We start from the raw sequence: 56793 nt of genomic DNA on the forward strand, positions 1-56793 counted from the left end.
GGCGTCGGCTCGGCGCGCGACGTGCCCACGGCCGCCGTGAACGCCACGCTTGAGCTGCTGGCCAGCGAGTACGGCCTCGACCCCCGCGCGGTGCGGGCGTTCGCCAGCATCGATCTCAAGGCGGACGAGCGCGGCATCCTGGAGGCCGTGCAGGACTTCGCGTTCTGGCACGGCGGGGCAGGCGACGGCGTCGAACCGCCGACCCTGCTGACGCACACCGCCGAGCAACTGTCCACTGTGGACGTGCCGAACCCGAGCGAGGTGGTGCGCGCCGAGGTCGGCACGCCGAGCGTCGCCGAGGCCGCCGCGCTGCGCACCGCGACCCAGCTCGCCGGCGGCGGCCGGGTCGAGCTGTGCGTGCCGAAGACCAAGGGGGACAACGTCACCGTCGCCGCCGCCAGGATCCACCCGCGCGGCAGGCTCGCCGTCGTCGGGCTCGGGCCGGGCGCCGCCGACCTGCGCACACCGAGGGCCGAGGCCGAGCTGCGCAGGGCGTCCACGGTCGTCGGCCTCGACCAGTACGTGGACCAGGTGCGGCACCTGCTGCGGCCGGGCACGGACATCCGGGTCAGCGGGCTCGGCGCGGAGGAGGAGCGGGCGCGGGAGGCCGTCGAGCTGGCCGAGGCCGGCGCGGCGGTGGCGCTGATCGGCTCGGGCGACGCCGGCATCTACGCGATGGCCAGCCCCGCGCTCGAACAGGCCGACGAGTCGATCGAGGTCGCCTGCGTGCCAGGGGTGACGGCCGCCCTGGCCTCCGCCGCGTTGCTCGGCGCCCCGCTCGGTCACGACCACGCCCTGATCAGTCTGTCCGACCTGCACACGCCGTGGCCCGCGATCCAGCGGCGCGTGCGGGCGGCGGCCGAGGGCGACTTCGTGGTGTGCTTCTACAACCCGAGGTCGCGGGATCGGCACTGGCAGCTCGGCGCGGCGCTCGACATCCTGCGCGAGCACCGGCCGGCCGGCACACCGGTCGGCGCGGTGCGCCAGGCCAGCCGCGACGGGCAGCGCGTGTACCTCGCGCCGATCGCGGAGTTCGACGTCGAGCAGGTGGACATGTTCACCACGGTCGTCGTCGGCTCCTCGCAGAGCAAGGTGGTCGGCGGCCGGATGGTCACGCCGAGGGGATACCGGTGGATGGCGGACTAGGGATTCCGCTGCTGGTCAGTTCGGCGTGCACGGCGTGCGGCGCCTGCCTGCTGACCTGCCCCGAGCACGCGCTGCGGCCGGCGCCAGGTCGGCCGGTGGTGCTGCCGGCCAGGTGCACGTCCTGCGGCGAGTGCGTGGAGATCTGCCCGGCGGACGCGATCTCGCTGGTCGGGGAGTGACCGACGGGCCTCGGTCGGCCGGCGCGGCGCGCGGCGCGGACGTACATCCACTCGATCACCACCGCGGTGCTGGCCAGTTGGGCGACGAAGCCCAGCACGATCAACACGACGGTCGTTTCCTCGGACATGCCTACCTCCCAGTGGGTTTGGCGGTCCGACGGCAGGTCGGGGCGATCGGTGCCGCCGCGGCAGGCGATCCGCCCGTTCAGGTGATCACCGCACGCGAGAAACCACGCCCCTGGCGCGGGACGTGGTTTCTCGCGGCATCAGGCGTCGACCGTCAGGACGCGACCTGCTGCCACGGGCCGAACGAGGTGCCGGCTCCGGTGGTGGTGTTGCCGCTGGCCAGGATCGTGCCGGTGGCGCCGCGGGCGTAGACGTTCATGGTGCCGTCCGCGAACTGGATGACCGACGGCCTGCCGACGAAGCCACTGCCCGTGGTCAGCGGCTGCCACGGCCCGAAGGACGCGCCGACCGAGGCCTGCCCCATGCCGTTCACGTTGCCGTCGGCGAGGACCGCGTACGTGCTGATGGTGCCGTTGGCCAGCAGGATGGTCTGCGGGTCGCTGGCCACGGCCATGGCCCCGGCCGGCGAGACCTGTTGCCAGGAACCGAAGTTGGTGCCGGCTCCGGTGGTGGTGTTGCCGGCGGCCTGGATGGTGCCGGCGGTGGTCCGGGCGTAGACGTTGATGGTGCCGTCGGTGAACTGGACGACCGAGGGCCTGCCGACGAAGCCGCTGCCGGTGGTCAGCGGCTGCCACGGCCCGAAGGAGCCGTTGACCGAGGTCTGGCCCATGCCGTTGACGTTGCCGTCGGACAGCACGGCGTACACGTTGAGCAGCCCGTTCGCGGACAGGGTCACCTGCGGGTCGCCGGTGACCGGCAGCGCGCCGGCCGGCGAGACCTGCTGCCAGGCCCCGAAACTGGTGCCTGGCCCGGTGGCGGTGTTGCCGGCGGCCTGGATGGTGCCCGCGGTGGTGCGGACGTAGACGTTCACCGTGCCGTTCGGGAACTGGATCACCGACGGCCGGCCGGCGAACCCGCCGCCCGTGGTCAACGCCTGCCAGGCGCCGAAGGGGCCGCCGGCGGTGGTGTTGCCCATGCCGTAGACGTTGCCGTCGGCGTTCACCACGTAGGTCTTGATGGTGCCGTCCGCGAACCGGATCGTCTCGGGTCCGGCGAACTGCGCGGCAGGCGAGGTGATCCCGACCGCCGTGACGAAGGCGTTGATCGTCTGACCGGCGATGCTGCTGCCGACCCTGCCGGTGCCGTAGGAGTAGGCCACGGTCGTGGTGGTCGAGTCTCCGTTGCCGAAGTTGCCGTTGATGACCTGGATGGTGCCGTCGCCGTTGACCCGGCTGACCAGCCCGACATGGTCGGCGTAGCCCGCGCCGTTGTAGTTGAAGACCACGGCGTCGCCGGTCTGTGGGGTGTAGGACGTCGAGGTGTGCAGCGTGCCGTTGTTCGCGCCGTAGGTGTAGAAGCTGCCCGCGCCCGGCGTGATGCCGTCGACCTTGAGTCCCGTGTTCTGCCACACCCACTTGGCGAAGTCGGCGCACCAGGCTTCGGGCTTGCAACTCGTGAAGTAGCCCGTCCCGCCGAGGCTGTTGGTCTCGCAGTTGTGCTTGCCGAGGTTCGCGGCGGCGAGCCCGACGACGTCCCCGCCGGTGGCGGCGGACGCCGTGGTCAGGGCGCTCAGCGCCAACACGGGAGCGGCGACGGCGGTCATGGCGGCGGCGGTGAGTATCCGGCGAACCAGTGTGCTGGACATGCGTTTCCCTTGTGTGTGAAGGAATATTGGCTAGCTATTTGTCGGTCGCTGTCGGCCGGATTCGATGCAGGCTCCAGCCGTGCAGGAAGGTCGAGTTTCCGATCGCCGTCAGGCAGATCGAATGAGCGGTCGATTCGGCCGATTCAACGGAATCGGCGAGTTGGAAGAACACCACGCAGAAGGAGTCGACCGAGGTTCGGACTGTGATGTGTTCGACACGATCGGCCGGAGTGCAGTGCGCCCACAGCACGTCCGCGACCACGGCCTCGTGCTCGGCGGTTCCGGTGCCGGGCCTACTCGGCACCAGGCGCGCCGTGACCACGTGCAAATCCGTTCACTCCCAGTTGTAGCCCGTCGCGGCAGCCGCCGCGATGCCGACGGCGTGTGCGGCGGGGATCAGAGCCACGGCGGCGGCAATGGCGACAATCGCGGCGCTGAGCAAGCGAACGAACGCGGACATGGTGCTCCCCTTGAGGTATTCGGTGATGCGCTAAACGAGTCGCGAACCGGGTTTCTCGGTTATCTGAATTCTCGCCGCGCCCCTTTTTCGTGGCGCTGACAAGAGTCTGCGGCGGCGCTGCGGCCGGCGGAAGACCTTTGACCTGGCACCAAGTGCCCTGGCAGCTTGGTGCCAGCCGGCGACCGCCAACACACCGGTGACGTTCGACGCACCGCACTCACTTGAGTCGACCGAGGTTGACCTGCGACGATATGTCCGTTTTCAGTGAAAGTGGGGGTTATGCTCGGCGCGTTGGGACTGGACTCGGTCACCGAGGGCGTCTACCGGCTGCTGCTGACGCGAGCGGATCTCGGCGTGCTGCCGATCGCGCAGCGTCTCGGCGTCGGTGAGGGCGAGGTGCGTGACGCGCTGGACCGGCTCGTCGACCTGGCGCTGTTACGGCAGTCGGTGCAGAACCCCGGCACGCTGCGGGCGGTCAGCCCGGAGGCCGGGCTGCAACTGCTGCTCCAGCGCCAGCAGTCCGACCTGCTGCGCCGCCAGCAGGAGGTGCTGGAGAGCCAGCACGCGATCTCGCGGATGGTGACGGAGTTCGCTGACCTGCGGCAGGGCGAATCGACGCCGTTGGGGGAACGGCTGGTCGGCGTCGACGCCGTGGTGGCCAGGCTGGAGGAGTTCGCCGCCACCACGGCCTCGTCGGCGTGCGCCTTGATCCCGGGGGCGCTGCGGTCCGAGGTCGGCGTCGAGGCGTCGATTCGCAACGACCGCACGGCCTCCGCGCGGGGTGTGGTCATCCGCACGGTGTTCATGGACAGTGTGCGCAACGACGCGCTGACCCACCGGTACGCGCGCGCGCTCACCGACGCGGGCGGAGAGGTGCGGACCGTGCCGACGCTGCCGCTGCGGATTCTGCTGCTGGACGCGAAGGTCGCGCTCGTGCCGATCGACCCGGCGGACACCAGCGCCGGCGCGGTCGTGCTGCACGGTCGCGGTGCGGTGGCCGCCCTCGTCGCGTTGTTCGAGCAGACCTGGGACACGGCCTGCCCGTTCGGGGCCGACCGTCCGCGCGACGAGGTCGGGCTGACCAGGCAGGAACGCGAGTTGTTGTTGCTGCTGGCCCAGGGCATGACCGACGAGGCTGCGGGCAAACGCCTGAACATCTCGCTGCGCACGGTCCGGCGCGTGATGTCGGACCTGATGGAACGCCTCGGCGCGCGCAGCCGCTTCGAGGCCGGGCTGCGGGCGGGGGAGCGCGGCTGGCTCTGACCGGGGGACCGGCCGCACCGGCACCGGAATGGGTTGCCAGATCAGGGCAACAGGCAGACCCTGGCAGTCGCACAGGTAGCGCACTTGGTCCACAGTGGACACTGTGGTTCAGGTCTCGGCGATCAGCCGTTCGATCCACCGCGTCGAATCCGTCGGCGTCAGCGCGAGCGTGCTGAGGTGCTGGAAGAGGAGTTCTGCCGCTGCGGTGTCGTCCTGGTTGTCGACACACGTGGCACCGGTCACGTGGGGAACGTAGAGCAGGGTCCGGTCTTCGGGGTCGGGGAAGGACAACACCATGAAGGTGCCTTTGCGGCCTTCATGCGGACCGGCCCTGCGGAGCATGACCTGCACGGTGATGGTCGGCAGTGCGGCCATGGTCAGGATGTGGCGGAGTTGGTCGCGCGCGACGGCCGGATCGGGCAGCGGGACGGCCAGCGCCGTCTCATCGATGATCACGTGGTAGCGGCGGGGGTCGTCGACGGTGAGGCGTTGCTGGCGTCGCAACCGGATGGCGAGTTCCTGTTCGTGACGCCCGCGTCGGGACGCGGACAGAACGACGCGGATGTAGGGCTCGGTCTGAAGCGGTTCGGGCACGAGGCCGAGTTGGAATTCGCGGACCAGGGTCGCGTCGTTCTCGGTGCCGGCGAAGTGACCGCGTGGCAGTCCGTAGCCGCGCCACCAACCGCGTTGGGTGATGTGATGCAGGCGCGTCAGGTAGGGCTTCCAGTCGTCATAGAGCAGGCCGTAGGCGTCGAGCATGGCGCAGAGTTCGTGGTAGGTGGGCGGTTGGCCGCGTTCGATGCGGTTGAGTTTGTCGACGTCGATCTTGACCCGCACCGCGACTTCGGTGGTGTGCATGCGGGTGTGTTCGCGCAAGTCGCGCAGCGAGCGGCCGAGTTGCCGTTGTAGGTGGGTGTGTTCCAGCGCCAGGCGCCGGGAGTCGTCGCGGTCGAGGCTCATGAAGTGAGTCCGGTGAGTCCGGTGAGTCCGGTGAGCGCGGGGTTGGGCGGTAGGCCCTCCAGGCGACGCCACTGGCGATCACACGCCCAGCAGGTGGCCCTGTGCGGGCGGTACTCGGCGAAGACACGGAAGTCCGCGCGGGTGAGGGTGATGAGGCGACCGCACAGGGTCTCGATCTGCTCGTCGGGTCGAGGCGGAGCGGGTAGGCGGTCAGGCTGATGGCGTGGCAGCGGTCGTCGGCTTCCTGCCAGGCGTGGTGTGCGTTCATGGGGCGCTGTCACCTCTCGGCGTTCGGGGAGGCGTGAGCGGTCGGCCAGCCGGTAGGCGCGTCCGGAGGAGCAGTGGCTGACCGACCGTGCACAACGTACAGCTAGCAATGGACAGTTAGATATGCCCTGATCAGGCGACATGCGGTGGTCACGCAGAGCAAGGCAAGATGATCGCCTGGCATCTATCGAGAAGGAGCGCCGGTGGCGATCTCAAACGCTCAGCGCATCGAGCTTGGCATCTTCCTCCGGCAGTACCGCGACAGAATCGGGCTCGCGCAGGATGCCGTGGAGGCGGAACTGGGCTGGCACGCAGGCAAGGTGAGCCGAGTCGAACTCGGGAAGCGGACGGTCGTCAAGACCGAGATCGATCGACTGGTGCTGCTCTACGAGTTGAACCAGGACGAGGCCGACCTGGTTCGTCGGCTTGGCGCCGAGGCGCGCAAGCGCGACGTGTCCAGCAGGGTCGCGGACTGGGCGCAGACCTATGTCGCCATCGAGCGTTCGGCCACCGAGATCCAGTACTACGACGCCGAACTGGTCCCGGGAGCAATGCAGGTCGCGAGTTACGCCCGTGCCGTCCTTGCCGTGTCCCACCATCCAGATCCCGATCCAATCATCGGCGATCGACTCAAGCGCCAGGAGCTGTTGACCCGAGACAACGGGCCTCAGGTGTCCATCGTTCTCGGCGAAGCCGCGCTGCATCGCCGGATCGGTGGTGCTGAGGTCCTTCGGGAGCAGCTTGAGCACCTGTTGGCCATGAGCAGGCTGGCCAATGTGAGCATCCGCGTCCTCGACTTCGAAGCCGGTGCCCACCCCGCACTCGGAGTCGGGTTCACATTCGTTCGGCTGGGCGGTCAGCAGGTGAGCCGGGTCTACCTCGAAGGCCTGAGCGACGGCACCTACCTCCACCTGCCCGCCGACACCCTCGTGTACAGGCAGGTGTTCAACCAGTTGTGGGCGGCGGCTCTCGGGGACCGTCAGTCTGCGACGATCCTTCGCAGGCGCATTGCAGATCTCGAATAGCGGAGGAGTTGAAGATGACCTTCGGGCACTGGCGAAAGAGCAGTCGGAGCCAGGGCGGCGCGAACAACTGTGTTGAGGTGGCGCACGTTCCCGGCGAGGCCGCCGTGCGGGACTCGAAGAACCCGACCGGCCCGGTTCTGAGCTTTGCTCGGACCGAGTTGACCAGCTTCCTGTCCGCGATCAAGGCGGGTCGGCTCGACCGCTGAGCTGCCGGCCCCAACCACAACGCGGCGTTGGAACGGACCCGGTCCGCTCCAACGCCGCTCGGTGATCGGAGCCGCATGTCCCTCGGGGCGGGTGATCATCGGGACGGGTTGCCAGGCCAGGGCAACAGGCAGACCCTGGCAGTCGCACAAGTAGTGCATGTGGTCCACAGTGGACATTCTGTGCCTATGATTGCCTTATGGGGCATGGACACGGGCATTCGCACGGACATGGCCATGGTGTGTGGCGGTTGCTGCGGCCGCACAGCCACGACGTGGCCGACCAGGTGGACGACAACCTCGCCGCGAGCAGGCTCGGCATGCGCACCCTGTGGCTGTCCTTCGCGATGCTGCTGGCCACCGCTGCGGCGCAGGCCGTCGTGGTGTGGCTCAGCGGTTCCGTCGCGCTGCTCTCGGACACCCTGCACAACCTCGCCGACGCCTTCTCCGCCGTGCCGATCGCGGTCGCCTTCCTGCTCGGCCGCCGCGTCGCGACCCGCCGCTTCACCTACGGCTACGGCCGCGCCGAGGACCTGGCCGGGCTCGCGGTGCTCGTCCTGATCGCCGGGTCGACCGCCGTCGCGGTGGTCGAGTCGGTGCGTCGGTTCGCCGACCCGCAGGACCTCCGGCACGTGCCGGCCGTGGCGGCGGCCGCGCTCGTCGGCTTCGCCGGCAACGAACTCGTGGCGCGCTGGCGGATCAGGGTCGGCAGGCGGATCGGCTCCGCCGCGCTGGTCGCCGACGGCCTGCACGCGCGCACCGACGGGTTCGCCTCGCTGGCCGTGCTGCTGGCGGCCGGCGGCGCGGCCCTGCACCAGCGTTGGGTCGACCCCGTTGTCGGGCTGGTGGTCGCCGCCGCCATCGTGGTGATGCTCGTCGGCGCGGCCCGCCAGGTGTTCGGCAGGCTGATGGACGCCGCCGACCCCGGCACTGTCGAGCGGGCGACGCACCTGGCCGAGGCCACCCCCGGCGTGCTTGGCGTCGAGGACCTGCGGTTGCGCTGGTCGGGACACGGTCAGCTCGCCGAGCTGACCGTCGTGGTCACCAGGGACACCAGCCTGGTCGAGGCGCACCGGATCGCGCACGACGTGGAACACCGGCTGCGGCACGGCATCCACCGGCTCCAGCGCGCGCACGTCCATCCGCACCCAGCGGCTGATCAAGTGGAGCTGGCTCGTCACGGGTAGTTTCTGGCGCATGTTCGACTTGGAACCGATGCCCGAGGACTGGCAGCGCGCCCTCGCTGTCGTCGCCCACCCCGACGACCTCGAGTACGGCGGGTCCGGCGCCGTCGCGCGGTGGACCGACCAGGGCCGGTCCGTCGCCTACCTGCTGGCCTGCCGGGGCGAGGCCGGCATCGACGGCATCGCGCCGGAGGAGTCCGGGCCGCTGCGCGAGCGCGAGCAGATCGCCAGCGCCGCCGTCGTCGGCGTCACCGAGGTCGAGTTCCTCGACCACCCGGACGGGATGATCGAGTACGGACTGCCGCTGCGCCGCGACATCGCGGCCGCGATCCGCCGGCACCGGCCCGAGCTGGTGATCATCAGCAACCACCGGGAGACCTGGCCGGGCGGCGGCCTGAACATGGCCGACCACCGGGCCGTCGGCGCGGCCACCCTGGACGCGGTGCGCGACGCCGGCAACCGCTGGGTGTTCCGCGACCTGCTCGACGCGGGGCTGGCGCCGTGGGACGGCGTGCGCTGGGTGGCCGTCGCCGCCTCGCCGGAGGCCACCCACGCGGCCGACATCACCGACACCCTCGACCGCGCGGTCGACTCGCTGCGCGAGCACCGCGCCTACCTCGCCGCGCTCGGCGGCACGATGGCCGAGCCGGAACCGTTCCTGCGCGGCATGGCCGAGTCGACCGGCGAGCGGTTCGGCGGCCGGCTCGCGACTTCCTTCGAACTCATCCCGATGTGAACCGACGCCACCGCGCTACCACCCGAGAGGCGGTTTGACCTCGTGGTCCGGCGCGGGTGAGGATGCCAGCGTCGGTAGCGGAGGAACCCAGTGTGAGTCTGGGGCGGTCCCGCCACTGTGACCGGGGAGCGGACCTCGCAGCACGGCCACGGCCCACCAGGGTTGGAAGGCCAGGGGAACCCGCGTCGATCCGGGAGCCAGGACACTCCTGCCGGCCTGCGTGACACGCCGTGTCGCGCAGCCCGCACCCCTAGGGCGAGGCACCCAGGAGGTCCTGCTGTCATGCAGCATTCGCATGCTGCCGCGAGCATCGCGGCGCCACCCACCGGAGCCTGGACTCCCGCCGAACGCCGCCGGTTAGCCGGCATCTTCGGCGTCATCGTGCTCCTGCACGTCATGGGCATCGCGCTCTACCTGCTGTACTCCGGCAACGCGGCGGCGGCCAGCGGCCTCGCCGGAGCCGGCACCCTGGCCTACGTCCTCGGCATGCGGCACGCGTTCGACGCCGACCACATCGCCGCGATCGACGACACCACCAGGCTGATGCTGCTGCGCGGCCGCCGCCCGCTCGGCGTCGGCTTCTTCTTCGCCATGGGGCATTCCACGGTCGTGCTGGTGCTCGCGCTCGTGGTGGCGCTGGCCGCTGGCTCGATCGGCGCGTCCGACGTCGCCGGCGTGCAGGAGGTCGGCGGCACCATCGCGCTGGTCGTCGCCGTGGTGTTCCTGCTGATCGTGGCGACCCTCAACGGCGCGGTGCTGCGCACCCTGCTGCGGCTGTGGCGGCGGGTCCGGCACGGCGAGCTGGCCGAGGCCGACGTTGAGCGGGCGCTGACCGACCGTGGCCTGCTCAACCGGCTGCTCGGCGGCCGGCTGCGCAGCCTGATCCGCTCCTCGTGGCACATGTACCCGGTCGGCCTGCTGATGGGCCTCGGCCTGGAGACCGCCTCCGAGGTGACCCTGCTCGGGCTGACCGCGTCGACGGCGTCGGGCGGGCACCTGCCGCTGCTCGGGGTGCTGAGCCTGCCGCTGCTGTTCGCCGCCGGCATGAGCGCCTTCGACACGGCGGACTCGCTGGTGATGACCCGCGTGTACTCGTGGTCCTACCGCAACCCGGTGCGGACCCTGTTCTACAACACCGCGACGACCGCCATCACCGTGCTGATCGCCGTGTTCGTCTCGGCCGTCTACCTCGCGCAGGTGCTCTCGGAGCGGCTCGGCGTGACGTGGCTGAGCGGACTCGGCGGCCTGTCCGAGCAGTTCGAGTGGTTCGGCTACGGCATCGCCGGGGTGTTCGTGCTGACCTGGGGCAGCGCGCTGCTGTGGTGGAAACTCGGCGGCTTCGACCGGAAGTACGGGAGCGCGACCGCGTGAGGAAGTCCGTCCATCCCATCGAGATCGAGTCCTACCGCATCCTGCGGTCGCGGGTCGACACCGCGCATCTGCCGCCGCTGACCAGGGCCGTGGTGGAGCGGATCGTGCACACCACGGCCGATCCGACGTGGGTCGGCGACGTCGTGGCGGACGAGCAAGCGCTTGCTTCTGGCAGGAGGGCGCTGCTGGACGACGCGCCGCTCGTGGTCGACGTCCGGATGCTCGCCGCCGGTGTCACGGCCAGGGACGCGGTGATCGGGCTCGACCTGCCCGGCGTGGCCGACCTGGCCGCCGCCGACGGCCTGACCCGCTCGGCGGCCGGCATCCGCCTGGCCGCGCAGCGGTTTCCCGACGGCGCGGTGTGGGCGATCGGCAACGCGCCGACGGCGCTGGTCGAGCTGGTCCGCCTCGCCGAGGCCGACCTGCTGCGGCCCGCGCTGGTGATCGGCGTCCCGGTCGGCTTCGTCGGCGCGACCGAGTCCAAGGCGCTGCTGCGCCGCAGCGGCCTGCCGGCCCTGTCCAGCACCACCGAACGCGGCGGCGCGGCGATCGCCGCCGCCGCGACCAACGCCCTGCTCTACTTCACCGAGGAGAACCCGTCGTGACCAAGCCGGATCCGCTGTTGCTCGTGGGCCACGGCACCGTCGACGAGGAGGGCGTGCGGCAGTTCCACGCGTTCGTCGAACGGATGCGCGCCAAGCTCGCCCCGGCAGGGGTGGACGTCGAGGGCGGTTTCATCGAGCTGTCCGCGCCCGCCGTGACCGAGGCGTGGAGCGATCTCGTCGAGCGCGGCCACACCAGGATGGCCGCCGTGCCGCTGGTGCTGGTCGCCGCGGGGCACGGCAAGGGCGACATCCCGGCCGCGCTGGAGCGCGAGGTGCGCCGCACCCCCGGCACCGGCTACCGCTTCGGCCGCCCGCTCGGCCCGCACCCGGTGCTGCTCGACCTGCTGGCCGAGCGCGTCGAGGCCGTCGCCGACCGGGACAGCTGGGCCGACACGGCGGTGCTGCTGGTCGGCAGGGGCTCCACCGACCCGGACGCCAACGCCGAGGTCTGCAAGGTGGCCAGGCTGTTGCAGGAGACGCGCGGGTTCGCCTTCGTGGAGCCCGCGTTCGTGTCGCTGGCCCGGCCGAGCGTGCCCGAGGGGCTGGAGCGGGTCCGCAGGCTCGGCGCGCGCCGGGTGGTCGTCGCGCCGTACTTCCTGTTCGACGGCGTGCTGCCGCAGCGAGTGGTCGAGCAGTCCGTCCAGTTCGGACAGGCCACGACCGAGCTGGACGTGCTCGTCGCGGGCTACCTCGGCGACTGCGACGCGCTGGCGGACCTGGTGGTCGAGCGCTACCACGAGACGCTGCACGGTGACATCAGGATGAACTGCGACACCTGCGCCTACCGCGTGCTGTTGCCCGGCTTCGAGGACAAACTGGGCGCTCCGCAGACACCGCACCACCACCCAGATGATCCTTCGGGCGGCAATCCGGACGACCCTTCGGGTGGCAATGGTCACGGACACGGCCACGGGCATGGACACGGCCACTCCCACGTGGATGCTTCTACGCATGCACGCTGAGCAGCACTACCTCGCCGGCCTTGACCTCGCCGGGCGGCGCGTCGTCGTGGTCGGCGGTGGCACGGTCGCGCAGCGGCGGCTGGCCCGCCTGGTCGCGGCGGGCGCGGCCGTCGAGGTGGTCGCCCCCGAGGTGACCCCGGCCGTGCAGGGCATGGCCGACGGCGGCGAGCTGGTCTGGCACCAGCGGGGCTACACCGACGGCGACCTCGGCGGGGCCTGGTACGCGGTGGCCTGCGCCTCGGACCCGTCGGTGAACGCGCTGGTCGGCGCGGAGGCCGAGCGGCGCAGGGTGTTCTGCGTGCGGGCCGACGCGGCCACCGAGGGCAGCGCGGTGACCCCGGCCGTCGGCGAGCACGACGGGCTGCTGGTCGGCGTGCTCTCCGGCGGGCAGCCCAGGCGTTCGGCGCGGGTCCGCGACGGCCTGCTCGACGCGCTGCGCGAGGGCACGGTCGCCGAGCACCTTGAGCGGCCGGACGGACCGCTGCCCGGCGTCGCGCTGGTCGGCGGCGGGCCGGGCGACCCCGACCTGATCACCGTGCGCGGCAGGCGGCTGCTGGCCAGGGCGGACGTCGTCGTGGTCGACCGGCTCGCGCCGAGGGAGCTGCTGGACGAGCTGCCGCCCCAGGTGCAGGTGGTGGACGCGGCGAAGATCCCGTACGGGCGCGCGGCCAGCCAGGAGGTCATCAACGCGACGCTGATCGAGCACGCGCTGGCCGGCCGGTTCGTGGTCCGGCTCAAGGGCGGCGACCCGTACGTGTTCGGGCGGGGGTTCGAGGAGCTGATCGCCTGCGCGGAGGCCGGCGTGCCGGTCACCGTGGTGCCCGGGGTGACCAGCGCGTTCGCCGTGCCGGCCCTGGCCGACGTGCCGGTGACGCACCGGGGCGTTGCGCACGAGGTCGTGGTGGTGTCCGGGCACGTCGGCCCCGACGACGAGCGTTCGCTGGTGGACTGGCCGGCGCTCGGCCGGCTGCGCGGCACGCTGGTGCTGCTGATGGCGGTGGAGCGGGCCGGCGCGTTCGCCGACGCGCTGGTCCGGCACGGCAGGCCGTCGGACACCCCGGTCACGGTGGTGCAGGAGGGCAGCATGCGGACCCAGCGGGTGCTGCGGACAACCCTGGATCGGGTGGCCGCCGACGTGCTGGCCGAGGGCATCCGCCCGCCGGCGATCATCGTGGTCGGCCCGGTCGCAGGCCTGGCCGCGACGCTGCCCACGAACAGCGCCACCTGAACGGACGCAGCCGACACACGATGGGGTCGAATGCTGGGACGCGTGTGGGTTAGCGGCCGCGCTGTGTCCTGCTAAAGAGAGCTTGCTGGGAACGTCGGGGCGTCGTACTACTGGGATACACCGCGCATCCTTCATCGTGCAGGCAGGCGTATCGGAGGCTCCAATGATATCCCGACGACTCACGCTGTTCGCGTTCGCTCTGGTGCTGTGTCTGGCCGGCTCGGTGCAGGTTCCGGCGCATTCCTCGGTTTCCGGTGCACCGCCGGCCGGCGGTGCACCGGAAACGCACCTGCTCGGCGGCGCGCACCGAGCTCAGGCGGAACTCACTTGGTCTGGCTACGTGTCCAGGAAGCAACCGGCTGGCACCTATACGGTGGTGTCGGCGAAATGGACGCAGCCGTCCGTGACCTGCAAGCCGGGCGAGAACTCACAGTCGTCCTTCTGGGTCGGCCTTGCGGGCGACAACCTCGTGCAGACCGGGATCGACGCGAACTGCGAGAACGGCGTCCCGAGGTACTCCGCGTGGTGGGAGATCAACCCCCAGGCCGGTCCCGATTACTATTCGTCGCCGGTGCGGGCAGGTGACCGGTTCGTGGCATCGGTTACTGCGAACACCGACGGTTTCTACACGATGACAATCAGGAACATCAGCCGGAACTGGCTTGCGAAGAAAAAGCTGAGGAGCAATTCGCCGTCCGGCACCCAGGCGGCCGTCATTGTTGAGCAGCAGGGCGACAACTACGGTCCGCTGGCCAGGTTCGGCGCCGTCACTTTCACCGGGGCGAGCGCGAACCAGGACAAGTTCAGCCTGACCAAGCCGTACGCGATCGACATGACGACGGAGAACGGGGAGCAGTTGCGGGCCAGGACCTCAGGGCTCGACAAGTCGAACGAGAGCTTCACGGTGACGTGGTTGCGGCACTGACCGGTCCGGAGCGTCCCGCCATCAGGACTCTCGCAGGACCAGGTCGGCGGGGTCGACCGGGTGGTCGCGCTCGCACACGGGCACCAGCCGGACGGCCCCGCCGCAGCCGTCGTGCGTCGGCACGACGGGCGGGCCGTCGTCGGCCAGGTACCGGTCGCCCCAGGCCATCAGCGTCATCAGGATTGGCCACAGGTCCCGGCCCCGGTGGGTCAGCTCGTACTGGTAGCGCTGCCGGCTGCCGAAGTCCTGGTACGGCTCGCGGGTGAGCAGCCCGGCGTCGACCAGGCCGGCGAGCCGCTGGCTCAGCACGTTGCGCGCGACGCCGAGGTGGTCGCGGAGTTCGTCGAAGCGGCGCACGCCGTTGAACACGTCCCGCACGATCAGCAGCGACCACCGCTCGCCGAGCACGCCGAGCGCGCGGGCGATGGAGCACCGGTCGTTGTCGATCACGACTCCCTGCATGCGCCCATCCTACTCCTGGGTTGTCAAAGCAAACCCAGCTAGCTAGGTTCTCATTTGAGACCCAGTAGGTTCGGTGCACCAGGAGTTCCCGTGAACCTTGACGACCACCCCACCGTGCGCAAGATCCGGCAGCGGCCGCCGGAGCCGCCCTCCCCGGTGGTGACCGCGTCCTGGCTGCGGGACCTCGCCGAGCGGGCCGGTGCCGACGACGTCGGCTTCGTGTCGATCGAGACGCCCGACCTGGCCGGCGAACTGGACCACGCCCGCGCCGCGCTGCCCAGCGCCCGCAGCTACGTCGCCTTCTGCGTCAGGATGAACCGCGACAACGTGCGCAGCCCCGCCCGCAGCGTCGCCAACACCGAGTTCCACCACGGGCTCGGCGACGCCGACGAGGTCGGCCACCGGCTGACCCGGCTGCTCCAGGACGCCGGCTACCACGCGATCAACCCCGCGGCCGCGTTCCCGCAGGAGATGGACCGCTTCCCCGGCCGGGGCTGGGTCATCTCGCACAAGCTGGTCGCCCAGGCCGCCGGGCTCGGCCGGATCGGCCTGCACCGCAACGTGATCCACCCGCGCTTCGGCAACTTCATCCTGCTCGGCACGGTCGTCACCGACCTCGTCGTGGACGAGCCGACCGAACCAATCGACTACAACCCGTGCCTCAAGTGCAAGCTGTGCGTCGCGGCCTGCCCGGTCGGCGCGATCAGCAAGGACGGCGGCTTCGACTTCCAGGCCTGCCTCACGCACAACTACCGCGAGTTCATGGGCGGCTTCACCGACTGGGTGGAGACCGTGGCCGACAGCGCCGACGGGGCGGACTACCGCGAGCGGGTCAGCGACGCCGAGACCGTGTCGATGTGGCAGAGCCTCGCGTTCAAGCCCAACTACAAGGCGGCCTACTGCATGGCCGCGTGCCCGGCCGGCGAGGACGTCATCGCGCCGTTCCTCGCCGACCGGAAGGGGTTCCTCAACGAGGTGGTGAAACCGTTGCAGGACAAGGAGGAACAGGTCTACGTGCTCCCCGGCTCGGTGGCCGAGGAGCACGTGACGAGGCGGTTCCCGCACAAGACCGTCCGCAGGGTGTCCAACGGACTGCCCGACGAGGTCAACGAGCGGCTGCGGCAGCTCGCGCCTGCACCGCCTCGCCGGTCGGCAGCGGCGCGGCCGGCCGACGGCGACCGGTGACCAGCACGGCGGTCGCGGCGAGCGCCGTCGCGGCGACCAGCCCGGTCGCGGCCAGCAGCGTCGTGCCGTCCGGGTGCACCAGCGACTGGCCGCGCAGCGCCTGCCAGGTCACCAGCGCCAGCAACCCGGCGTAGCCAGCGCCGGCGACCCGCACCAGGCCGAGCCGGGTGCCCTCGGCGCGCAGCGCCGGCAGCCGGGTGGCCAGCAGGGCGAGCACCATCGCGAGCAGCGGGATCACCTGGAGGGAGTGCATGCCGAGGAAGTGCGGGATGCGCAGGTCGCCGCCGACCGTGCTCCAGTGCGTGATCGGCATGCCGGGCCCGCCGTCCGGCGCGCCGACGGTGTGCGCGCCGTGCAGGATCCCCGTGCCGGCCTTGTCCGCGGCGGCCTGCTCGGCGGAGATGTTGGCGGGCATCAGGAAACCGAGACCCATGCCCACGATCGTCAGCAGCAGGCCGAGCCGGATCGACGAGGTGATGGCGCGGTCGCCGCCGCGCTCGAACAGCATCAGCACGCCGAGCCCGATCATGGCCAACAGGGCCAACCCGACGGCGTCGGCGAACAGCGGCTGCATGAACTGGTTGAACGGGTCCGACTCGCTGTTGAAGTGGCTGTACCGGCCGCGCACGGTCTGGATCACGATGAAGCCGACGTCGAAGGTCATCGTCACGGCGGGCACCGTGCCGAGCCACCAGCCGGTGCGGCGGAACCGCTGCTGCCGCGACAGCAGCCAGGCGAGGGTGAGGCCGTACAGGGCCATCGCGACGCCGAACTTCAGCGGCTTCACCCAGATCGCCTCGCCGTCGAGCATGCGATCGTCGAAGAACAACCCGCCGACGGACACGATGGCCACCGCCAGCATCCCGGCCACGAACAGCATCAGCGGCCGGTGCCACTGCAACGGACTGAGCGCCTTGTTCATCTGAACCCCTTGTGCCGCAAAGCAACGATCACGTGTGTGTGATCAATCCTGCGGCCGGGGCACTCGAGAAACCCTGGGGTCGTCACCCGAGTCGGGGGTAGGGCGCGCCCTACCTCCGAAAGTCCCGGACAAGCCGAAACGGGGCGCCCAGGACGCGATTGCGTCCCGAACGCCCCGTCTCGATGGGGATGGGAGAGATCAGTGCTGCGGCGCGGGCCTGCGCGGCCGGCCGCCACCGAACTCGGAGCGACCGCCCTGGCCACCGCTGCCGCCACCGAACTCCGAGCGACCGCCCTGACCGCGGTCACCGCGGTCGGAACGACGGCCACGGAACTCCGGACGACCGCTGCCGCCACCGAAGCCACCGCCGCCGAAGCCACGGCCACCACGGGGACCGCCGCGACGCGGGGCGCGGACCGGGATCTCCGGCTCGATCACCGGCTCGCCGCTGGGCACGCGGGCGCCGGTGATGCGGATCAGGTCCTCGTCACCCGGGCGGACCCGAGTGCTCTCCGGGCGGACGCCGGCCCGCGCGGTGAGGCCCTGCACGGCACGACGCTGGTCGTGCGTGACCATCGTGACGACCACGCCGGACTGGCCGGCGCGGGCGGTACGACCGGCCCGGTGCAGGTAGTCCTTGGGGTCGGCAGGCGGGTCGACGTGGACCACGAGGCTGACGTCGTCGACGTGGATGCCGCGCGCGGCGACGTCCGTGGCGACGAGCACCGGCGTGGTGCCCTCGCGGAACTCGCCGAGCACCCTGGTGCGGGCGTTCTGGGCCTTACCGCCGTGCAGCGCGCCGGCGTGGATGCCGACCGAGCGCAGCTTCTTGGCCAGCCGGTCCACGTGGTGCTTGGTGCGCACGAACATGATCGTGCGACCCTCGCGGGCGGCCACCTCGGTGATGACGTTCTGCTTGTCCTCGGCGGAGACCAGCAGCAGGTGGTGCTCCATCGTGGTCACGCTGGCGGTGCTCGGCGCGACGGAGTGGGTCACCGGGTTGTGCAGGTACTGGCGGACCAGCTTGTCCACGTCACCGTCGAGGGTGGCGGAGAACAGCAGCCGCTGGCCGTCCTGCGCGGTGAGGTCGAGGATGGCGCGGACCTGGGGCATGAAGCCCATGTCCGCCATCTGGTCGGCCTCGTCGAGCGCGGTGAACTGCACGTCGGAGAGCACCGCGGTGCCCTGCCTGACGTGGTCGGACAGCCGGCCCGGGGTGGCGATCAGCAGGTCAACGCCACGGCGCAGCCCGTCGATCTGCTTGGGGAAGGAGGTGCCGCCCACGACGACGCGGCAGGTGAGCCCGAGCGCCCTGGCGAACGGGTTCAGCGCGTCGCTGACCTGCATGGCCAGCTCACGGGTCGGCACGAGCACCAGGCCGCGCGGGTGCAGCGGACGGGAGCGCTCACCGGCGAGCCGGGAGAGCAGCGCGAGCCCGAAGGCCAGCGTCTTGCCGGAGCCGGTCTGGCCCCGACCGAGGACGTCCCGACCGGCGAGCGCGTCGGGAAGGGTGGCCGCCTGGATGGGGAACGGCTCGTTGATGCCGGCCTCGGACAGCGCGCGAACCAGCGGTTCGGCAAGACCGATCTCGGCGAAGGAAGGGAGCGGACCGGCCGGCACAGTGCTTTCGACGTGCTCGGCGACGGTCGACGGCTCGGCGTCAGCGAACTGCTGCGGCCGGCGGTCGCCCTGGCCAGGTCGTCGGCCCCGCGGCTTGCGGAACGAACGATCGGAACGGCCCTGGGACGTGGGTGGCAAAGCTAACCTCCGGGACATGGCGCGTCTCGGGGAAGCTCCGCGGTTGTGCAGCGGGTCGCGGTGCCGATCGCAAGGACGAGCCCGGCGCCGGGTGGCGCCATTGGTTGGGTGGACGCACCGAAAGACCGACCCGAGGTGGCCTTGGTAGCACGTGGAAATAGAGTGCCCGTTTGCGGTGCGAGTCCTAGCCTACATGATCAATCCGGATCTAGGTCGGTTGGCGGCGTCACACGGGGTGTGACCGCGCTTTCACGGGCCGGTCGGGATTCGGCGGATGAGTGCCGGGGTCGACCGCATTTCGTTGACGGACATGGGCTTTCGGGTTCGACCGCGGCGGTGTCCGTGATGGACCCCGGGTGTTTTCTGTGGACGGACCAGGTCGCGTGTCCTTCCCCACAGCAACTCCGTGGCCTCGTTTATTCCTGACCGTCCCTGGCGGGGGCGAGGATTCCGGCCGGTCAGGGTCGTGTCGGGAGTTCTTGCTCGCCGTCCCGGCGGCCGTGCGGGTGGCGGAGGCGCCTGGTGTCGACGTTGCCGGTCAGGGTCGTGAGGATGCCCGGCAGTTCCGCGACGGTCTCGGCGGGCAGGCCGGTCACGGTTTCCTCCGCGAGGTCGCACCACAGTTGCTTGACCTGCTCGACCAGGGCTTTGCCGCTGTCGGTGAGTTCGACGATGCTGGCGCGCTTGTCGGTTGGTGCGGGTGTGCGGCGGATCTGGCCGGAGGCTTCGAGTTTGCGGGTCATGAGCGTGACGCTGGGCGGCTCGCAGCCGAGTGCCTCGCCGAGCTGGGCCTGGATCATCGGGCCGGTCCTGGCGAGTTCGAGCAGTAGCGCCTCTTGTCCGGGGTGCAGTCCGAGTGGGGTCAGCAGGGTGGCGGTCCTGGCCCGGTGGCGCAGGCTCAGTAGCCGGATGGCCTGGTTGAGGGCGTCGGCTTGGTCGAAGTCCACGGCGTCTCCTTGACAGACTTAGTTATGCGCATAAGGTTATCTGCATAACTAAGTCTACCTGGCATCGAAGGAGCGGGACATGACCGCGAAGGTCGCCGTCGTCTACTACAGCGCGACTGGCGCTGTGCACGCACTCGCGCAGGCCGTCGCCGAGGGCGCGGCCGAGGCCGAGGCGGAGGTGCGGCTGCGACGGGTCGCCGAACTGGCGCCCGACAGCGCGATCGACCAGAACCCGCAGTGGCGCCGGCACATCGACGACGCCGCGTCGATTGCCGAGGCCTCGGTCGAGGACCTGGCGTGGGCCGACGCGTTCGCGTTCGGGACGCCGACGCGGTTCGGTGCGCCTGCCGCGCAGCTCAAGCAGTTCATCGACCAGACCGGCGGGCTGTGGCGGGAAGGCAGCCTGGCCGACAAGCCGGTGACGGCCTTCACCTCGGCGTTCAACCGGCACGGCGGCAGCGAGGCCACGATCCTGTCGCTGGCCAACGTGTTCTACCACTGGGGTGCGCTGATCATCCCGCCAGGATTCACCGATCCGTCCGTCTCCGCCGCCGGGGGCAACCCCTACGGCACGTCGTACGTGTCCGGCCCGACAGGAGCAGGCCCGGACGCCGAGGCGCTGGAAGCGGCCCGGTACCAGGGACGGCGGTTGGCTCAGATCGCGAACCGGCTACTGGCCGGCAGCCGCGCCGCCGACACCGACGGGAACACCCTCGCCGCCTAGAGCGGGTAGAGCCCCGCCGGCAGCGGCAGCTCATGACGCGAGCCCTGCCGGCGGGCCGCCCGTCGAACCCCAGCGCAGATTCGCATTGAGCATTCAGGAGGAGCTCATGGCGTCCACATCACCCACGAAAACCCCTACCCGCAACGACCTGGCGGCAAGAACCGGTCCCATGTGGATGATCCTGGCTCTGGCGTGCGCCTGCCAGTTCATGGTGATCCTGGACTCGTCCATCGTCAACGTCGCCCTGCCCTCGGTCGATCGGGACCTTGGGTTCACAGCCACCGGCCTGGCCTGGGTCGTGAACGGCTACCTGCTCACCTTCGCCGGGTTCATGCTGCTCGGCGGCCGCGCCGCCGATCTGTTCGGCCCCCGCCGGATGCTGGCCGCCGGGCTGCTCCTGTTCTCCGCCGCGAGCGTGGTCGGCGGCCTGGCGACCACCGCCGAGATTCTGGTGGCGGCCCGCGTCGCGCAGGGCATGGGAGCCGCCATGATGGCCCCGGCGACGCTGGTCCTGATCAACACCTACTTCACCGGGGGACCCGCGCGCGCCAAGGCGTTCGGCGCGTGGTCCGCCTCGGGCGGCGTCGGCGGCATGGCCGGCGCGGTCGCGGGCGGCGCCATCACGACGGGCCTGTCGTGGCGGTGGGTCTTCCTGATCAACGTGCCGATCGGCGCGGTGCTGATCGCGGTGGCCGTGACGTCGCTCGCCCGCACGCAAACCCGCAGGCGGGAATCGCTCGACATCGTCGGCGCGGTCACGGGAACGGCGGGGCTGGCCACGGTGATCTACGGGGTCATGCAGAGCGCCGATCACGGCTGGGGTTCCTGGCTGACCGTCGGGCCGGTGGTGGGGGGCCTGCTCCTGCTCGTCGTCTTCGCCGTGGTGGAGGCCCGTTTCGCCAGCCAGCCGATCCTGCCCCTGCGGCTGTTCGGAATCCGGGGGGTCGCCGTCGGCAGCGGCATGCTCCTGCTGTTCGGCGGGATCGGGATCGCGATGTGGTACTTCACGTCGCTGTTCCTGCAGAACGTCCTCGGCTACAGCGCGCTCCAGGCCGGGCTCGGGCAGACACCCGCGGCGGTGACGTTCATGGTGATCGCGCGTTGCGCCGCCGCACTCCTGCCGCGCATCGGTGTTCGCGCCCTGGTGCTGGCCGGCTCCGGCCTCTTCGTGGCCGGTTTCGGCTGGCTCGCCCGGGCCAACGCCGACAGCGGCTACCTCACCGGCGTGCTCGCGCCCACGCTGCTCATCGCGATCGGCATCGGACTGACCTTCCCCACCTTCATGGCTGCGGCGACCGCCGACGCTCCCGAGGGCGAGGCGGGGATTGTCGGGGGTCTCGCCGCCACGGCCAGCCAGGTAGGCGGGTCGATCGGCCTTGCGGTGCTCGCGACGGCCGCCAGCGCCAGGGCCGCGGCGGCGGCAGGCGGGAATTCTCCCGCCGCCGCCCTCGCCTCCGGCTACGACCGGGTCTTCCTCATCGCGGCCGGCCTCGCCGTGGCCATCGCGGCGATCAGCCTGCTGTCGCCGCGGCATCGGCGCGCCTGAACGCCGCGTGCCACCTGTCGCCCTTCGTGCGCGAGGGCGACGTCGGTGGTGATCTCGGCGGTGATCGCGGCGCCGGGTGCCCGAGATCCGATGTCCTCGACCCGCGCACGCGAAGCGAGCCGTCGGCCTCGGGCCATCCCGGAAAGCCATGGAGCGCTGACCGCGCCGAAGCGCATCAGCGCCCCGACTCAGGGTCGCCTCCCAGGTCCGTCACCTGGGAGGCGTATCCGTCAGCGGCCCGATGCCTCCTCGCGAAGCTGGGCGATCAGCTCCTCCGGATCGCCGAGATGGCCCGGCAGCCCCCGGGACGCGAACCATGCCGCGATGTTGCGGACATCCCGCTCCAGGAACTCCTCGCCGCGCGGGTTGGCCACCACGTCGACGATCTGGGGCAGGTCGATCAGCATCAGCCTGCCCTGGTGCACCAGCAGGTTGTAGGCCGACAGGTCGCCGTGCGCCAGACCGGCGCTCGCCAACATGCCGAGGGCGTCGACCAGCTGGTGCCACAGGTCGACCAGCTCGTCGGGCTCCGGCCGCAGCTGGGCAAGCCTCGGCGCGGCCGAACCGTCCTGCTCGCCGAGGAACTCCAGCAGCAGTTCGGTGCCGCTGCGCTGGACCGGGTACGGCACCGGAACGCCGATCAGCCACAGCCGGCCGAGCGCGGCGAACTCGGCGACCGCCCACTGCTCGGCGATCAGGTTCCTGCCGAAGGAGCTGCGGGACGTCATCGCCCGGTTCTCCCTGGACCGCCGCATCCGGCGGCCCTCCAGGTAGCCGGCGTCGCGGTGGAACAGCCGGTGGTCGCCGCTGCGATACCGCTTCGCCGCCATCAGGACGGACCGGCCGTCCTCGGGCATCGCCCGCTCCAACAGGTGGACGTCCGCTTCCTTGCCGGTCTTCAGGACGCCCAGCTCGCGGTCGACCGCGGCCAGTTCGGTGATCAGCCAGTCCGGCCGCGGCTCGGGCCCGTGGTCGGCGTCGCCCCAGGTGGACCAGCGGTCGCCGCCGGGCGGAAGATCAGCCTCGCTGTGGGTGTCCTCGCGGGCCCGCGCCAGGCGGACTCGTTCTTCCTCGGTGAGCCGGCCGCGACGGCTGGGCATCGGCTCGTCGTCGAAACGCGCCTTGCGACGCTGGCTGGGACGGGTTTCGTGCGTGTCGAAATCAAAATCGTGCTCGCGCACTGGTGGGGTTCTCCTCGTAAGCAAGGGGGGCGCCCCACCGGCGCGGCGCGATCAGCGCGCTAAACGGCCTCGTGGGGCGGGCGGACGGGTCGATGCCACGTCCAGGACAGTCGGCTTGAACACACGGCACCTCCTCGTTTCCGCCGGCTCTACCACCGGCTCCTGCGTCGTGGTGATCAGCCTGCCCGACCACACCCAGCACCCGCAACACCTTTTTGACCTGCGGTTTTACTGACGGCACGACGATCTCTAGGCAAACAGATCGAGCGTCCGCTCCCCGGTCCGCTCCATCCTCAACCCGGCCGCGGTCGCCGCCCTGATCACCCCGTCGACGGTCCGTGGTTCCCGCGACACGGTCGCCAGCGCCCTGGCCAGCCGCCCCTTGTGCGACTTGTTGTGGTGGCTCACCGCCTTGCGCACCCCGCCGCCGTCGTCGCTGACCACCCGCACCACCACGGCGTCGGGCACCCTGGCCAGCGCCGCGTACGTGCCCGACCGCAGGTCGATCACCAAATCGTCCACAGTGGACAACTGCGGCTCCAGCACCGGCCGCCACAGCCCCCGCAACGAGCCGATCGCCGGCACCACGCTGCCGCCCGACAACCGGTAACCGGGCACGGGATCGCCGCCGCGCACCACGCCGAACAGCGCCGACGCCACCGCCAGCCGCCGATACGCCCTGGTCCGCTCGCCCCTGGACAGGCCGCCGAGGTCGAGCGCGTCGTAGAGCACGCCCGTGTACCTGGCCAGCGCGGGCAGCGTCGGCGACGTGAGCAGCTCGGCGTTGCGCGCCACCTCGCCTGCCTGCCGCTCGGACAGCTCAAGCGCGGCCAGGCTGGCCGGGACGTCGGCGGCGAGGTCCACCAGCGCGTCGACGAGCTTGCCGCGCACGGGGTTCAGGTCGGGGAAGGACAGTCGGCCGAGGTCGAGCGGCGGACCGTCGCCGCCGTCGGCCTTGGTCTCCGACGGTGGGAGCAGTACCAGCACGGTGACTCAGGGTAGAGAAATGCGCTTCGCCCGGCCCGGCTGGGTCGGTAGCGTCGAGCGGATGGCGATCAGCTGGCGACCGTTGACCGAGGCCGACGTCCCCGCCATGGCGCTCCTGGTGACGGACGCGGATGCGGTCGACCGGACCGGCGAGCGGGCGGGTGAGAGCGAGCTGACCCGACTGCTGACCGGGAGCGCCGTCAGCGCGGCGGACAGCACCCTCGCCGCCGTGGCGGACGGCCGCCTGGTCGCCTTCGCCGCCATCCCGATCCGCCAGCAGACCGGCGAAGTCCATCGGGTCCGGATCGTCGGCCAGGTGCATCCGGACTGGCGCGGCCGGGGCATCGGCAGGGAACTGCTGCGCTGGCAGGTCGACCGCGCCAAGCACCTGGCCTTCGCCGCACACCCCGAGCTGCCGCTCGAACTGCACGTGCACGTCGACAGCCGCAACGACGCCCAGCGCGCGCTCCTGTTCGGCGAGGGTTTCCGTGCGGCGCGCGAGTTCGCCACAATGCGGGCCCCACTCCCAACTCCAACCCCGCCCCAGTCGGCCGTCCCCACCGGCCTACGCCTGATCGACTACGTCGAACGGCACGACGAGGCGACCAGGCTCGCGCTCAACGAGGCCTTCCTCGACCACTGGGGCCATCGGACGATCAGCGCGCAGGACTGGCGCAGCGGCTTCACCGACATGCCGTCGTTCCGGCCCGCCCTGTCCACGCTCGCGCTGGACGAGCGCACCGGGGAGGTCGCCGGCTTCGTGCTCGGCTTCGAGTACGACGCCGCCACCGAGCGCACCGGGGTGCGCGAGATCAACCTCGGCCACGTCGGCACCCGCAGGCCGTGGCGCAGGCGCGGCCTGGCCGCCGCGATGGTCGGCCGCGTGCTGGCCGCAGCGGGCGCCGCCGGGTTCGGCACGGCGGGCCTCTCCGTCGACACGGACAACCCGAACGGCGCGCCGAGGGTCTACCGGCGGGCCGGCTTCGAGGTCGTTCGGCGTTGGCACGCCATGGTTCTCGCCGTCTCGCCACAGCCGCTCCCGCGGACCACTTCCGGGACACCGAGGCACAACCCGTAACCGGTTTCCGATTCGGCGAACACGGCCACTACGCTGCGTGGACAGCCCCGGGTACCTTTCGCCACGAGGAGCACCAACCGTGATCACCAGGATGTCGTCGCTGTTCCTGCGCACTCTGCGCGAGGACCCAGCCGACGCCGAAGTGCCCAGCCACAGGCTTCTGGCCCGCGGTGGCTACGTCCGCCGTGTCGCGCCGGGTGGGTACTCCTGGCTGCCGCTCGGGCTGCGGGTGCTGCGCAACATCGAGCAGATCGTCCGCGAGGAGATGGACGCGACCGGGGCGCAGGAGATCCAGTTCCCCGCGCTGCTGCCGAGGGAGCCCTACGAGGCGACCAACCGGTGGACCGAGTACGGCCCCAACCTGTTCCGGCTCAAGGACCGCAAGGGCGCCGACTACCTGCTCGGCCCGACCCACGAGGAGCTGTTCGCGCTCACCGTGAAGGGCGAGTACAGCTCCTACAAGGACTACCCGGTCACGCTCTACCAGATCCAGACGAAGTACCGGGACGAGGCGCGGCCCCGCGCCGGCATCCTGCGCGGGCGCGAGTTCGTCATGAAGGACTCATACTCCTTCGACCTGGACGACGAGGGCCTGGCCGCCAGCTACCAGCGGCACCGCGACGCCTACATCCGGATCTTCGACCGGCTCGGCCTGAACTACGTGATCGTGGCCGCCACCTCCGGCGCGATGGGCGGCTCGGCGTCCGAGGAGTTCCTCGCGGTCGCGCCGACCGGCGAGGACACCTTCGTGCGCAGCACGGAGTCCGGCTACGCGGCCAACGTCGAGGCCGTGACCACCCCGGCGCCCGCCGAGCAGCCCGTCGACGGCAGGCCGGACGCGCAGGTGCACCACACGCCGAACACGCCGACCATCGAGTCGCTGGTCGACTTCCTCAACGGCGCGGGCCTCGGCCGCGTCTTCACGGCGGCGGACACGCTGAAGAACGTGCTGCTGAAGACCAGGCAGCCGGGCGAGCAGGACTGGACGCTGCTCGCCGTCGGCCTGCCCGGCGACCGCGAGGTCGACACGAAGCGCCTTGAGGCCGCGCTGGAGCCGGCCGAGGTGGCCATGCTGGAGGAGTCCGACTTCGCCAGGAACCCGTTCCTGGTCAAGGGTTACATCGGGCCGGGCGCGCTGCTCGCCAACGGCGTCCGCTACCTCGTTGACCCCAGGGTCGTGCGCGGCACCGCGTGGGTGACCGGGGCGGACAAGGCCGACCACCACGTCGTCGACCTGCTGTGCGGCAGGGACTTCACGCCGGACGGCACCATCGAGGCCGCCGAGGTGCGCGAGGGCGACCCCTCGCCGGACGGCGCCGGCACGCTCGTCGCCGAGCGCGGCATCGAGATCGGCCACATCTTCCAGCTCGGCCGCAAGTACGCGGACGCGTTCTCGCTCGACGCGCTCGGCCCGGACAGCAAGCCGATCCGAATCACCATGGGCTCCTACGGCATCGGCGTGTCCCGCCTGGTCGCGGTGATCGCCGAGCAGAGCCACGACGAGCGGGGCCTGATCTGGCCGCGCCAGGTTGCGCCTGCCGACGTGCACGTGGTGATCGCCGGCAAGGACGAGACCATCGTGGCCGGGGCCGAGCAGCTGGCCGCCGAGCTGGACGCGGCCGGCCTGCGGGTGCTGCTCGACGACCGCAAGGCCAGTCCCGGCGTCAAGTTCGCCGACGCGGAACTCGTTGGCGTGCCGACGATCCTGGTGGTCGGCCGCGGCCTGGCCAACGGCGTCGTCGAGGTCAAGGACCGGGCGACCGGCGAGCGCGTCGAGGTCGCCGTCGACATCGCCGTGCCGCACCTGGTCAGCCTCGTTCGCGGCTGACCGCACCGCACGCACCCGACGGCCCCGCGCTCCAGAGCGCGGGGCCGTCGCGTCGTATCGGCTGTTCAGCTGTTCAGTCAGGCGGCGCGCAGGATGCTGTCCAGCACGGTGGCGGTGTCGCTGAGGTCGGTGAGCACGACGTGCGCGCCCGCCGCGTGCAGCTCGGCCTCGGTGCTGTGCCCGGTGGCCACGCCGATGGCGGTCGCGCCGTGCTTCAGCGCCGCCTCGACGTCGTGCGGGGTGTCCCCGATGACGACCACGGACCTCGGCTCGAACCGCACGTCGTGCTTGGCCGAGGCGAGGCCGACGGCGGCGGGCACGAGGTCGGGCCGGCTGGCCGACAGCGAGCCGTAGCCGCCGATCTCGAAGTCGACGTGCGGGTCCATCCCGAAGGCGGCCAGCTTGACCCGCGAGACCTCCGGCAGGTTGCCGGTGACCAGCGACTGCACCACGTCGGGGCGGGTCGCGAGCGCGGCGAGCGCGTCGACGGCCCCCGGCAGCGCGCGGCCCTGCCCGGCGAGCAGCTCCTGATCGCGGGTCGCGACGTCGACGAGCGCCGCGTACATCCGCTCGACCAGCTCGTCGGTGCCCTCGGCGCCGTGCGTCGCGAGCATCTCCAACGTGATGGCGCGTTCCGTGCGGCCTTGGAACGCCGGGAAGTGGCTCAGCTCCCGCCCGAGCACGGCGGCGATGGCGTGCCGGTACCAGGAGCGGCCGACGCCGCGCAGCTCGACGAGGGTCAGGTCGATGTCCCAGAGCACGAGCGTTTCGGTCACCCGGCCATCGTCACACGGCGATGGCTCGTTCCCCAAGGACGGTCAGGGGAACCGTCGGGCACTGTCCTATGCGGACGGTCGGACGCTGTCCACGATCTTGCGCACGTCGTCGGTGCTGGGGCCCTCGTCGGCGTGCGGGCCGCCGAGCGCGACGTTGAGCGCCACCACGGACGCCCCGTCGCTCGTCGGCAGCGCGATGCCGGTGACCTGGCCCTTGGGCGCGAAGCACGCGCTGACCGAGGTCGGGGTGGCCTCGACGGTGACCGCGATGCCGTTGACCCCGTTGTGGGTGATCGGCTGCACGACCGGGTCCGACAGCTTCGGCACCTCGCCCTTGACGGTGTAGCTGGCCGTCGCCATGGCCGTCGCGGTCGCCCTGGCCAGCACTGTGAGGTTCTGCTCGGTGGAGTGGCCCGAGCCGATCAGCGCCTGGATCATCGAGCTGCCCTGGCAGTCGAACGGCTTGGCCACGGCCTGCTTGGACAGGCTGACAGCGCCGGCGTTCTCGACGGTGCTCGTCTTCTGCCAGGCCGCCGGCACCTCGTAGACGACGCCCGCCGTGCTGTTGGTGATGAGCTGCCAGCCGGCGAAGCGGGCCTTGGTGGGGTCGTAGGTGCCCTGGTCGCCGCCGGTCGGGGCTGTGCTGGTCTGCTGGGCCGCCGGCTTGTCGCCCTTGGTGGCCAGCATGATCGTGGCGACCCCGGCGCCGACGACGAGGAGCACGATCACCGCGCCGAGCACCAGCCACCTGGTGCGGTTGTTCTTCTTCGGCGGCGGCGACGGCTGCTGCCCAGGCCCGCCCGGGTACATGCCGAAGCCGGTGTACTGGCCGGAGCCTGTGTACTGGCCGGAGTACTGGGGCTGGCCGCCGTTGCTGGGGTAGGACACGGTCGCTCCTGATCGGATCTGGTGGCGGTGCTACTTGACCGGGACCGGTCGGGCGGAGTCGGCGATCTTCTGGAGGTCGGCCTCGGTGGTCGGGGCCGGGGTGGCCGGGCCGCCCTCGAGGTCGCCGTTGTCCATGAACACCACGAGGTCCTGGTTCGTCGTCAGCACCACGATCTTCACCTCGCCCTTGGTGGCCAGGCACTGGTTGCCCGTGGTGGTGATGATCGCGTCGACCTCGACACCGTCGATCTGCTTGTCGATGCTGTTCCTCGGGTCCTGGAACTGCCGCTTGATCGGCTTGGGCGCGCCGAGCTTCAGGTCGATCTTCGCGCCACCGACCTGGTAGAACTGCTCGCCGAGCGCCTTGGCCCAGGCGTTGGCGACGGTGGTCGGGTCGCCGGTGGGCACGCGCACGACGGCGGCGCCGGAGCGGCCGTAGCCGGAGCCCTGGCAGTTGTAGTTGCCGTACTCCGAGACCCCGATCATCGAGACGCTCTGCATCGAGTCGATCTTGATCTTGCCGCCGGCGCGGGAGACCCAGCCGGACGGGATGTCGTAGGCGAGTTCGGTGGCCGGGGTCGCCACCACGGTCCAGCCGGGCACCACCGGGGCCACGTCGACGAGCTGCTTGCCGGTCGACGCGGACGGCGCGGTCGGCGCGCTGCTCTGGTCGGTCGACGCGTCGGTGTTGGGTCGGCTGGCCGGCGCGGTCGCGCTGGAACTGGACTGCGCGACGGGCTGGTCGGTGTTCTTGTTGTTCAGCACCACGATGACCACGACGGCGCCGACCACGAGCGCGACGCCGAGGGCGCTCAGCGCGATCCAGAGGCTGCGCTTGCTCTTGCGCGGCGGCTCCGGCTCGGGATCGGGCGAGAACACGCCGAGGCCGCCGTATCCCGCGCTCTGCTGCGGGAATCCGCCGGTCGCTGGGTAGCCGCCTGCTGTCGGGTGTTCGCCGGACGCCGGGTAGCCGTAGGGCTCGTTTGGCTGCTGTCCCCAGTCACCCTGGCCGGACTGGCCACCCCAACCGTTGTGCCCGTCACCTGGGTAAGTCACCGGCAGACCCTATCGCGTCGACCGTCGGCCAAGGCCGTGACCGGCGAATATCCGCGACCCCTGATCCCCGCGCCCCCTGATGTCGGCAAGGGCGGCTCAGCCGGCGAGGAAGCTCAGCCGCACGCGGCGCACCGGGTTGTCGACGTTGGTGTCCACCAGGCACACCGACTGCCAGGTGCCCAGCGCCATCCGGCCGCCGAGCACGGGAACCGTGGCGAAGGGCGGCAGCAGCGCGGGGAGCACGTGGTCCCTGCCGTGCCCGGCCGAGCCGTGCCGGTGCCGCCAGCGGTCGTCCCTCGGCAGCAGGTCGCGGAGCGCGGCGAGCAGGTCGTCGTCGCTGCCGGCGCCGGTCTCCAGCACCGCGAGGCCGGCCGTGGCGTGCGGGACCCACAGGTGCAGCAGCCCGTCCCGGTCGGTGCCGGCGGCCAGGAACCGTTCGCACTCGGCGGTGAGGTCGTAGACCACCTCGACGGAACCGGTTCGGATCTCGATCTCCTCGGAGCGCACGGGTGCACGGTACGGCGCAGGCTGGCCTGTGGCGCGACGCACAGCCGTCAAGGATGGATTTACAGCTGACAGAGTTTGAAATCTGTCAGTCCATATGTCATCGTTGGTGGCACGAAGACAGGCGCGACGACAGGGAGGACCCCATGAAGACTCGACAGCTCGGCACCACCGGCCCCGAGGTCTCGGCGCTCGGACTCGGCCTGATGGGCATGTCGGACCTGTACGGCCCGGCCGACGAGGCCGAGAGCCTCGCGACCATCCACGCCGCGCTCGAGGCCGGCGTCACGCTGCTGGACACCGGCGACTTCTACGGCATGGGCCACAACGAGCTGCTGCTCCGCGACGCCCTGCGCGGCCACGACCGCCAGCGGGCCGTGATCAGCGTGAAGTTCGGCGCCCTTCGCGACCCCGACGGCGGCTGGATCGGCGTCGACGGGCGACCGGCGGCCGTCAAGAACTTCGTCGCCTACAGCCTGCGCAGGCTCGGCACCGACCACATCGACATCTACCGCCCGGCGCGGCTCGACCCGACCGTCCCGATCGAGGACACCGTCGGCGCGATCGCCGAGCTGGTGCAGGCCGGTCACGTCCGGCACATCGGCCTGTCCGAGGTCGGCGCGGAGACGCTGCGCCGCGCCAACGCCGTGCACCCCATCGCCGACCTACAGATCGAGTACTCGCTGCTGTCGCGGGGCATCGAGGACGAGATCCTGCCGGTCGCCCGCGAACTCGGCATTGGCGTGACGGCCTACGGCGTGCTCTCCAGGGGCCTGCTCAGCGGTCACTGGACGCCGGACCGCGCCATGGCGCAGGGCGACTTCCGCAGCATCAGCCCCCGCTTCAACGGCGCGAACCTGGACGCGAACCTCGCGCTCGTCGAGGCGTTGCGGACCGTCGCGGACGCCAAGGGCGTCTCGGTCGCGCAGGTCGCGATCGGCTGGGCGCTCTCGCGCGGCTCGGACGTCGTGCCCCTGGTCGGCGCCCGCCGCAGGGACCGGCTGACCGAGGCCCTCGGCGCGCTCGACCTCGACCTTGGCCGGGAGGACCTGGCCATGATCGAACGCGCGGTGCCGCGCGACGCCGCCGCAGGCGACCGCTACGACGAGAACCAGTTGGCGCACCTCGACAGCGAGCGCGGCTAGGCTGCCCGGCCGTGACCGAGCAGCTGACCTCCGACCGGATCCTGGCGGCGGCGGAGGACGTCCTCCGCCGGTTCGGGCTGGCCAAGGCCACCGTCGTGGACGTCGCCCGCGCGCTCGGCGTCAGCCACGGCAGCGTCTACCGGCACTTCCCGAGCAAGGCCGCGCTGCGCGACGCGGTGACCGAACGCTGGCTCGTCGGCGTCTCGGACCCGCTGCGGGCCGTCGCCGAGGCGGACCGCCCGGCCACCGAGCGGCTGCGGCACTGGCTGGACACGCTCATCGCGGCCAAACAGACCAAGGCGCGCGAGGACCCCGAGCTGTTCGCCACCTACATCGCGCTCACCGAGGAGGCGCGGGAGGTGGTCGGCCGACACGTCGCGACGCTGGCGGGCCAGCTCGCCGGGATCGTCGCGGACGGCGTCGCCAGCGGCGAGTTCGCGCCGGTCGACACGGCACTCGCCGGCAGGGCGCTGCTGGACGCCACCGGCCGCTTCCACAATCCAGCGCACGCGGGGGAGTGGGCCGATCCCGGCATCGACGCGGCGTTCGAGGCGGTGTGGTCGCTGGTCCTGTCCGGCCTGGCCGCACGCGGCTGAGCCGACGTGTGATCTGCGCTGTATGTCTGGGTCAGGAGGCGCGGCGGAAACATAATCATGGTGTGCGCCAAGCCTTCGGACAGCAGTTCGACATCGCCGCCGGATACCTCAACACCGCCAGCGTCGGGATCCCGCCGGTGGCGGTGGCCGACGCGGTCGGCGAGGCCGTCAATCGCTGGCGGCGGGGCCAGGACGCCTCCGACGCCTTCGACGTGCACGTCAGCACCGCACGATCGGCCTTCGCACAGCTGGTCGGCGTGCCGACCAGCTCGGTGACGATGGGGGCCGGCGCGGCCCAGCTCGTCGGCCTCGTCGCGGCCAGCGTTCCCGACGGCAGCAGGGTGCTGGTGGCCGGCGGCGACTTCACCAGCGTGACGTTTCCCTTTGCCGCGCAGGCACATCGGGGCGTGACGCTCACCGAGGTCGCCCTCGGCGAACTGGTGTCCAGAGTGGACGGTCACGACCTGGTCGCGGTCAGCGTGGTGCAGTCGGCGGACGGCGCGGTGCTCGACCTCGCCGGGCTCCGCGCGGCCGCCGAGGCCGCAGGCGCGCGGGTGCTGCTCGACGTGAGCCAGGCCGCCGGCTGGCTGCCGCTCGAACTGGGCTGGGCGGACTGGGTGGTCGGCGCCGCCTACAAGTGGCTGCTGTCGCCGCGCGGGGCCGCGTGGCTCGCGTCCGCGCCGGACGCGCTCGACCTGATCGTGCCGAACTCGGCCAACTGGTTCGGCGGCGAGGACCCGTGGACCTCCATCTACGGCCTGCCGCTGCGGCTGGCCGATGACGCCCGCAGGCTCGACATCTCGCCGGTCTGGTTCGCCCAACTCGGCGCGGCCGCCTCGCTGTCCTGGCTGGCCACCCTCGACCTCGCAGCGGTGCGGGCGCACTGCGTCGGGCTGGCGAACGGCCTGCTCGCCGGCCTCGGGCTGCCGCAGGGCGACTCGTCGATCGTCTCGCTCGCCGTGCCGGGCGCGGCGGAGCGGCTCAGGGCGGCGGGCGCGGTGTTCGCGCAGCGGGACGGCCGCGTCCGGCTGGCCTTCCACCTCTACAACACCGAGGAGGACGTCGACCTGGCGCTGGCCGCGATGAGCTGACCTCGGCGAGCGGCGGCGATGTGGCCAGAAAACCACCCGTTTGGGTTGGTGTGCGCCCCGGACGGGCAACCGCTACCGTCGGTACCCGTGTCGGAACCACAAAACTCACCCGAACCAGCGACACAACGGGTGCCCACGTTCCCACCGCGACCGGGCGACACGGCCGCGCAGCCGCCCCTGCCCGCGATCAGCGGCTCGCTGGCCGACCTGTTGATGTCCGGGCAGTACGGCCAACAGCCCGAACTCGACGCGGCGACGCAGCAGTACCAGCCGCCGGACCAGGTTGGACCCCAGTCGACCAGGCCGCAGTTCGCGCCGCCGCAGTACGGGCCGTCCCAGTTCAGTGGCCCGCCGCAGTTCGGCGGGCCGGAGGCGTCGCTGCCCCCGCTGCCGCGCGTGTCGGGCAGGCGGCGCGGCTACCTGATCAAGGGCCTCGGCCTGGTGGCCATCGCGGCCGTGTCCGGGCTGATCTGGCTGCTGTTCCAGCCGTCGGACAACTCCGGCACACCCGCCCCGACCAAAGCCCCCACAGGCCAGTTCGCCTTCACCAGGGCCGAGCAGACCAAGGAACCGCTGCGCGACAGCAACTGTTCCGAGCACGCCTACTCCAAGGTCAAGGAACTGCTGGTGACCACGCCGTGCCAGCAGCTCACCCGCGCCCTCTACGAGACGAAGACGCCGGACGGCGAGACCGTCTACACGTCGGTCTCCGTGGTCCGGATGCGCAGCGCGGACGACGCGAAGAGCCTCATCGCGCTGAGCAAGGCAGACGGCACCGGGAACATCAGCGACCTGATCCGCGACAACGCCGTCAAGATTCCCGAGGCCGCGTCCATGAAGACCCTGGCCAACGGCGGGTACGCCTCGCGCCAGGACGACCGCGACGTCATCATCGTCGAATCCGACACGGCGGCTGGCGGCCCGGAGCAGGGCGCGCACCACGACCTGATGAAGCAGATCAGCGCCGACGCCCTTCGTCTTGGCAAGGACCTCACCGGCTAGCGCGAACATTGCCGCGGCGAACATCGCCGCGACGGGCCCGGCCGAGACACGCGGCCCTGGACGCGCCGCACTGTGGCGCGAAACACGCCACCGGGTCCGGTGAACCGGCAGGCGGGCGTCAGGACCGGCCGGGCAGCGGCACGGCGAACGGCGCGATCCCGCCGGTCCGCCGCCAGCGCGCGGCGCGCACCGCGCAGTTGGTCAGCGCGTCCAGCGCGGTGCGGCGCAGGTCGCCGTCGTCGGTCCGTTCGAGCACGCCGTGCCAGGCGTGCGCGCCGTCCGTCTCCGCCGCGGCCAGCATCGCGATCGCGGACGCGGCGTCGGAGACCGGCTTCTGGCCGTCCGGCGGCAGGTACGCGGGCTCGGCGGGGCGCGGGGTCGCGCCGACGTCGCGCAGCAGCCGCTCGGTGGCGTCCCTGCGGGCCCGGTGCGCGGTGGCGCCGTCGTTCGCGGCGGCCAGGTTGTCCTGCTGGAGGAAGGCCGTGGCCAGCGAGCACGTCCACACCGCGGCGTGCTCGGCGCTCAGCGCCTGCTGCACCGCGTCGATCACCTCCGGCGCGAGCTGCCGCCCCTGGCTCGGGCTGACCGGCGCGCCGGAGTTCGGCGTCGAGGTCGGCATCAGCGCACCGCCTCGCGCAGCGCGGCGCACCCCGCGGCGATCGAGCCGACCAGGCCGGCCCGGAAGTTCGGCAGGGTCAGCACGAGTTCGCTCGCCTTCTTCTCGGCCGCGGTGAGCGCGTCGGTCAACGCCGTCTTCGCGGACTGCGGATCGGGTGGCGGCGGCGTCGGCGCCGCGCTCTTCGTCGGCGCGGCCGAACTGCTCGGCGACGGCGGCCGCGCCCGGTCCAGCTCGGCCTGGAGCACCTTGGCGTGCTCGCCCCGGTTCGTGGCGACCAGGCCGGCCGCCTCGGCGAGACCGGGCTGCGCCGAGGCGATCGCGGCCGCCGCGGCGGCGTCGGCGCGGGCCTGGACCGCGAGCTCCGTCAGCGGGTCGGGCGGCAGTGGCGGCTCTGGGGTGCTGCATGCGACGGCCAGCGGGGCCGCCAGCGCGGTGAGCGCGCCGACGACGAGCACGCCACGTCGGGAGACAGCCGGTGCGGAGATCACAACGAGTCATCCTGCCAGGCGATTGACCCGACCCTGGTCGCGGCGGCTGGCGCGACCACCCGACAGGGGGGCGGCGCGGCGACCGTGGCGGCGCGAGAGGTCGATCAGACGAGATACGCTGAGCGACCACGACCGGCGAGTGCAGCGCCGGTCGCGGTTCCGGCCGCGTTCGGCGCGTCCGGATGTCGGACTGCACCTGAGCACTCGGGAGCCAACACGTGTCCAGCCCGCCGTCGCGCGGGGAGCATGACTCGCGCGGAGCGCGAAATCAGCTCACTGTGCAGCTCGAACCCGTCGTGCAGGAGGCGGTCCGCAACGTCGGACTCGACCTCGATCTGCTCGACGTGCAGCAGGCTGGGCGTCGCCGGCTGGTGAAGGTGGTCGTCGACAGCGACGACGGCGTCGAGCTCGACCAGGTCGCCGAGGCCAGTCGAGCGGTCGCCACGGCGCTGGACGCCCACGATCACCTGATGGCCGGCCCCTACACCCTCGAGGTCACCTCTCCCGGCGTCGACCGACCGCTGACCCGCCCGGTGCACTGGCGCCGAGCCAGGTTCCGCCTGGTCCGGATCAGGCCGACGGAGGGCGCCGAGATCGTCGGGCGCGTCGGCGCGAGCGACGACACCGGCGTCGAGGTGCTGGTGGACGGGGCGTTGCGACGGATCGAGTACCGCACCGTGGAACGAGCCGCCGTCGAGGTCGAGTTCCGGCAGCCGCCGGCCGAGGAGATGGCGCTGCTCGAGCGGGGCGACGGCACACCTGGACACGACGCGACCCAAGAAACGAAGGAGGAGTCGAGGTGAACGTCGACATCGCCGCGCTGCGGGCGATCGAACGGGACAAGGACATCCCCTTCGAGACCGTCCTTGACGCCATTGAGAACGCACTGCTCACGGCCTACAAGCACACCGAGGGGCACCACCCGCACTCGCGGGTGGAGATCGACCGCAAGACCGGCGCGGTTCGCGTGCTGGCGCAGGACCTCGGCGCCGACGGCGTCGTCACCGAGGAGTGGGACGACACCCCGGAGGGCTTCGGTCGGATCGCGGCCACCACCGCCCGCCAGGTGATCCTCCAGCGCCTGCGCGACGCCGAGCACGAGCGCACCTTCGGCGAGTTCTCCGCTAAGGAGGGCGAGATCATCGCCGGTGTCGTGCAGCGCGACGCCAGGGCCAACTCGCGCGGCATGGTCGTCGTGCAGGTCGGCGACACCGAGGGCGTGCTGCCCCCGGCCGAGCAGGTGCCCGGCGAGACCTACGTGCACGGCATGCGGCTCAAGTGCTACGTCGTCGGGGTGTCCCGTGGCGCGCGCGGCCCGCAGATCACGCTGTCCCGCACGCACCCGAACCTGGTGCGCAAGCTGTTCGCGCTCGAGGTCCCGGAGATCGCGGACGGCACGGTCGAGATCCCCGCGGTGGCTCGGGAGGCCGGGCACCGCTCCAAGATCGCCGTGAAGACAACGGTGTCCGGGGTCAACGCCAAGGGCGCGTGCATTGGCCCGATGGGCGCCAGGGTGCGCAACGTGATGAGCGAGCTGGCCGGCGAGAAGATCGACATCATCGACCACTCGGACGACCCGGCGACCTTCGTCGGGAACGCCCTGTCGCCCGCGAAGGTCGTCTCGGTGCACGTGCTCGACGAGCGGGCCAAGACCGCGCGCGTCGTCGTGCCGGACTTCCAGCTCTCCCTCGCCATCGGCAAGGAGGGGCAGAACGCCCGGCTCGCGGCGCGGCTGACCGGCTGGCGGATCGACATTCGTAGTGACGCAGATCCCAATGCGGCGACCGGCGGACCGGCCCCGACGGGTGCTTCGGCATCCGGTTCGGCTGACTGAGCGAAACGAGATAGACTTCGCAGTGGTTCAACGTCAGGGATCGGTTCCCACGCACATCGGCCCAGCTCGCACGTGTGTTGGCTGCCGCGCCCGAACGTTGTCCTCCGAGCTGCTGCGCGTGGTGGTGGTGGACGGGGCACTCGCCCCGGACATCCAGCGTCGGCTTCCTGGTCGGGGAGCATGGCTGCATCCCGACCAGGAGTGTCTTCGCCTCGCCGAACGGCGTCGGGCGTTCCCAAGGGCCCTTCGGGTGCCCGGGCCGCTCGAGGTCACCGGCGTGCGGAGCTACCTCGAACAGCTCGCTGATGTGAGGAAGGCCCAGGGACCTACCCAGGGTCAACAGGAAGTAAGGAAGCAGGTCGACCCGTCATGAGTCAGCCGTGAAGCTGAAGACATGAACGCGCGACGTTAGGACGAGGTCGACGGGACTGCCGCCGACCTCACCAGATGAGGAGAGCAGTGGCAGGCAAGGCCCGCGTGCACGAGCTCGCAAAAGAGCTCGGAGTCACGAGTAAAGATGTTCTGAGCAAGCTCGCCGAGCAAGGTGAGTACGTCAAATCGGCTTCCTCCACCGTGGAGGCGCCCGTCGCCCGCAGGCTCAGGGACGCGTTCCCGTCCGGCGCGAGCAAGGGTCGTCCCGGTGGTGGCCGAGGTGGCCAGCAGCGCAAGCCGGCTCCGGCCGCGCCGAGCGCCCCGACCGCTCCTGGTGGCGAGGCGGCTCCGGCCGCGCAGCCCACGCAGGCGCAGCCCACGACCGAGTCCAAGCCCGAGGTCGCCGCACGTCCGGCCCCGGTGCCCGGCCGTCCCGGCCCGATGCCCGGCCCCAAGCCGGCGACTCCGGGTCCGCGCCCGGCAGGCCCGACCCCGGGTCCCCGTCCCGCGCAGCAGCAGCCCGCAGCGGCCGCTCCGGCTCCGGCGGCCCCGGTGACCCCGCAGCCCGCCGCTCCTGCCCTGGCTCCCGCCGTGCAGGCTCCCGCGGCCCAGGCAGCTCCGGCCGAGGCCCCCGCGGCCCAGGCCACGCCGGCGCCCGCGCCGGCCAAGGCCGCTGGTCCGCGTCCCGGACCTCGGCAGGCTCCCCAGCAGCAGGCCCCGTCGGTCGTTCCGCCGAAGCCGCAGTCCCCGAGGCCCGCTGGGCCGAGGGCGCCGCGTCCCGGCAACAACCCGTTCGGTGTCGGCGGCGCGGCTCCCGCGCCGCGTCCCGCCGGCCCCCGGCCCGGCGGCAACCAGAGCGGTCCCGGCGGTGCTCCCGGCGGCGACCGTGACCGTGGCGACCGCGGTGGGGCTCCCAAGCCCGGCGGCGACCGTCCGGCCAGCGCGCCGCGCAGCGGCGGTCCCGGCGCGGGCGGTCCCCGCCCGAACCCGGGCAACATGCCTCCTCGCCCGAACCCCGGCATGATGCCGACCAGGCCGAACCGACCCGCCGGTGGCGGTGGCGGTCGTCCCGGCGGCGGTGGTGGCGGCGGCCGTGGCGGCCCCGGCGGTGGCGGCGGCGGTGCCGGTCGTCCCGGTGGCGGCGGCGGTGGCGGCGGCTTCCGTCCCGGTGGTGGCGGCGGTGGCGGTGGCGGCTTCCGCGGTGGTGGCGGCGGTGGCGCCGGTGCCGGTGGTGGCGGCGGTGGCTTCCGTCCCGGTGGCGGCGGCGGTGCCCCGGCCGGCGGTGGCGGCGGCGGTTTCCGCGGTCGTCCCGGTGGTGGCGGTGGCGCCGGTCGCGGCGGCACGGCTGGTGCCTTCGGTCGCCCTGGCGGCCCGGCGCGTCGTGGACGCAAGTCCAAGCGCCAGAAGCGCCAGGAGTACATGGACAACATGCAGGCGCCCTCGGTCGGTGGCGTCCGTCTGCCCAAGGGCAGCGGCGAGACGATCAGGCTCCCGCGTGGCGCGTCGCTGACCGACTTCGCCGACAAGATCAACGCCAACCCGGCCTCGCTGGTGCAGGTGCTGTTCCACCTCGGTGAGATGGTCACGGCCACCCAGTCCGTGTCCGACGAGATCCTCGAGCTGCTCGGCTCGGAGATGAACTACGTCGTCCAGGTCGTCAGTCCCGAGGAAGAGGACCGCGACCTGCTGGACGCCTTCGACATCACCTACGGCGACGACGCCGGCGGCGAGGAGGACCTCCAGATCCGGCCGCCGGTCGTGACCGTCATGGGTCACGTCGACCACGGTAAGACCCGACTGCTGGACACCATCCGCAACGCCAAGGTGCACGAGGGCGAAGCGGGCGGCATCACCCAGCACATCGGCGCCTACCAGGTGTCCACCGAGCTGGACGGCAACGAGCGGCTGATCACCTTCATCGACACCCCCGGTCACGAGGCGTTCACCGCCATGCGTGCCCGTGGTGCGAACTCCACCGACATCGCGGTGATCGTGGTCGCCGCCGACGACGGTGTGATGCCGCAGACGGTCGAGGCGATCAACCACGCGCAGGCCGCTGGTGCCCCGATCGTGGTCGCGGTCAACAAGATCGACAAGGAGGGTGCGAACCCTCAGAAGATCCGTCAGCAGCTCACCGAGTACGGGCTGGTGGCCGAGGAGTACGGCGGCGACACGATGTTCGTCGACATCTCGGCCAAGCAGGGCACGAACATCGACGGGCTGCTGGAAGCGATCCTGCTGACCGCCGACGCCTCGCTGGACCTCCGGGCCAACCCGGACATGGAGGCCCAGGGTGTCGCGATCGAGGCGCACCTCGACCGCGGTCGCGGCCCGGTGGCGACCGTGCTCGTGCAGCGCGGCACGCTGCGCGTCGGTGACTCGATCGTCGCCGGCGCGGCCTACGGTCGCGTTCGTCGAATGGTCGACGAGCACAACGTGGACGTCATCGAGGCGACCCCGGCCCGTCCGGTGCAGGTCATCGGCCTCACCTCGGTGCCAGGCGCCGGCGACACCTTCCTGGTCGTGGAAGAGGACCGGGTGGCCAGGCAGATCGCCGAGCGCCGCCAGGCCCGCGCCCGCAACGCGCAGAACGCCCAGAAGCGCAAGCGGGTCAGCCTGGAGGACCTGGACGCGGCTCTGAAGGAGACCAGCCAGCTCAACCTGATCATCAAGGGCGACAACTCGGGTACCGTCGAGGCACTCGAGGACGCGCTCATGAAGATCGATGTCGGCGAGGACGTCGAGCTGCGGGTCGTGCACCGCGGCGTCGGTGGCATCACCGAAAGCGACATCAGCCTCGCCATCGCCGACAACGTCATCGTGATGGGCTTCAACGTTCGCGCGGAGGGCAAGGCCACCGAGATGGCCAACCGCGAGGGCATCGACGTCCGCTACTACACGGTGATCTACCAGGCGATCGACGAGATCGAGCAGGCGCTCAAGGGCATGCTCAAGCCGGAGTACGAGGAGGTCCAGCTCGGCCGCGCCGAGATCCGGGACGTCTTCAAGTCCTCCAAGGTCGGCACCATCGCGGGTTGCATGGTGCTCTCCGGTGAGATCCGCCGTAACGCGCGGGCTCGCCTGATCCGGGACAGCAAGGTGATCGCGGAGAACCTGCCGATCAGCTCGCTGAAGCGGTTCAAGGACGACGCGACCGAGGTCCGCGAGGGCTTCGAGTGTGGTCTGACGCTGGGCTCGTACGGCGACCTCAAGGTCGAGGACGTCATCGAGACCTACGAGATGCGCGAGAAGCCGCGTAACTGACGCGACGACCCCGGACCGGCCACCGCGCCGGTCCGGGGTCTCCGCGCCGCCGCACCGGCCGTCGGGTCGGTGCGGATCGCCAACTAGCTACCATCCCGGTGATGCCCGTGTTCGTGGGTGCCCTGGAGCTGGATCTCCTGTTCGGCGACGTTCACTCGCTCAAGCAGAAGCGATCCCTGGTGCGGCCGCTGGTGGCCGAGCTCCGCAGGAAGTTCGAGGTCTCCGTAGCCGAAGCCGGTCATCTTGACCTGCACCGGCGCGCGCTTATTGGAGTGGCGGCGGTCGCCGCCGACGTCGAACATGTCAAGGACCTGCTGGACGCCTGTGAGCGTCTGGTCGCAGGTCGACCTGAGCTGGAACTGCTCTCCGCCCGGCATCGCATGCTCGGGCCGGAGGACGAATAGAAGAAGGAGGAGCGCCGTGGCCGACCCGGCCCGCGCCCGCAAACTTGCCAAGCGCATCGCACAGATCGTCGCGTCCGGTCTTGAGCACCAGGTGAAGGACCCCCGACTGGCGAAGGTGACCATCACCGACGCCAAGGTCACCGGTGACCTGCGGGACGCCACCGTGTACTACACCGTGCTCGGCGACAAGCTGAACACGGAGCCCGACCTCCAGGGCGTCGCCGCCGCGTTGGAGAGCGCCAAGGGCGTGCTGCGCACGCTCGTCGGCCAGCAGACCGGCGTCCGGTTCACGCCGACGCTGGCGTTCATCACCGACACGGTGCCCAACGACGCCCGCCGGATGGAGGAGCTGCTGGCCAAGGCCAGGGAGTCCGACGCCGAGGTGGCTCGGCTGGCCTCCGGCGCCGAGCCGGCCGGCGAGCTCGACCCGTACCGCGCGCCCCGCGAGGACGCCGAGGACGACGAGGACGAGGACGAGGACACCGAGGTCCACGACACCGCGGAGTCCAAGCGCGGCTGATCGCCACGTTCGAGCACATCCGCAGTCCGGGCGCGATGCCACCTCGTGACGCGTTAGCGTTGCGGGGTGACCATTTCGGGGCGGGACAGCGCGATCCTGGCAGGGCAGCAGACCTCGGCCGCCGACCTCAGAGCGGCGGTCGCGCTGCTCGGCTCGGCGACCGACGTCACGCTGCTCGCGCACGTCAACCCCGACGCCGACGCCCTCGGCAGCGCGCTGGCCGTCGGCCTCGCCCTGCACCGCAGGGGCGCGCGCGTCCGGGTGTCCTTCGGCTACCCGGACGAGGTGCCCGAGACGCTGCGCGGCCTCGACGTCGCCGGCCTGCTGGTGCCCGCCGCCGAGGTGCCGGCGGCCCCGCCGCTGCTTGTCGCGATGGACACCGGCAGCCTCGGCAGGCTCGGGCCGCTGCGCGACCGGGTCGCCGCGACGGTCGCGGCGGGCGGCGAGGTGCTGGTGGTCGACCACCACGTCTCCAACACCCGTTTCGGCACCACGCACCTGGTCGACCACACGGCCGAGGCGACCGCCGTGCTCGCCCTGCGGCTGCTCGACGAGCTTGGCGAGGTCGTCGACGAGCCGATCGCCCGGTGCATCTACGCCGGGCTGGTGACCGACACCAGGTCGTTCCGGCACGCCAGCCCGGAGACGCACCAGATCGCGGCGCGGCTGCTGGCCGCTGGGGTGGACGCCGAGTCCACCACCAGGCTGCTGATGGACACCCACCCGTTCGGCTGGCTCGGCATGCTGTCCTCGGTGCTCGGCCGCGCCAGGCTGGAGCCGGCCTCGGCGCGCGGCCTCGGCCTCGTGCACGCCGTGGTGCGGCTGGCCGACGCGGACGGTCTGCGCGCCGAGGAGCTGGAGAGCGTGGTCGACGTCGTGCGGACCACCGCCGAGGCCGAGGTCGCCGCCGTCCTCAAGGAACTGAGCCCGCAGCACTGGTCGGTGTCGCTGCGCGCGGTCGGCAGGCTGGACGTGCGCGCCGCCGCCGAGGCGCTCGGCGGCGGCGGTCACACGCTGGCCGCGGGGTTCACCGCGGACGGTCCCGAGGAGCAGGTCATCGACGAGCTGCGCGCCGCCCTCGACACCGCCCCGCTTATCTCGTCCGATTAGGGCGCGGGCAGTACGGCGCGGGCGAGCCGTTCGCGCTGCGGGAAGTCGCCGACCGGGATGCGGGCCACCTCGGTGGCCGTGCGGTAGTCCACCACGGACACGGCGTTGGCGTGGCTCAGCGTGACCAGGCAGTGCTGGCCGTCCGCGCTGGTGGTGGCCCAGTAGGGCAGCGAGTTGGTCGGGTAGCCGACGAACCCGTCGGTGGTCAGCCCCGGCCGGGACAGCACGGCGGTGTAGTCGTCGATGGTGCCGACATCGCACAGCTTCGCGCCGTCGCCGGACAGCGCCATGCCGTGGTGCGCGGAGTTCTGCGGGTAGTCGTCGGGCCGCAGCGCCTGACCGGCCGCGCTGTAGGGCATCGCCACGGTGCGGGTGGTCCGGCCGGTGCGCAGGTCGAACTCGACGAAGCCGTTCAGGTAGGACAGCTGCGTGTACATCGTGGACTCGTCCGGCGTCACCACGAACGGCCGGACGCCCTCGTCGAACTCGTAGGTCCTGGTCACCTGGAGGGTGTTCGCATCGACGACGGTCAGCCGTTTGTCGCCCTTGAGCCCGTCGAGCGCCTTGGGCAGCGCGGTGACCCCGATGCTGGAGTTGTAGATGTGCCGCCCGTCCGCCGAGTAGTCGTTCTGGTGCGGGTAGGTGCCGGTGCCGAAGGAGCCGACCGGCAGCCCGGTGGCGGTGTCGAGCACCTGCGCGAGCGCGGCGGTGGTCGCCGACACCACGAACCGGGTGCCGTCGGGGGAGAGCGCGGCGTGGTCCGCCTTGAAGCCGGGCAGCCGGTGGTGCCACAGCTGCCGTCCGGTCGCGATGTCGAAGGCCGCGGCGTCGTCGAGGTTGCCCCTGGACACGTAGAGGGTGCGGCCGTCGGGGGAGGCGTAGACGTCGTCGACGAAGCGGTCGCCGCCCTCCTGCTGCCGGACCACGGCGTAGCCGGCCGCCTGCACCAGGTCCATCTCGCGCAGCCGCTGGTCGCGGTCGGGGATCACGTTGAGCGTGCCGAGGCTCTGGAAGGTGTGGCCGTCCAGGAAGGTCACGGTGCCGGCCGCGCTGTTGCCGATCAGCACGACGTCCTGCGGTGTCGGCGCGGCCGACGCGGTGGCGGAGGGGAACAGGGCGGTCGCGGCGATCAGCGCGCCGAGCAGGCTGGTTGATCTCGTGCGGGGATGGGCCATCGGTGTCCTCCGAGCAGGGATCGGGGAGAAGCGGCGGCCCTGTCGAGTGTGCTGGGCCACACGATGGCCGCCAAGGGCCGCCGGACGGAATTTCGATGCGAGGCAGTGTCGATAGCGGATTCTGTCCGGTGCGTGTCCTGTGCGACGGCCGGACCGCGAGGAATGTCGGTGCGGTGGCGTACGTTGCCCGTCAGGAGTCAACGCGAATAGGTCATTTCAACTGGGGGTCGGCGTGGTGCAGGGTGACGAGCGGGTGCCCGCTCGACGGGTGTTCGGGCTCGCGGTGCCCGCGCTTGGCGTGCTCGCGGTCGAACCGCTGTACGTGCTGGTGGACACCGCCGTCGTCGGCCACCTCGGCGCGCTCCCGCTGGCCGGGCTCGCCATCGGCGGCCTGGTGCTCGCCCAGATCGCCTTCCAGCTCACCTTCCTGTCCTACGGCACCACCGCGCGGGCCTCCCGCCTCTACGGCGCGGGCAGGCGCGCGGACGCCGTCGCCGAGGGCGTGCAGGCCACCTGGCTCGCGTTGGCCGTCGGCGTGCTGCTGCTGGTGCTCGGCGAGGTGTTCGCCGGTCCGATCACCAGCGTGCTGACCGGCAACGCCGAGGTGGCGGACGCGGCGGCGCGCTGGCTGCGCATCGCGCTGTTCGGCGCCCCGCTGATCCTGGTGACCGCGGCGGGCAACGGCTGGATGCGCGGCGTGCAGGACACGGCCCGACCGCTGCGCTACGTGCTGCTCGGCAACGCGCTGTCGGCCGTGCTCTGCCCGGTGCTGGTGTTCGGGGCGGGCTGGGGGCTGGCAGGCTCGGCGGTCGCCAACGTGGCCGCGCAGCTGGTGGCGGCCAGCCTGTTCCTGCGCGCGCTGGTCACCGAGCGGGTGTCGCTGCGGCCGGTGCCGGCGAAGATGTTGGCGCAGCTCGCCCTCGGCCGCGACCTGGTGGTGCGCGGGCTCGCGTTCCAGGCGTGCTTCGTCTCGGCCGCCGCGGTGGCCGCGCGGACCTCCACCTCGGCGGTCGGCGCGCACCAGGTGGTGTTGCAGCTGTGGTTCTTCGTCGCGATGGCGCTGGACTCGCTGGCCATCGCCGCGCAGTCGCTGGTCGGCGCCGCGCTCGGCGCGGGCGAGGAGCGCAGGGCAAGGGGCCTGGCCAACCAGGTCGCCCGCTACGGGCTGGTCTTCGGCACCGGCCTCGGCCTGCTGTTCGCGGCGCTGTCCTGGGTGCTGCCGAGGGCGTTCACCCCGGACGCCGGGGTGCTCGCGGAGATCCCGCACGCCTGGTGGTTCTTTGTCGCGCTGCAACCGGCGGCTGGCGTGCTGTTCGCGTTCGACGGCGTGCTGTTCGGCGCGGGGGACGCGGCCTTCCTGCGCAACTCCTCGGTGTTCGCCGCGGTGCTCGGGTTCCTGCCGCTGGTCTGGCTGTCCCTGGCGCTGGGCTGGGGCCTTGCCGGCATCTGGACGGGCCTGACCGCCTTCATGGTGCTGCGGCTCGGCACGGCGCTCGTCCGCATCCGCTCGGGCCGCTGGGCCGTCACCGGCGCGGTGCACGCCTGACGGCGACTGTGGCCGAACGCACGATGTAATCGGTTAACCATTCACCTCACACCACCGATACTCCGAACGCGGCCAACGTCGACCGTCTCCCTTTCCCAGCTCCATCCGAGGAGGACTCTCGTGCCGGTCGATCGGGCCACCAGGCAGGCGTGGCTGATCTGGACCACCGCAGTGATCATCTACGTGGCCGCCGTGTTCCACCGCAGCTCCCTTGGCGTGGCAGGGCTCCAGGCCGGGGAACGCTTCGGCGTCGGCCCCGCCGGGCTCGGCACCTTCACCGTGCTCCAGATCGGCGTCTACGCCGCCATGCAGATCCCGACCGGGGTGCTCGTCGACCGCTTCGGGCCGCGCCGCGTGCTCACCGCCGCCGCACTGCTGATGGGCCTCGGCCAGCTGCTGTTCGCCGTCGCGCACTCCTACCCGCTCGGCCTCACCGCCCGCGCCGTGCTCGGCCTCGGCGACGCGATGACCTGGGTCAGCGTGCTCCGGCTCGTCGCCGCGCACTTCCCGGCCCGCAAGTACGCCCTGGTCGTCTCGTTCTCGGCCGCGCTCGGTGCGCTGGGCAACCTCGTGGCCACCGTGCCGCTGACGCTGCTGCTGGGCAGCGTCGGCTGGACGCTCACCTTCCTCGTCGCCGGCGGCGCCACCGCCGTCTACGCCCTGGTCACCGCCCGCCTGCGCGACCACCCCGCAGGCGCGCCTGCGCCGGAAACGGAGCCGATCCCGCTGCGCACCGTGCTGCACCGGGTGGCGACCGCCTGGCGGGTGCCTGGCACGCGGCTGGGCTTCTGGGTGCACTTCACCACCATGTTCGCGCCCGCCGTGCTCGGCCTGCTCTGGGGCTTCCCGTACCTGGTGCGCGCGCAGGGCATGTCCGAGCACGCCGCCAGCTCGCTGCTCAGCGTGCTGGTGATCGGGGCGCTGGTCGGCGGCCCGCTGCTCGGCGGCGCGATCGGCCGCAGGCCGGAGCTGCGGATGCCGCTGGTCGGCCTCTACCTGGCCGCCGCCGTCGCCGTGTGGGCCGTGCTGCTGACCTGGCCGGGCGGCCGGGTGCCCGCGCCGCTGCTGGTGGTCGCCTTCGCGCTGATCTCGCTCGGCGGCCCCGCGTCGTCCATCGGCTTCGCGCTGGCCCGCGACTACAACCCGCTGCACCGCGTCGGCACCGCGACCGGCGTGGTCAACGTCGGCGGCTTCGTCGCCACCACCGTGAGCGCGCTCGGCATCGGCCTTGTCCTCGACCGCGCGGGCGCGGCCGCGCCCGCGCAGGCGTTCCGGGTCGCGCTGCTCGTCGTGGTCGCGGTCCTCGCGCTGGGCATCTGGCGGACGATCGTGTGGTGGCACCGCGCTCGCGCCGCCGTGTTCGCCGCAGCCGAGCGGGGCGAGGACGTCCCCGTCCAGCTGCGCCGCCGCCGCTGGGAACTCCAACCCGCCTGACGAGTTGTGTCGTGAAGGGTCCCGTCAAGACACTGGGTGCCCTGAAGGGACCCTTCATGACCCGTGAGGCAGGATGTGCGGCCGTGTCTCGATCGCCCCGCCCGCAGCGCGCGCCCCGCCCCACCGTCCCGCCCGGCCTCGTCGTCATCGACAAGCCCGCCGGGATGACCTCGCACGATGTGGTCGCCCGCGTGCGCCGCATCCTCGGCACCCGCAAAGTGGGGCACGCCGGCACGCTCGACCCGATGGCCACCGGCATCCTGGTGCTCGGCATCGAGCGCGCCACCAAGCTGCTCGGCCACCTCGCGCTGGACAGCAAGGCGTACCTCGCCACCATCCGGCTCGGCTCCTCGACCAGCACCGACGACGCCGAGGGCGAGGTGCTGACCGAGACGGACGGCTCCGGTGTGGACGAGGACGCCGTGCGCGCCGGCATCGCGAAGCTGAGCGGCCCGATCCAGCAGGTGCCGAGCGCGGTCAGCGCGGTCAAGGTGGACGGCAAGCGCGCCTACGCGCTGGTGCGCGCCGGCGAGCAGGTCGACCTGCCGCCGCGCCCGGTCACCGTGCACCGCTTCGACCTGTTGAACCTGCGCCGCGAGGAACGCAGCACCGAGCTGGACGTGATGGTCGAGTGCTCCTCGGGCACCTACGTCCGCGCGCTCGCCCGCGACCTCGGCGCGGACCTCGGCGTCGGCGGCCACCTCGGCGCGCTGCGGCGCACCAGGGTCGGCCCGTTCGACCTGCGGGTCGCCAGGACGCTGGAGCGGCTGGAGGAGGAGCCGGGGCTGTCGCTCGACCTCGACGCGTCGGTGGCCGCCGCGTTCCCGCGCCGCGATCTCGACGCGGCCGAGGTGGTCGCGGTGTCGCACGGCCAGAAGCTGCCGGCGGGCGGCCTCGCCGGCACCTACGGACTGTTCGGTCCGGACGGTCACGTGGTCGCGCTCGCCGTCGACGAGGGTCGCGCGGCGAAGCCGCTTGTGGTGCTGACGCCCGCGGGCTGACCGGCACCCGGTCGTTCGAACCCCTGGCGTGCAGTGAGCCGCGTCTCAGTTGTCGCCGCAGGCCGACGTGTCCTTCGACGCGCCGGACGACCGGGAAACCCCTGGTGGCGCAGGGTTGCCGCCACCCGGACGGTCCCACGTGGCCACTCATCGCCCGGAAGAATGTGCCCGCGACACGCCGACTGGCCCTAAAGAACCCGCGAACGGGTGCCGACTGTTGCCAAGGGGCGACGGAGGGGAGTAGCCAGATGGCCAGCTACGAGATGCGCGAGTGCCCGGCGTGCCACGGGTCCGGACGGAACACCAGAGGGGGCTTCTGTGGAACCTGCGGAGGCATTGGACAGGTTCCCAGCCGACAGTGACTGCGAACTCTGTGGCGACACCGGCACCATGACGTGGCAGCAGCCCATCGAGGGGCCGCTCGGCTTCGTGCTGACCGAGATGTCGCACCCCTGCCCGCGCGGCTGCTCCGGCTGGTGGCGCGCGCCGGCCGCGGAGGGGCGGCAGGTGGTCGACGGCTGGGTGACCGAGGCGAACAGTCTCGGCGCCGCCACACCGGAGGACGAGCGGGAGGCCGGGGACCTCACACGTTAGGCTGATCGGCGTGCAGCGCTGGCGTGGACTAGATCATCTTCCCGGCGGCTGGGGCCGTTGTGTTGTCACCATCGGAGTGTTCGACGGGGTGCACCAGGGGCACCAGGCGCTGATCGGCCGTGCCGTGAAACTGGCGCGGCAGCGCAGCGTGCCGTGCGTGCTGGTGACCTTCGACCCGCACCCCGCCGAGGTGGTCCGGCCTGGCAGCCACCCGGCGCAGCTGACCACCCTGCGGCGCAGGGCGGAGCTGGTCGAGCAGCTCGGCGTCGACGTGTTCTGCGTGCTCCCGTTCACACCGGAGATGTCCAGGATGCCGGCCGACGAGTTCGTGCACGAGGTGCTGGTCGAGCGGCTGCACGCCGCAGCCGTCGTGGTGGGGGAGAACTTCACCTTCGGGCACAGGGCGGCCGGCAACGTCGAGCTGCTGCGCACGCTCGGCAACCGGTTCGGCTTCGTCGCCGAGGGCGCCGGCCTGGTCACCGCGCACCTGCCCGACTTCAGCAACGGCGGCGAGGACGAGGTCACCTTCTCCTCCACCTACATCAGGGCCTGCATCGACGCGGGCGACGTGGCCGCGGCCGCCGCGGCGCTCGGCCGGCCGCACCGGCTGGAGGGCATCGTGGTGCGCGGCGACGGCCGGGGCCGCGAGCTGGGCTTCCCCACCGCGAATCTGTCCACCCCGAGGTTCGCCGCGGTGCCGGCCGACGGGATCTACGCCTGCTGGTTCACCCACTCCGCCGGTGGCGCCGACCGGGTGCTGCGCGGGGCCGTCTCGGTCGGCACCAACCCGACCTTCTCCGGCAAGGAGCGCAGGGTCGAGGCGTTCGTGCTGGACGTGGACGAGGACTTCTACGGCCAGCGGGTCGCGCTCGACTTCGTCACCAGGCTCAGGGAGACGGTCAAGTTCGACTCGATCGAGGCGCTGATCGAACAGATGGACCGGGACGTCGTGGCGACCAGGAAGCTGCTCGAGACGCCGTGATCCGTGGTGTGTCGATGCCGGCCCTGCCGACGAGCGCGCGAGCGAAGTCGCGGGTTACCGCCCCTGGAAGCCGCTGTGCTGGCAAACTGCCGAGGGGTGTCTGAGCCGTCATGACCAGGTCAACGGGAGAGGCGAAGGTGGAGGACCACAGAATCGTCCAGCGCAATATCGCTCTGCAACGAGAGTGGTACGGAGAACCTCTCGGTGACAGAGTGCGCAGGCTGGTCGTGGCCTTCAACGTGTCGCAGGCCCAGTTGGCCGACGTGTTGGGGATCAGCGCGCCGATGCTCAGCCAGGTGATGAGCGGCCGGCGGGCGAAGATCGGCAACCCGTCCGTGCTGGCCAGGATGATCATGTTGGAGCGCAAGGTGCTCACGCCGGACGTGGCCACCGGCGCGCCGGAGGCGTTGCAGCGCGCGCTGGACGACGTCCGCGACTCCAAGCCGACCGTGAGCCGCGACTCGCTGCCGGTCAACGGCGGCTGGGACGAGGCCGTGGTGGCGTTGCGCCGCGTCGCCGACCGCCAGGAGCTGGCCCAGGCCGCCGACGTGCTCGACGAGGAGTTCCCCGCGCTGGCCGAGCTGCTGCGCAGGGCGGGCCGGGGTCGCTGACGCGAACGGCGCCGTCGGCGCCCGCCGACCGGCCGGGGCGCACGCCACTCGACCGAGTGCTCTTGCGCACGTCCTGAGGGGGCCCGTGGCCCACCTGCTACCCTCGGTGTTTGGGTCCGGCTGCGTTCCGTGGCGGCCGGTACCGACCAACGCCGCCAGTTCGCCGGCGGTGTCACACGGAACCGCATGAGGTACAAGGAGAGAACGACGTGGCGCTGACCACCGACCAGAAGAAGACGATCCTCGCCGAGTACGGCGTCCACGACTCGGACACCGGCTCCCCCGAGGCCCAGGTCGCGCTGCTGACCAAGCGCATCAACGACCTGACCGAACACCTGCGCACGCACAAGCACGACCACCACTCCCGCCGTGGCCTGCTGCTGATCGTCGGCCGTCGCCGTCGACTGCTCGGCTACCTGGCGAGCGTGGACATCGAGCGCTACCGCTCGCTGATCAAGCGGCTCGGCCTGCGTAGGTGACGCGTCCCGAGGGGGAGTGAGGGGTTCGTCGGTGCTCTGTGAGGAGTTCACCGCGGCCGCTCACTCCCCCTCGGCGTATCACCAGGGTTCGGTGTAGAACCGACCCGACACACAAGTGAAGACAGGGCCAGCGCACCGCGCAACGGAGACCAGTTCGCCGGTCCTCGGTAGTGGTTCCCGGGTCGAGCTGAGCGCCAGGAGGGCGCTCGCGACGGCACCCGGGAACTTCGATCGAAGACCGGCCTCGTCAGAACCGTGCTCCGGCGCAGGGCGTACCACGGCTCAAAAGACGAGGAGAGAACTACATTGACGGACTTTGAGGTCCACGAGACGACCGCCGTTATCGACAACGGCAAGTTCGGCTCACGCACGATCCGCTTCGAGACCGGCCGCCTGGCCCGCCAGGCCGCCGGCGCCGTCGTCGCCTACCTGGACGACGAGACCATGCTGCTCTCGGCGACCACGGCGTCGAAGCACCCGAAGGAGCACTTCGACTTCTTCCCGCTCACCGTGGACGTCGAGGAGCGCATGTACGCCGCAGGGCGTATCCCCGGCTCCTTCTTCCGCCGTGAGGGCAGGCCGTCCACGGACGCCATCCTGACCTGCCGCCTGATCGACCGCCCGCTGCGCCCGTCCTTCGTGGACGGTCTGCGCAACGAGATCCAGGTCGTCATCACGGTCCAGAGCCTCAACCCGCAGGACCTGTACGACGTGGTGGCCATCAACGCCGCCTCGGCGTCCACGCAGCTCGCCGGCCTGCCCTTCTCCGGCCCGATCGGCGGCGTGCGGGTGGCCCTGATCGAGGGCCAGTGGGTCGCGTTCCCGACCCACGAGCAGCTCGAGAAGGCCGTGTTCGACATGGTCGTCGCCGGCCGCATCGCCGGCAGCGACGTCGCGATCATGATGGTCGAGGCCGAGGCGACCGAGAACGTCATCGACCTCGTCGCCGAGGGCGCCCAGGCGCCCACCGAGGAGATCGTCGCCGCGGGCCTCGAGGCCGCGAAGCCGTTCATCAAGGTCCTCTGCGAGGCCCAGGCCAAGCTGGCCGAGGTCGCCGCGAAGGCCACCGGCGAGTTCCCGACGTACCCGGCCTACCAGCCGGACGCGTTCGAGGCCGTCGAGAAGGCCGTCTCCACCGAGCTGGCCGAGGCGCTGACCATCGCCGGCAAGCACGACCGTGAGGCGCGCACCGACGAGATCAAGGGCCTCGCCCTCGAGCGCGTCATCGACGGCGACGACTCGCCGTTCGCCGGCCGCGAGAAGGAGATCGGCGCCGCGTTCCGCTCGCTGACCAAGAAGCTGGTCCGCCAGCGCATCCTGCGCGACAAGGTCCGCATCGACGGCCGTGGGCTGACCGACATCCGGCAGCTGTCCGCCGAGGTCGCCATCATCCCGAGGGCGCACGGCTCGGCCCTGTTCGAGCGCGGCGAGACCCAGATCCTGGGTGTCACCACGCTGAACATGCTGCGGATGGAACAGCAGATCGACTCGCTGTCCCCCGAGACGCACAAGCGCTACCTGCACCACTACAACTTCCCGCCCTTCTCGACCGGTGAGACCGGTCGGGTCGGCTCGCCCAAGCGCCGCGAGATCGGCCACGGCGCGCTCGCCGAGCGCGCCCTGATGCCGGTGCTGCCCAAGCGGGACGAGTTCCCCTACGCGATCCGCCAGGTCTCCGAGGCGCTGAGCTCCAACGGCTCCACCTCGATGGGCTCGGTCTGCGCCTCGACCATGTCGCTGCTCAACGCCGGCGTGCCGCTGAAGGCGCCGGTCTCGGGTATCGCCATGGGCCTGGTGTCCGACGAGGTCGACGGCGAGACCCGCTACGTCGCGCTGACCGACATCCTCGGCGCCGAGGACGCGTTCGGCGACATGGACTTCAAGGTGGCCGGCACCAAGGAGTTCGTGACCGCGCTCCAGCTCGACACCAAGCTCGACGGCATCCCGTCCGAGGTGCTCGGCCAGGCCCTCGGCCAGGCCCGCGACGCGCGACTCACCATCCTCGAGGTGATGGCCGAGGCCATCGACTCGCCGGACGAGATGAGCCCGTTCGCGCCGCGCGTCACGTCGGTCAAGATCCCGACCGACAAGATCGGCGAGGTCATCGGCCCGAAGGGCAAGATGATCAACTCGATCACCGAGCAGACCGGTGCCGACATCTCCATCGAGGATGACGGCACGATCTACGTCGGCGCGGCGGACGGCCCTTCGGCCGAGGCCGCGATCGACATGATCAACGCGATCGCCAACCCGCAGCTGCCGAAGGTCGGCGAGCGCTTCCTCGGCACCGTGGTGAAGACCGCGGCGTTCGGCGCGTTCGTCTCCCTGCTCCCCGGCAAGGACGGCCTGGTGCACATCTCCAAGCTGGGCAACGGGAAGCGCATCGCGAAGGTGGAGGATGTCGTCAAGGTCGGCGACAAGCTCCGCGTCGAGATCGCCGACATCGACCAGCGCGGCAAGATCAGCCTCGTCGTCGTGAGCGACGACGACGCTGCCGCGCCGGCCGCTGACGCCGCGCCCGCGTCCTCTTCGGAGGTCGTTGCGGAGCCCGCAGCGCAGTGACAACTGGCAACAAGGCGGCGGCCGCGGGTGCTTCGGGCACCCGCGGCCGTCCGCGTCAGGGGAGTCCTGGCCACCTCCAGCGGCCAGGGAGCACCCGGGTGCTGGAGCGCACGGACGACGGCGGAGTGGTGCGGCGCACCACCCTGCCCTCGGGCCTGCGAGTGGTCACCGAGCGGATTCCCGGCGTGCGGTCGGCCTCGGTCGGCGTGTGGGTCGGGGTCGGTTCGCGTGACGAGCGGTCCGACGTGGCCGGTGCCGCGCACTACCTGGAACACCTGCTGTTCAAGGGAACCAAGCGGCGCGGCGCTGCGCAGATCGCCGAGGAGATCGACGCGGTCGGCGGCGAGCTGAACGCGTTCACCGCCAAGGAGCACACCTGCTTCTACGCGCACGTGATCGACGAGGACCTGCCGCTGGCCGTCGACCTCGTCAGCGACGTCGTCTTCGACGCGCTGTGCGAGGAGCGGGACGTGGAGACCGAGCGCGGGGTGGTCCTCGAGGAGATCGCCATGCGCGACGAGGACCCCGAGGACCTGCTGCACGACGCGTTCTCCGACGCGCTGCTCGGCGAACACGCGTTGGGACGTCCGGTGCTCGGCACCGAGGCGTCGATCGGCGCGATGACCAGGGACGCGCTCTACGGCTTCTACCGGCGCCGCTACACGCTGCCCAAGATGGTGTTCGCCGTCGCGGGCAACGTCGAGCACGCGCAGGTGCTTCGCCTGGTGCGCAAGGCACTCGGCGACCGGCTGGACGTGCACAACAGCCCGATCGCGCCGAGGATGGGCAGGGCGCGCATCGCCTCGGCACGCAAGATCGTGCTGCACACCGACGACACCGAGCAGGCGCACCTGATGCTCGGCGTGCGGGCGCTGGACCGGCACGACGACCGGCGGTTCACGCTCGGCGTGCTCAACGCGGCGCTCGGCGGCGGCATGAGCTCGCGGCTGTTCCAGGAGGTCAGGGAGCGGCGCGGGCTGGCCTACCAGGTGTACTCCTCGGTGGCCTCCTACGCCGACACCGGCAGCCTCACCGTGTACGCGGGCTGCCAGCCCGACCGGCTCGGCGACGTGGCAGGCGTGGTGCGCGAGGTGCTCGGCACGCTCGCCACCAGCGGCCTGACCGACGCCGAGGTGGCCAGGGGCAAGGGTCAGCTGCGCGGGGGACTGGTGCTCGGGCTCGAGGACAGCAGCGCGCGGATGTCCCGGATCGGCAAGGGCGAGCTGAACTACGGCGACCACCTCACCGTGGAGCAGACGCTGGCGCGGATCAACGAGGTCACCGCGGAGGACGTCGCCCAGCTCGCCCGCGAGCTGATCCGACGCCCCGTCGCCGCCGCGGTCGTCGGCCCCTACGCTCACCTCGACGATCTGCCGGCCGAGGTTCATGAGGTGATCACGTGACGCAGCCCGCCCCCCGTTCCGCCGACCCGATCAGGGTCGGGGTGATCGGCGCGCGAGGACGCATGGGCGCCGAGGTGTGCCGCGCCGTCGCGGCCGCCGACGGCATGGAGCTGGTGGCCACGGTCGACGCGGGCGACCCGCTGGCCGCCCTGTCCGACGCCGGTGTCGAGGTCGTCGTCGACTTCACCCACCCCAACGTCGTGATGGACAACGTCCGGTTCTGCGTCGATCGGGGCATCCACTGCGTGGTGGGTACGTCCGGCTTCGACCAGCAGCGGATGGCCGCCATCGGCGCGTGGTTGGCGCCGAAGCCTGAGCTCGGGGTGCTGCTCGCGCCGAACTTCGCCATCGGCGCGGTGCTGTCGATGCGGTTCGCCGAGCTGGCGGCGAAGTACTACGAGTCGGTGGAGATCATCGAGCTGCACCACCCGCGCAAGGCGGACGCGCCGTCGGGCACGGCGACGCACACCGCCGCGCTCGTCGAGAAGGCGCGCGCCGCCGCGGGCCTCGGGCTCAGCCCCGACGCCACCACCGCCGAAGTGGACGGTGCGCGCGGCGCGCTGGTCGACGGTGTCCGGGTGCACTCGATCCGGCTGTCCGGCCTGATCGCGCACCAGGAGGTGCTGTTCGGCATGGCTGGCGAGACGCTGTCCATTCGGCACGACTCGCTGGACCGCACGTCGTTCATGCCCGGCGTGCTGCTCGCGGTGCGGGAGATCCGCACGCACCCCGGCCTCACCGTCGGCCTGGACAAGTTCCTGGACCTGTGACCGTTGCAGAACCTGTTTCGCAGCAAGGATCCGTTCCCCTGCCAACCCTGAGGACCCAGTGAAGACCCGCACCGTCGCCCTGCTGCTCACCGCCGCGTTGGCGGTGTACTTCGTGCTGCTCGCCGGACGCGCGATCGCGCTGATCGGCACCGGCGAGGCGGTGGGCATCGGGCTCGGTGTCGGGGTGCTGATCCTGCCGGTGATCGGGGCCTGGATCGCCGTGGTGAACCTGCGGTTCGGCGTGCGGACCGAGCGGATGGCGCGGCAGCTCGCGGACGAGGGCGGCCTGCCCGACACCTCGCAGCTGCCGCGCCGCCCGTCCGGCCGGATCGACCGGGACGCCGCCGACGCGTGGTTCGAGGAGCGCCGCGCCGAGGTGGAGGCCGCGCCGGAGGACTGGCGCGCCTGGTTCCGGCTGGCGCACGGCTACGACATCGCGGGAGACCGCGGCAGGGCCCGCGAGGCCATGCGCAAGTCGATCGACCTGTACGGCGGCGGCGCGCCGAGCCAGTAGCGGCGGGGCGGCACCGCGTGGTCCGCCGTCGCCGAGCCGGCGGCTCAGGCCAGCAGGTGGTAGACGTGCGTTTCGATCTCGGCAGGATCGTCCCGGTGCGGTCCGTAGACCTCCCAGCGCGGACCGGCCAGGTCGTGTCCCCGCGCGGCGCACCACTCGACGACGGCCCGGTGCGCTGACCCCAGCTCCGCGTAGCTGCCACGGTGGACGGTCACGGCGACTCGTCCTGCCGGCAGGGCGGATGCCACGACCCGACCGCGCAGCGGGCACGGCTGCGTCAGCTCGACGCCGATCTCGACGTTGGGCACATCGTCCAGGTAGAGCATCACGTTGCGGCACCCTCGGCTGATCCCGGCCGCGTTCAGGCATGCCCAGACCTCGTCGAGCATGCCCTTCCACTGCGTGGGGAAGTCCTGCCACGTGGTCCGTGCCGGGACCACCGCCGTCGGACGCGCCTCGGCGTTCTCCAGTGTCACCACGTGATCCATTGGTCCGTCTCCTGTCCGCCCGCCGTCAATGGTGGTGCAGGTGCATCCAGCCGGCAAACAGGGCGGGCGACGCGGCCAGCACGGTGAAGCGGATGAACCGGCCGATCACGCCGGTGGTCACGAACGCGGTGATCGACATGTCGGCCAGCCCGGCCAGCACGGTCGTCGCCATGAACGGCGGGATGCCGACCAGCGAACTCACCGCGTGCGTGCCGATCATCCACTGTGGATGGCGGTGGCAGCGGTCCCGCAGCCGGCTGAGCCAACCGCGGACGCGGGCCGTCTTGGCCAGCCACAGCGCCCGGCGCGGCGACACCTCGGCGTCCGGATCGCGCTTGCGGTGCAGGAAGTTCGGCAGCTTCAGCGAACCCCTTGCGGCGAGGAAGTACAGCATCTTGCCGCTGATCTGGCCGACGGCGATCACCGCGCCGAGCGCCCAGGGCGACATGCCGGGATGCGAGGTGACCAGACCGAGTAGGAACACCTCGATGCTGATCAGTGGCAGGAGTGCTGAGCCGATCGCGACACCGAGGGTCACGCACAACCACGTCAGCACAGGCACAGCTCCCCCGGGATGGATTCCCTTTCGACGGTAGCAGCGCCTCAGTCGCGAAACGGTAGGGCTAACCCCCCGGTAAGGCGGATTTCGCGCAATGGCCGCC

Annotated in this window: 60 protein-coding genes and 1 riboswitch (2 of these 61 running past the window's edge); of the genes, 39 read left to right on the forward strand and 21 right to left on the reverse strand. The window is 71.5% G+C overall.

Annotated features, from left to right (window positions below; genetic code table 11):
* Together cobJ and F0L68_RS22160 are read left to right on the forward strand one after the other, a co-directional pair.
* Positions 1-1146: the 3' portion of a precorrin-3B C(17)-methyltransferase gene (gene cobJ / locus F0L68_RS22155; protein WP_149851559.1), read on the forward strand. The gene continues 612 nt to the left of window position 1, outside the view; only the last 1146 of its 1758 coding nucleotides appear in the window; its start codon lies off the left edge, out of view; its stop codon occupies positions 1144-1146.
* Positions 1131-1325, forward strand: a complete 195-nt coding sequence (locus F0L68_RS22160) for an ATP-binding protein (protein ID WP_149851560.1) — start codon at positions 1131-1133, stop codon at positions 1323-1325. Before cobJ ends, F0L68_RS22160 begins: the two co-directional genes overlap by 16 nt.
* A 280-nt stretch (positions 1326-1605) precedes the next feature.
* On the opposite strand, the gene F0L68_RS22165 is transcribed toward F0L68_RS22160, so the two are convergent.
* The 3 genes from F0L68_RS22165 to F0L68_RS44575 are packed head-to-tail and all read right to left on the reverse strand — an operon-like array spanning position 1606 to position 3556.
* Entirely contained in the window at positions 1606-3096 is a 1491-nt protein-coding gene (locus tag F0L68_RS22165) for a DUF8189 domain-containing protein (RefSeq protein WP_149851561.1), read from the reverse strand.
* Between the two features lie 34 nt (positions 3097-3130).
* Positions 3131-3418 (reverse strand): hypothetical protein, encoded by a 288-nt coding sequence (locus F0L68_RS22170; RefSeq protein WP_188316739.1) that lies wholly within the window; start codon positions 3416-3418, stop codon positions 3131-3133.
* 12 nt (positions 3419-3430) lie between these two features.
* The gene (locus tag F0L68_RS44575) at positions 3431-3556 is read right to left on the reverse strand and encodes a hypothetical protein (protein ID WP_276313873.1); all 126 of its coding nucleotides are present in this window, start codon (positions 3554-3556) and stop codon (positions 3431-3433) included.
* A 291-nt stretch (positions 3557-3847) separates the two neighbouring features.
* Here F0L68_RS44575 and F0L68_RS22175 point away from each other — a divergent pair, with 291 nt between their 5' ends.
* A complete protein-coding gene (locus F0L68_RS22175; RefSeq protein WP_223199027.1) occupies positions 3848-4819 on the forward strand; it encodes a helix-turn-helix domain-containing protein in 972 nt (323 codons plus the stop codon).
* Between the two features lie 108 nt (positions 4820-4927).
* On the opposite strand, the gene F0L68_RS22180 is transcribed toward F0L68_RS22175, so the two are convergent.
* Both F0L68_RS22180 and F0L68_RS44915 read right to left on the reverse strand, forming a co-directional pair.
* The gene (locus F0L68_RS22180) at positions 4928-5779 is read right to left on the reverse strand and encodes a helix-turn-helix domain-containing protein (protein WP_149851564.1); all 852 of its coding nucleotides are present in this window, start codon (positions 5777-5779) and stop codon (positions 4928-4930) included.
* Entirely contained in the window at positions 5776-6189 is a 414-nt protein-coding gene (locus F0L68_RS44915; RefSeq protein ID WP_149851565.1) for an HC3 family zinc finger protein, read from the reverse strand. The genes F0L68_RS22180 and F0L68_RS44915 overlap by 4 nt, the downstream gene beginning before the upstream one ends.
* Before the next feature lie 60 nt (positions 6190-6249).
* On the opposite strand from F0L68_RS44915, the gene F0L68_RS22190 reads away from it, so the two are divergent.
* The 9 genes from F0L68_RS22190 (at position 6250) to F0L68_RS22230 (ending at position 14285) form a co-directional block, all read left to right on the forward strand.
* The gene (locus F0L68_RS22190) at positions 6250-7071 is read left to right on the forward strand and encodes a helix-turn-helix domain-containing protein (protein WP_188316741.1); all 822 of its coding nucleotides are present in this window, start codon (positions 6250-6252) and stop codon (positions 7069-7071) included.
* Between the two features lie 14 nt (positions 7072-7085).
* Positions 7086-7277 carry a DUF397 domain-containing protein gene (locus F0L68_RS22195; RefSeq protein ID WP_149851567.1) on the forward strand — a complete coding sequence of 64 codons (192 nt, stop codon included), beginning with the start codon at positions 7086-7088 and terminating at the stop codon, positions 7275-7277.
* 239 nt (positions 7278-7516) lie between these two features.
* Positions 7517-8461 (forward strand): cation diffusion facilitator family transporter, encoded by a 945-nt coding sequence (locus tag F0L68_RS22200; RefSeq protein WP_306463169.1) that lies wholly within the window; start codon positions 7517-7519, stop codon positions 8459-8461.
* Positions 8462-8471: 10 nt separating this feature from the next.
* On the forward strand, positions 8472-9194 hold the full coding sequence (locus F0L68_RS22205) for a PIG-L deacetylase family protein (RefSeq protein WP_149851569.1): 723 nt from the start codon (positions 8472-8474) through the stop codon (positions 9192-9194).
* An 80-nt stretch (positions 9195-9274) separates the two neighbouring features.
* Positions 9275-9402, forward strand: a riboswitch (cobalamin riboswitch).
* A 74-nt stretch (positions 9403-9476) separates the two neighbouring features.
* A complete protein-coding gene (locus tag F0L68_RS22210) occupies positions 9477-10565 on the forward strand; it encodes a HoxN/HupN/NixA family nickel/cobalt transporter (RefSeq protein WP_149851570.1) in 1089 nt (362 codons plus the stop codon).
* Positions 10562-11170 carry a precorrin-8X methylmutase gene (locus tag F0L68_RS22215; RefSeq protein WP_149851571.1) on the forward strand — a complete coding sequence of 203 codons (609 nt, stop codon included), beginning with the start codon at positions 10562-10564 and terminating at the stop codon, positions 11168-11170. Before F0L68_RS22210 ends, F0L68_RS22215 begins: the two co-directional genes overlap by 4 nt.
* The gene (locus F0L68_RS22220) at positions 11167-12132 is read left to right on the forward strand and encodes a sirohydrochlorin chelatase (RefSeq protein ID WP_223199028.1); all 966 of its coding nucleotides are present in this window, start codon (positions 11167-11169) and stop codon (positions 12130-12132) included. Before F0L68_RS22215 ends, F0L68_RS22220 begins: the two co-directional genes overlap by 4 nt.
* On the forward strand, positions 12122-13360 hold the full coding sequence (gene cobA, locus F0L68_RS22225) for a uroporphyrinogen-III C-methyltransferase (protein WP_149851572.1): 1239 nt from the start codon (positions 12122-12124) through the stop codon (positions 13358-13360). Before F0L68_RS22220 ends, cobA begins: the two co-directional genes overlap by 11 nt.
* Before the next feature lie 136 nt (positions 13361-13496).
* Positions 13497-14285, forward strand: a complete 789-nt coding sequence (locus tag F0L68_RS22230; RefSeq protein WP_149851573.1) for a G1 family glutamic endopeptidase — start codon at positions 13497-13499, stop codon at positions 14283-14285.
* Positions 14286-14306: 21 nt separating this feature from the next.
* Here the strand turns inward: F0L68_RS22230 and F0L68_RS22235 are convergent, their stop codons facing one another.
* The gene (locus F0L68_RS22235) at positions 14307-14747 is read right to left on the reverse strand and encodes a winged helix-turn-helix transcriptional regulator (protein ID WP_149851574.1); all 441 of its coding nucleotides are present in this window, start codon (positions 14745-14747) and stop codon (positions 14307-14309) included.
* Between the two features lie 90 nt (positions 14748-14837).
* On the opposite strand from F0L68_RS22235, the gene F0L68_RS22240 reads away from it, so the two are divergent.
* Positions 14838-15932: an epoxyqueuosine reductase gene (locus tag F0L68_RS22240; RefSeq protein WP_149851575.1), complete on the forward strand. Its 1095-nt coding sequence runs from the start codon at positions 14838-14840 to the stop codon at positions 15930-15932.
* Here F0L68_RS22240 and F0L68_RS22245 read toward each other — a convergent pair.
* The 3 genes from F0L68_RS22245 to F0L68_RS22255 form a co-directional block, all read right to left on the reverse strand.
* Entirely contained in the window at positions 15853-16854 is a 1002-nt protein-coding gene (locus tag F0L68_RS22245) for a hypothetical protein (RefSeq protein ID WP_149851576.1), read from the reverse strand. The genes F0L68_RS22240 and F0L68_RS22245 overlap by 80 nt on opposite strands.
* 198 nt (positions 16855-17052) lie before the next feature.
* Positions 17053-18612 (reverse strand): DEAD/DEAH box helicase, encoded by a 1560-nt coding sequence (locus F0L68_RS22250; RefSeq protein ID WP_223199029.1) that lies wholly within the window; start codon positions 18610-18612, stop codon positions 17053-17055.
* A gap of 458 nt (positions 18613-19070) precedes the next feature.
* Positions 19071-19559, reverse strand: a complete 489-nt coding sequence (locus F0L68_RS22255; RefSeq protein WP_149851578.1) for a MarR family winged helix-turn-helix transcriptional regulator — start codon at positions 19557-19559, stop codon at positions 19071-19073.
* A gap of 79 nt (positions 19560-19638) precedes the next feature.
* On the opposite strand from F0L68_RS22255, the gene wrbA reads away from it, so the two are divergent.
* Both wrbA and F0L68_RS22265 read left to right on the forward strand, forming a co-directional pair.
* Positions 19639-20283, forward strand: a complete 645-nt coding sequence (gene wrbA, locus F0L68_RS22260) for an NAD(P)H:quinone oxidoreductase (protein ID WP_149851579.1) — start codon at positions 19639-19641, stop codon at positions 20281-20283.
* A gap of 175 nt (positions 20284-20458) precedes the next feature.
* Positions 20459-21829: an MFS transporter gene (locus F0L68_RS22265; RefSeq protein WP_223199030.1), complete on the forward strand. Its 1371-nt coding sequence runs from the start codon at positions 20459-20461 to the stop codon at positions 21827-21829.
* Positions 21830-22059: 230 nt separating this feature from the next.
* Here the strand turns inward: F0L68_RS22265 and F0L68_RS22270 are convergent, their stop codons facing one another.
* Both F0L68_RS22270 and yaaA read right to left on the reverse strand, forming a co-directional pair.
* Positions 22060-23010 (reverse strand): serine protein kinase RIO, encoded by a 951-nt coding sequence (locus F0L68_RS22270; protein WP_149851580.1) that lies wholly within the window; start codon positions 23008-23010, stop codon positions 22060-22062.
* A 249-nt stretch (positions 23011-23259) separates the two neighbouring features.
* On the reverse strand, positions 23260-23997 hold the full coding sequence (gene yaaA / locus F0L68_RS22275; protein ID WP_149851581.1) for a peroxide stress protein YaaA: 738 nt from the start codon (positions 23995-23997) through the stop codon (positions 23260-23262).
* Positions 23998-24016: 19 nt separating this feature from the next.
* Here yaaA and F0L68_RS22280 point away from each other — a divergent pair, with 19 nt between their 5' ends.
* Both F0L68_RS22280 and F0L68_RS22285 read left to right on the forward strand, forming a co-directional pair.
* Entirely contained in the window at positions 24017-25075 is a 1059-nt protein-coding gene (locus tag F0L68_RS22280) for a GNAT family N-acetyltransferase (RefSeq protein ID WP_149851582.1), read from the forward strand.
* A 79-nt stretch (positions 25076-25154) separates the two neighbouring features.
* On the forward strand, positions 25155-26903 hold the full coding sequence (locus F0L68_RS22285; protein WP_149851583.1) for a proline--tRNA ligase: 1749 nt from the start codon (positions 25155-25157) through the stop codon (positions 26901-26903).
* A gap of 77 nt (positions 26904-26980) precedes the next feature.
* Here F0L68_RS22285 and F0L68_RS22290 read toward each other — a convergent pair whose 3' ends face one another.
* From F0L68_RS22290 to F0L68_RS22305, 4 genes are all read right to left on the reverse strand, one after another.
* The gene (locus F0L68_RS22290; protein ID WP_223199031.1) at positions 26981-27679 is read right to left on the reverse strand and encodes an HAD family hydrolase; all 699 of its coding nucleotides are present in this window, start codon (positions 27677-27679) and stop codon (positions 26981-26983) included.
* 66 nt (positions 27680-27745) lie between these two features.
* On the reverse strand, positions 27746-28567 hold the full coding sequence (locus F0L68_RS22295) for a DUF8017 domain-containing protein (RefSeq protein ID WP_149851584.1): 822 nt from the start codon (positions 28565-28567) through the stop codon (positions 27746-27748).
* Positions 28568-28597: 30 nt separating this feature from the next.
* Positions 28598-29623, reverse strand: coding sequence for a DUF8017 domain-containing protein (locus F0L68_RS22300; protein ID WP_149851585.1), 1026 nt, complete (start codon positions 29621-29623; stop codon positions 28598-28600).
* A 96-nt stretch (positions 29624-29719) separates the two neighbouring features.
* Positions 29720-30130, reverse strand: a complete 411-nt coding sequence (locus F0L68_RS22305; protein ID WP_149851586.1) for a YjbQ family protein — start codon at positions 30128-30130, stop codon at positions 29720-29722.
* 143 nt (positions 30131-30273) lie between these two features.
* Here F0L68_RS22305 and F0L68_RS22310 point away from each other — a divergent pair, with 143 nt between their 5' ends.
* From F0L68_RS22310 to F0L68_RS22325, 4 genes are all read left to right on the forward strand, one after another.
* Entirely contained in the window at positions 30274-31272 is a 999-nt protein-coding gene (locus F0L68_RS22310; RefSeq protein ID WP_149851587.1) for an aldo/keto reductase, read from the forward strand.
* Between the two features lie 11 nt (positions 31273-31283).
* Complete coding sequence (locus F0L68_RS22315) at positions 31284-31868, forward strand: TetR/AcrR family transcriptional regulator (RefSeq protein WP_149851588.1); 585 nt, start codon at positions 31284-31286, stop codon at positions 31866-31868.
* A gap of 62 nt (positions 31869-31930) precedes the next feature.
* Positions 31931-32959: an aminotransferase class V-fold PLP-dependent enzyme gene (locus F0L68_RS22320; protein ID WP_149851589.1), complete on the forward strand. Its 1029-nt coding sequence runs from the start codon at positions 31931-31933 to the stop codon at positions 32957-32959.
* 129 nt (positions 32960-33088) lie between these two features.
* Positions 33089-33961 (forward strand): hypothetical protein, encoded by an 873-nt coding sequence (locus F0L68_RS22325; protein ID WP_149851590.1) that lies wholly within the window; start codon positions 33089-33091, stop codon positions 33959-33961.
* A 118-nt stretch (positions 33962-34079) separates the two neighbouring features.
* Here F0L68_RS22325 and F0L68_RS22330 read toward each other — a convergent pair whose 3' ends face one another.
* The gene (locus F0L68_RS22330; RefSeq protein WP_149851591.1) at positions 34080-34580 is read right to left on the reverse strand and encodes a ferritin-like domain-containing protein; all 501 of its coding nucleotides are present in this window, start codon (positions 34578-34580) and stop codon (positions 34080-34082) included.
* Positions 34580-35068: a hypothetical protein gene (locus F0L68_RS22335; protein ID WP_223199032.1), complete on the reverse strand. Its 489-nt coding sequence runs from the start codon at positions 35066-35068 to the stop codon at positions 34580-34582. The genes F0L68_RS22330 and F0L68_RS22335 overlap by 1 nt, the downstream gene beginning before the upstream one ends.
* Before the next feature lie 218 nt (positions 35069-35286).
* Between F0L68_RS22335 and rimP the strand changes: the two genes are divergently transcribed.
* From rimP to F0L68_RS22370, 7 genes are all read left to right on the forward strand, one after another.
* Positions 35287-35871, forward strand: a complete 585-nt coding sequence (gene rimP, locus F0L68_RS22340; protein WP_149851592.1) for a ribosome maturation factor RimP — start codon at positions 35287-35289, stop codon at positions 35869-35871.
* Positions 35868-36902 carry a transcription termination factor NusA gene (nusA, locus tag F0L68_RS22345; protein WP_149851593.1) on the forward strand — a complete coding sequence of 345 codons (1035 nt, stop codon included), beginning with the start codon at positions 35868-35870 and terminating at the stop codon, positions 36900-36902. The genes rimP and nusA overlap by 4 nt, the downstream gene beginning before the upstream one ends.
* Positions 36844-37275: a YlxR family protein gene (locus F0L68_RS22350; RefSeq protein ID WP_149851594.1), complete on the forward strand. Its 432-nt coding sequence runs from the start codon at positions 36844-36846 to the stop codon at positions 37273-37275. Before nusA ends, F0L68_RS22350 begins: the two co-directional genes overlap by 59 nt.
* Positions 37276-37361: 86 nt before the next feature.
* Positions 37362-40538: a translation initiation factor IF-2 gene (gene infB / locus F0L68_RS22355; RefSeq protein ID WP_188316772.1), complete on the forward strand. Its 3177-nt coding sequence runs from the start codon at positions 37362-37364 to the stop codon at positions 40536-40538.
* 107 nt (positions 40539-40645) lie between these two features.
* Positions 40646-40942 carry a DUF503 domain-containing protein gene (locus F0L68_RS22360; RefSeq protein WP_149851910.1) on the forward strand — a complete coding sequence of 99 codons (297 nt, stop codon included), beginning with the start codon at positions 40646-40648 and terminating at the stop codon, positions 40940-40942.
* 16 nt (positions 40943-40958) lie between these two features.
* Positions 40959-41462 carry a 30S ribosome-binding factor RbfA gene (rbfA, locus tag F0L68_RS22365; RefSeq protein WP_149851596.1) on the forward strand — a complete coding sequence of 168 codons (504 nt, stop codon included), beginning with the start codon at positions 40959-40961 and terminating at the stop codon, positions 41460-41462.
* 66 nt (positions 41463-41528) lie between these two features.
* Complete coding sequence (locus F0L68_RS22370; RefSeq protein WP_438672307.1) at positions 41529-42572, forward strand: DHH family phosphoesterase; 1044 nt, start codon at positions 41529-41531, stop codon at positions 42570-42572.
* Here the strand turns inward: F0L68_RS22370 and F0L68_RS22375 are convergent.
* Positions 42569-43747 (reverse strand): YncE family protein, encoded by a 1179-nt coding sequence (locus F0L68_RS22375; protein ID WP_149851597.1) that lies wholly within the window; start codon positions 43745-43747, stop codon positions 42569-42571. The genes F0L68_RS22370 and F0L68_RS22375 overlap by 4 nt on opposite strands.
* 253 nt (positions 43748-44000) lie before the next feature.
* On the opposite strand from F0L68_RS22375, the gene F0L68_RS22380 reads away from it, so the two are divergent.
* The 11 genes from F0L68_RS22380 (at position 44001) to F0L68_RS22430 (ending at position 55643) form a co-directional block, all read left to right on the forward strand.
* The gene (locus F0L68_RS22380; protein ID WP_276313876.1) at positions 44001-45293 is read left to right on the forward strand and encodes an MATE family efflux transporter; all 1293 of its coding nucleotides are present in this window, start codon (positions 44001-44003) and stop codon (positions 45291-45293) included.
* Positions 45294-45413: 120 nt separating this feature from the next.
* Positions 45414-46727 carry an MFS transporter gene (locus F0L68_RS22385; protein WP_149851598.1) on the forward strand — a complete coding sequence of 438 codons (1314 nt, stop codon included), beginning with the start codon at positions 45414-45416 and terminating at the stop codon, positions 46725-46727.
* A gap of 56 nt (positions 46728-46783) precedes the next feature.
* Positions 46784-47728, forward strand: a complete 945-nt coding sequence (gene truB, locus F0L68_RS22390) for a tRNA pseudouridine(55) synthase TruB (protein WP_149851599.1) — start codon at positions 46784-46786, stop codon at positions 47726-47728.
* A 390-nt stretch (positions 47729-48118) separates the two neighbouring features.
* The gene (locus tag F0L68_RS22395) at positions 48119-48322 is read left to right on the forward strand and encodes a hypothetical protein (protein ID WP_149851600.1); all 204 of its coding nucleotides are present in this window, start codon (positions 48119-48121) and stop codon (positions 48320-48322) included.
* 10 nt (positions 48323-48332) lie between these two features.
* A complete protein-coding gene (locus F0L68_RS22400; protein ID WP_149851601.1) occupies positions 48333-49304 on the forward strand; it encodes a bifunctional riboflavin kinase/FAD synthetase in 972 nt (323 codons plus the stop codon).
* Positions 49305-49441: 137 nt separating this feature from the next.
* The gene (locus tag F0L68_RS22405; protein ID WP_149851602.1) at positions 49442-49915 is read left to right on the forward strand and encodes a helix-turn-helix domain-containing protein; all 474 of its coding nucleotides are present in this window, start codon (positions 49442-49444) and stop codon (positions 49913-49915) included.
* Positions 49916-50124: 209 nt separating this feature from the next.
* Positions 50125-50394: a 30S ribosomal protein S15 gene (gene rpsO / locus F0L68_RS22410; protein WP_149851603.1), complete on the forward strand. Its 270-nt coding sequence runs from the start codon at positions 50125-50127 to the stop codon at positions 50392-50394.
* Between the two features lie 306 nt (positions 50395-50700).
* Positions 50701-52956 carry a polyribonucleotide nucleotidyltransferase gene (locus tag F0L68_RS22415; protein ID WP_149851604.1) on the forward strand — a complete coding sequence of 752 codons (2256 nt, stop codon included), beginning with the start codon at positions 50701-50703 and terminating at the stop codon, positions 52954-52956.
* A gap of 98 nt (positions 52957-53054) precedes the next feature.
* Positions 53055-54359: a M16 family metallopeptidase gene (locus F0L68_RS22420; protein ID WP_223199033.1), complete on the forward strand. Its 1305-nt coding sequence runs from the start codon at positions 53055-53057 to the stop codon at positions 54357-54359.
* Positions 54356-55129: a 4-hydroxy-tetrahydrodipicolinate reductase gene (gene dapB, locus F0L68_RS22425; RefSeq protein ID WP_149851606.1), complete on the forward strand. Its 774-nt coding sequence runs from the start codon at positions 54356-54358 to the stop codon at positions 55127-55129. Before F0L68_RS22420 ends, dapB begins: the two co-directional genes overlap by 4 nt.
* Positions 55130-55187: 58 nt before the next feature.
* Positions 55188-55643, forward strand: a complete 456-nt coding sequence (locus tag F0L68_RS22430) for a hypothetical protein (RefSeq protein WP_149851607.1) — start codon at positions 55188-55190, stop codon at positions 55641-55643.
* Positions 55644-55687: 44 nt separating this feature from the next.
* On the opposite strand, the gene F0L68_RS22435 is transcribed toward F0L68_RS22430, so the two are convergent.
* The 3 genes in view from F0L68_RS22435 to F0L68_RS22445 are tightly spaced (at most 47 nt apart) and all read right to left on the reverse strand, a layout consistent with a single transcriptional unit that may run on beyond the window.
* The gene (locus tag F0L68_RS22435) at positions 55688-56131 is read right to left on the reverse strand and encodes a GyrI-like domain-containing protein (RefSeq protein ID WP_149851608.1); all 444 of its coding nucleotides are present in this window, start codon (positions 56129-56131) and stop codon (positions 55688-55690) included.
* Between the two features lie 25 nt (positions 56132-56156).
* Positions 56157-56687, reverse strand: a complete 531-nt coding sequence (locus tag F0L68_RS22440; RefSeq protein WP_188316742.1) for a YqaA family protein — start codon at positions 56685-56687, stop codon at positions 56157-56159.
* A gap of 47 nt (positions 56688-56734) precedes the next feature.
* A protein-coding gene (locus tag F0L68_RS22445) for a GNAT family N-acetyltransferase (RefSeq protein ID WP_149851609.1) crosses the window boundary here: on the reverse strand, positions 56735-56793 show its 3' end. 502 nt of this gene lie beyond the right edge of the window; only the last 59 of its 561 coding nucleotides appear in the window; the start codon falls outside the window, past its right edge; the stop codon is at positions 56735-56737.

It is taken from the genome of Solihabitans fulvus (assembly GCF_008386585.1).
GTDB lineage: Bacteria > Actinomycetota > Actinomycetes > Mycobacteriales > Pseudonocardiaceae > Solihabitans > Solihabitans fulvus.

Bases quoted from the DNA above. Each gene is read 5' to 3' on its own strand.
- wrbA (WP_149851579.1), top strand. From the start codon at position 19,639: ATGACCGCGAAGGTCGCCGTCGTCTACTACAGCGCGACTGGCGCTGTG.
- F0L68_RS22205 (WP_149851569.1), top strand. From the start codon at position 8,472: ATGTTCGACTTGGAACCGATGCCCGAGGACTGGCAGCGCGCCCTCGCT.
- F0L68_RS22330 (WP_149851591.1), bottom strand. From the start codon at position 34,580: ATGCCGACCTCGACGCCGAACTCCGGCGCGCCGGTCAGCCCGAGCCAG.
- F0L68_RS22435 (WP_149851608.1), bottom strand. From the start codon at position 56,131: ATGGATCACGTGGTGACACTGGAGAACGCCGAGGCGCGTCCGACGGCG.
- F0L68_RS22235 (WP_149851574.1), bottom strand. From the start codon at position 14,747: ATGCAGGGAGTCGTGATCGACAACGACCGGTGCTCCATCGCCCGCGCG.
- F0L68_RS22375 (WP_149851597.1), bottom strand. From the start codon at position 43,747: ATGGCCCATCCCCGCACGAGATCAACCAGCCTGCTCGGCGCGCTGATC.
- F0L68_RS22245 (WP_149851576.1), bottom strand. From the start codon at position 16,854: ATGAACAAGGCGCTCAGTCCGTTGCAGTGGCACCGGCCGCTGATGCTG.
- F0L68_RS22395 (WP_149851600.1), top strand. From the start codon at position 48,119: ATGACGTGGCAGCAGCCCATCGAGGGGCCGCTCGGCTTCGTGCTGACC.
- F0L68_RS22180 (WP_149851564.1), bottom strand. From the start codon at position 5,779: ATGAGCCTCGACCGCGACGACTCCCGGCGCCTGGCGCTGGAACACACC.
- cobA (WP_149851572.1), top strand. From the start codon at position 12,122: ATGCACGCTGAGCAGCACTACCTCGCCGGCCTTGACCTCGCCGGGCGG.
- F0L68_RS22350 (WP_149851594.1), top strand. From the start codon at position 36,844: ATGCGGCGACCGGCGGACCGGCCCCGACGGGTGCTTCGGCATCCGGTT.
- F0L68_RS22265 (WP_223199030.1), top strand. From the start codon at position 20,459: ATGATCCTGGCTCTGGCGTGCGCCTGCCAGTTCATGGTGATCCTGGAC.
- F0L68_RS22165 (WP_149851561.1), bottom strand. From the start codon at position 3,096: ATGTCCAGCACACTGGTTCGCCGGATACTCACCGCCGCCGCCATGACC.
- truB (WP_149851599.1), top strand. From the start codon at position 46,784: ATGACCCGTGAGGCAGGATGTGCGGCCGTGTCTCGATCGCCCCGCCCG.
- F0L68_RS44575 (WP_276313873.1), bottom strand. From the start codon at position 3,556: ATGTCCGCGTTCGTTCGCTTGCTCAGCGCCGCGATTGTCGCCATTGCC.
- F0L68_RS22195 (WP_149851567.1), top strand. From the start codon at position 7,086: ATGACCTTCGGGCACTGGCGAAAGAGCAGTCGGAGCCAGGGCGGCGCG.
- F0L68_RS22280 (WP_149851582.1), top strand. From the start codon at position 24,017: ATGCGCTTCGCCCGGCCCGGCTGGGTCGGTAGCGTCGAGCGGATGGCG.
- F0L68_RS44915 (WP_149851565.1), bottom strand. From the start codon at position 6,189: ATGTCGCCTGATCAGGGCATATCTAACTGTCCATTGCTAGCTGTACGT.
- F0L68_RS22310 (WP_149851587.1), top strand. From the start codon at position 30,274: ATGAAGACTCGACAGCTCGGCACCACCGGCCCCGAGGTCTCGGCGCTC.
- F0L68_RS22210 (WP_149851570.1), top strand. From the start codon at position 9,477: ATGCAGCATTCGCATGCTGCCGCGAGCATCGCGGCGCCACCCACCGGA.